General features: G+C 46.4%; 53 protein-coding genes, 1 tRNA gene and 1 pseudogene (1 of these 55 running past the window's edge). 19 read left to right on the top strand and 36 right to left on the bottom strand.

Features of this window, described 5'->3' with window-relative positions; all coding sequences use genetic code 11:
* The 16 genes from ACK8P8_RS00275 to ACK8P8_RS00200 form a co-directional block, all read right to left on the bottom strand.
* A protein-coding gene (locus ACK8P8_RS00275) for a SusC/RagA family TonB-linked outer membrane protein (protein WP_369859911.1) crosses the window boundary here: on the bottom strand, positions 1-1,358 show its start. 2,224 nt of this gene lie to the left of the window's left edge; the window shows 1,358 of its 3,582 coding nt (coding positions 1-1,358); it begins with the start codon at positions 1,356-1,358; its stop codon lies beyond the left edge, outside the window.
* A 141-nt stretch (positions 1,359-1,499) separates the two neighbouring features.
* Positions 1,500-2,630, bottom strand: a complete 1,131-nt coding sequence (locus ACK8P8_RS00270; protein WP_369859910.1) for a FecR family protein — start codon at positions 2,628-2,630, stop codon at positions 1,500-1,502.
* A gap of 89 nt (positions 2,631-2,719) precedes the next feature.
* Positions 2,720-3,289: an RNA polymerase sigma factor gene (locus tag ACK8P8_RS00265; protein WP_186975790.1), complete on the bottom strand. Its 570-nt coding sequence runs from the start codon at positions 3,287-3,289 to the stop codon at positions 2,720-2,722.
* 130 nt (positions 3,290-3,419) lie between these two features.
* Positions 3,420-4,193, bottom strand: a complete 774-nt coding sequence (locus tag ACK8P8_RS00260; protein WP_369859909.1) for an inositol monophosphatase family protein — start codon at positions 4,191-4,193, stop codon at positions 3,420-3,422.
* A 10-nt stretch (positions 4,194-4,203) separates the two neighbouring features.
* Entirely contained in the window at positions 4,204-5,199 is a 996-nt protein-coding gene (locus ACK8P8_RS00255; protein ID WP_410025397.1) for an FKBP-type peptidyl-prolyl cis-trans isomerase, read from the bottom strand.
* A gap of 31 nt (positions 5,200-5,230) precedes the next feature.
* A complete protein-coding gene (locus ACK8P8_RS00250; RefSeq protein ID WP_369859906.1) occupies positions 5,231-6,238 on the bottom strand; it encodes an FKBP-type peptidyl-prolyl cis-trans isomerase in 1,008 nt (335 codons plus the stop codon).
* A gap of 3 nt (positions 6,239-6,241) precedes the next feature.
* Positions 6,242-7,093 (bottom strand): histidinol-phosphatase, encoded by an 852-nt coding sequence (locus ACK8P8_RS00245; RefSeq protein ID WP_369859905.1) that lies wholly within the window; start codon positions 7,091-7,093, stop codon positions 6,242-6,244.
* Positions 7,094-7,096: 3 nt separating this feature from the next.
* Positions 7,097-7,600, bottom strand: a complete 504-nt coding sequence (locus ACK8P8_RS00240; protein ID WP_369859904.1) for a flavin reductase family protein — start codon at positions 7,598-7,600, stop codon at positions 7,097-7,099.
* A 49-nt stretch (positions 7,601-7,649) separates the two neighbouring features.
* Positions 7,650-9,437, bottom strand: coding sequence for an arginine--tRNA ligase (gene argS / locus ACK8P8_RS00235; protein ID WP_099293089.1), 1,788 nt, complete (start codon positions 9,435-9,437; stop codon positions 7,650-7,652).
* A gap of 227 nt (positions 9,438-9,664) precedes the next feature.
* Positions 9,665-10,930, bottom strand: coding sequence for a TolC family protein (locus tag ACK8P8_RS00230; protein WP_369859903.1), 1,266 nt, complete (start codon positions 10,928-10,930; stop codon positions 9,665-9,667).
* Positions 10,931-11,072: 142 nt separating this feature from the next.
* On the bottom strand, positions 11,073-14,108 hold the full coding sequence (locus ACK8P8_RS00225; protein WP_369859902.1) for an efflux RND transporter permease subunit: 3,036 nt from the start codon (positions 14,106-14,108) through the stop codon (positions 11,073-11,075).
* Positions 14,109-14,117: 9 nt separating this feature from the next.
* Positions 14,118-15,164 carry an efflux RND transporter periplasmic adaptor subunit gene (locus ACK8P8_RS00220; protein WP_227215565.1) on the bottom strand — a complete coding sequence of 349 codons (1,047 nt, stop codon included), beginning with the start codon at positions 15,162-15,164 and terminating at the stop codon, positions 14,118-14,120.
* Positions 15,165-15,422: 258 nt separating this feature from the next.
* A complete protein-coding gene (locus tag ACK8P8_RS00215) occupies positions 15,423-16,199 on the bottom strand; it encodes a 3'-5' exonuclease (RefSeq protein WP_099293093.1) in 777 nt (258 codons plus the stop codon).
* A gap of 116 nt (positions 16,200-16,315) precedes the next feature.
* Entirely contained in the window at positions 16,316-17,440 is a 1,125-nt protein-coding gene (gene dnaN, locus ACK8P8_RS00210) for a DNA polymerase III subunit beta (protein ID WP_099293095.1), read from the bottom strand.
* Positions 17,441-17,459: 19 nt separating this feature from the next.
* A complete protein-coding gene (locus ACK8P8_RS00205) occupies positions 17,460-18,851 on the bottom strand; it encodes an aminopeptidase P family protein (RefSeq protein ID WP_186975796.1) in 1,392 nt (463 codons plus the stop codon).
* Between the two features lie 473 nt (positions 18,852-19,324).
* Positions 19,325-19,741, bottom strand: a complete 417-nt coding sequence (locus ACK8P8_RS00200; protein WP_099293099.1) for a hypothetical protein — start codon at positions 19,739-19,741, stop codon at positions 19,325-19,327.
* Positions 19,742-20,007: 266 nt separating this feature from the next.
* Between ACK8P8_RS00200 and mce the strand changes: the two genes are divergently transcribed.
* The 8 genes from mce to ACK8P8_RS00160 all read left to right on the top strand — a co-directional run bounded on the left by mce (position 20,008) and on the right by ACK8P8_RS00160 (position 26,706).
* Positions 20,008-20,412 carry a methylmalonyl-CoA epimerase gene (gene mce, locus ACK8P8_RS00195; RefSeq protein WP_099294652.1) on the top strand — a complete coding sequence of 135 codons (405 nt, stop codon included), beginning with the start codon at positions 20,008-20,010 and terminating at the stop codon, positions 20,410-20,412.
* A 34-nt stretch (positions 20,413-20,446) separates the two neighbouring features.
* Positions 20,447-22,006 carry an acyl-CoA carboxylase subunit beta gene (locus ACK8P8_RS00190; RefSeq protein ID WP_369859901.1) on the top strand — a complete coding sequence of 520 codons (1,560 nt, stop codon included), beginning with the start codon at positions 20,447-20,449 and terminating at the stop codon, positions 22,004-22,006.
* 14 nt (positions 22,007-22,020) lie between these two features.
* Positions 22,021-22,359 carry an OadG family protein gene (locus tag ACK8P8_RS00185; protein ID WP_176555103.1) on the top strand — a complete coding sequence of 113 codons (339 nt, stop codon included), beginning with the start codon at positions 22,021-22,023 and terminating at the stop codon, positions 22,357-22,359.
* 12 nt (positions 22,360-22,371) lie between these two features.
* The gene (locus ACK8P8_RS00180; RefSeq protein WP_099293105.1) at positions 22,372-22,797 is read left to right on the top strand and encodes an acyl-CoA carboxylase biotin carboxyl carrier protein subunit; all 426 of its coding nucleotides are present in this window, start codon (positions 22,372-22,374) and stop codon (positions 22,795-22,797) included.
* Between the two features lie 21 nt (positions 22,798-22,818).
* Positions 22,819-24,084 carry a sodium ion-translocating decarboxylase subunit beta gene (locus ACK8P8_RS00175; RefSeq protein ID WP_099293107.1) on the top strand — a complete coding sequence of 422 codons (1,266 nt, stop codon included), beginning with the start codon at positions 22,819-22,821 and terminating at the stop codon, positions 24,082-24,084.
* A 130-nt stretch (positions 24,085-24,214) separates the two neighbouring features.
* Positions 24,215-25,237 (top strand): threonine aldolase family protein, encoded by a 1,023-nt coding sequence (locus ACK8P8_RS00170; protein ID WP_317198022.1) that lies wholly within the window; start codon positions 24,215-24,217, stop codon positions 25,235-25,237.
* Entirely contained in the window at positions 25,237-25,899 is a 663-nt protein-coding gene (gene mnmC2, locus ACK8P8_RS00165) for a tRNA (5-methylaminomethyl-2-thiouridine)(34)-methyltransferase MnmC2 (RefSeq protein WP_366842333.1), read from the top strand. The genes ACK8P8_RS00170 and mnmC2 overlap by 1 nt, the downstream gene beginning before the upstream one ends.
* A gap of 24 nt (positions 25,900-25,923) precedes the next feature.
* Positions 25,924-26,706, top strand: a complete 783-nt coding sequence (locus ACK8P8_RS00160; protein ID WP_099294654.1) for a TIGR02757 family protein — start codon at positions 25,924-25,926, stop codon at positions 26,704-26,706.
* Here ACK8P8_RS00160 and ACK8P8_RS00155 read toward each other — a convergent pair.
* From ACK8P8_RS00155 to ACK8P8_RS00140, 4 genes and pseudogenes are all read right to left on the bottom strand, one after another.
* A pseudogene (locus ACK8P8_RS00155) lies at positions 26,696-27,497 on the bottom strand (DUF4846 domain-containing protein). The gene ACK8P8_RS00160 and the pseudogene ACK8P8_RS00155 overlap by 11 nt on opposite strands.
* Positions 27,498-28,049 carry a DJ-1 family glyoxalase III gene (locus tag ACK8P8_RS00150; RefSeq protein ID WP_099293115.1) on the bottom strand — a complete coding sequence of 184 codons (552 nt, stop codon included), beginning with the start codon at positions 28,047-28,049 and terminating at the stop codon, positions 27,498-27,500.
* Between the two features lie 144 nt (positions 28,050-28,193).
* Positions 28,194-29,054 carry a sigma-70 family RNA polymerase sigma factor gene (locus ACK8P8_RS00145; RefSeq protein WP_026207779.1) on the bottom strand — a complete coding sequence of 287 codons (861 nt, stop codon included), beginning with the start codon at positions 29,052-29,054 and terminating at the stop codon, positions 28,194-28,196.
* Positions 29,055-29,153: 99 nt separating this feature from the next.
* Positions 29,154-30,623 (bottom strand): trypsin-like peptidase domain-containing protein, encoded by a 1,470-nt coding sequence (locus ACK8P8_RS00140; RefSeq protein ID WP_369859900.1) that lies wholly within the window; start codon positions 30,621-30,623, stop codon positions 29,154-29,156.
* 308 nt (positions 30,624-30,931) lie between these two features.
* Here ACK8P8_RS00140 and ACK8P8_RS00135 point away from each other — a divergent pair, with 308 nt between their 5' ends.
* The 4 genes from ACK8P8_RS00135 (at position 30,932) to ACK8P8_RS00120 (ending at position 37,086) form a co-directional block, all read left to right on the top strand.
* Positions 30,932-33,448 carry an FtsK/SpoIIIE family DNA translocase gene (locus tag ACK8P8_RS00135; protein WP_369859899.1) on the top strand — a complete coding sequence of 839 codons (2,517 nt, stop codon included), beginning with the start codon at positions 30,932-30,934 and terminating at the stop codon, positions 33,446-33,448.
* Positions 33,449-33,517: 69 nt separating this feature from the next.
* A complete protein-coding gene (locus ACK8P8_RS00130) occupies positions 33,518-34,450 on the top strand; it encodes a CPBP family intramembrane glutamic endopeptidase (RefSeq protein ID WP_369859898.1) in 933 nt (310 codons plus the stop codon).
* A 113-nt stretch (positions 34,451-34,563) separates the two neighbouring features.
* Positions 34,564-35,769, top strand: a complete 1,206-nt coding sequence (locus ACK8P8_RS00125; RefSeq protein WP_176555106.1) for a C1 family peptidase — start codon at positions 34,564-34,566, stop codon at positions 35,767-35,769.
* Positions 35,770-35,889: 120 nt separating this feature from the next.
* Positions 35,890-37,086, top strand: a complete 1,197-nt coding sequence (locus tag ACK8P8_RS00120; protein ID WP_369859897.1) for an FprA family A-type flavoprotein — start codon at positions 35,890-35,892, stop codon at positions 37,084-37,086.
* 169 nt (positions 37,087-37,255) lie between these two features.
* Here ACK8P8_RS00120 and ACK8P8_RS00115 read toward each other — a convergent pair whose 3' ends face one another.
* The 5 genes from ACK8P8_RS00115 to ACK8P8_RS00095 form a co-directional block, all read right to left on the bottom strand.
* A complete protein-coding gene (locus ACK8P8_RS00115) occupies positions 37,256-38,278 on the bottom strand; it encodes a histidine kinase (RefSeq protein ID WP_369859896.1) in 1,023 nt (340 codons plus the stop codon).
* Positions 38,279-38,280: 2 nt separating this feature from the next.
* Positions 38,281-39,720, bottom strand: coding sequence for an MBOAT family O-acyltransferase (locus ACK8P8_RS00110; protein WP_099293167.1), 1,440 nt, complete (start codon positions 39,718-39,720; stop codon positions 38,281-38,283).
* Positions 39,721-39,723: 3 nt separating this feature from the next.
* On the bottom strand, positions 39,724-39,966 hold the full coding sequence (locus tag ACK8P8_RS00105) for an acyl carrier protein (protein WP_099293168.1): 243 nt from the start codon (positions 39,964-39,966) through the stop codon (positions 39,724-39,726).
* Between the two features lie 10 nt (positions 39,967-39,976).
* Positions 39,977-41,455, bottom strand: coding sequence for an amino acid adenylation domain-containing protein (locus tag ACK8P8_RS00100; RefSeq protein ID WP_369859895.1), 1,479 nt, complete (start codon positions 41,453-41,455; stop codon positions 39,977-39,979).
* A gap of 71 nt (positions 41,456-41,526) precedes the next feature.
* Complete coding sequence (locus tag ACK8P8_RS00095) at positions 41,527-43,635, bottom strand: heavy metal translocating P-type ATPase (RefSeq protein WP_440132434.1); 2,109 nt, start codon at positions 43,633-43,635, stop codon at positions 41,527-41,529.
* 303 nt (positions 43,636-43,938) lie between these two features.
* Here ACK8P8_RS00095 and ACK8P8_RS00090 point away from each other — a divergent pair.
* A tRNA-Ser gene (locus ACK8P8_RS00090) sits at positions 43,939-44,023 on the top strand.
* Positions 44,024-44,296: 273 nt separating this feature from the next.
* Positions 44,297-45,526, top strand: coding sequence for a site-specific integrase (locus ACK8P8_RS00085; protein ID WP_016272711.1), 1,230 nt, complete (start codon positions 44,297-44,299; stop codon positions 45,524-45,526).
* Positions 45,527-46,148: 622 nt separating this feature from the next.
* Here the strand turns inward: ACK8P8_RS00085 and ACK8P8_RS00080 are convergent.
* Together ACK8P8_RS00080 and ACK8P8_RS00075 are read right to left on the bottom strand one after the other, a co-directional pair.
* Complete coding sequence (locus ACK8P8_RS00080) at positions 46,149-47,036, bottom strand: MBL fold metallo-hydrolase (protein ID WP_369858659.1); 888 nt, start codon at positions 47,034-47,036, stop codon at positions 46,149-46,151.
* Between the two features lie 197 nt (positions 47,037-47,233).
* Complete coding sequence (locus ACK8P8_RS00075; RefSeq protein ID WP_369858660.1) at positions 47,234-47,485, bottom strand: hypothetical protein; 252 nt, start codon at positions 47,483-47,485, stop codon at positions 47,234-47,236.
* 289 nt (positions 47,486-47,774) lie between these two features.
* Here ACK8P8_RS00075 and ACK8P8_RS00070 point away from each other — a divergent pair, with 289 nt between their 5' ends.
* The 5 genes from ACK8P8_RS00070 to ACK8P8_RS00050 all read left to right on the top strand — a co-directional run bounded on the left by ACK8P8_RS00070 (position 47,775) and on the right by ACK8P8_RS00050 (position 50,945).
* Positions 47,775-48,308 (top strand): antirestriction protein ArdA, encoded by a 534-nt coding sequence (locus ACK8P8_RS00070; protein WP_369858661.1) that lies wholly within the window; start codon positions 47,775-47,777, stop codon positions 48,306-48,308.
* Positions 48,309-48,363: 55 nt separating this feature from the next.
* Positions 48,364-48,576, top strand: a complete 213-nt coding sequence (locus tag ACK8P8_RS00065; RefSeq protein WP_369858662.1) for a hypothetical protein — start codon at positions 48,364-48,366, stop codon at positions 48,574-48,576.
* Between the two features lie 19 nt (positions 48,577-48,595).
* Positions 48,596-48,814 (top strand): DUF3873 domain-containing protein, encoded by a 219-nt coding sequence (locus ACK8P8_RS00060; RefSeq protein WP_369858663.1) that lies wholly within the window; start codon positions 48,596-48,598, stop codon positions 48,812-48,814.
* A gap of 15 nt (positions 48,815-48,829) precedes the next feature.
* Entirely contained in the window at positions 48,830-49,312 is a 483-nt protein-coding gene (locus ACK8P8_RS00055; RefSeq protein WP_369858664.1) for a DUF7258 domain-containing protein, read from the top strand.
* Positions 49,313-49,439: 127 nt separating this feature from the next.
* Positions 49,440-50,945 (top strand): RNA-directed DNA polymerase, encoded by a 1,506-nt coding sequence (locus tag ACK8P8_RS00050; RefSeq protein ID WP_369858665.1) that lies wholly within the window; start codon positions 49,440-49,442, stop codon positions 50,943-50,945.
* Between the two features lie 50 nt (positions 50,946-50,995).
* On the opposite strand, the gene ACK8P8_RS00045 is transcribed toward ACK8P8_RS00050, so the two are convergent.
* The 9 genes from ACK8P8_RS00045 to ACK8P8_RS00005 all read right to left on the bottom strand — a co-directional run.
* The gene (locus ACK8P8_RS00045; protein ID WP_044245649.1) at positions 50,996-51,436 is read right to left on the bottom strand and encodes a DUF3872 domain-containing protein; all 441 of its coding nucleotides are present in this window, start codon (positions 51,434-51,436) and stop codon (positions 50,996-50,998) included.
* Between the two features lie 13 nt (positions 51,437-51,449).
* Positions 51,450-52,031 carry a conjugal transfer protein TraO gene (locus tag ACK8P8_RS00040; protein WP_369858666.1) on the bottom strand — a complete coding sequence of 194 codons (582 nt, stop codon included), beginning with the start codon at positions 52,029-52,031 and terminating at the stop codon, positions 51,450-51,452.
* Between the two features lie 3 nt (positions 52,032-52,034).
* Entirely contained in the window at positions 52,035-52,970 is a 936-nt protein-coding gene (traN, locus tag ACK8P8_RS00035; RefSeq protein ID WP_410025396.1) for a conjugative transposon protein TraN, read from the bottom strand.
* A gap of 33 nt (positions 52,971-53,003) precedes the next feature.
* Positions 53,004-54,329, bottom strand: a complete 1,326-nt coding sequence (gene traM / locus ACK8P8_RS00030; RefSeq protein ID WP_369858668.1) for a conjugative transposon protein TraM — start codon at positions 54,327-54,329, stop codon at positions 53,004-53,006.
* The gene (locus ACK8P8_RS00025; protein WP_369858669.1) at positions 54,307-54,603 is read right to left on the bottom strand and encodes a TraL conjugative transposon family protein; all 297 of its coding nucleotides are present in this window, start codon (positions 54,601-54,603) and stop codon (positions 54,307-54,309) included. The genes traM and ACK8P8_RS00025 overlap by 23 nt, the downstream gene beginning before the upstream one ends.
* 4 nt (positions 54,604-54,607) lie before the next feature.
* Positions 54,608-55,231 carry a conjugative transposon protein TraK gene (gene traK / locus ACK8P8_RS00020; protein WP_004325451.1) on the bottom strand — a complete coding sequence of 208 codons (624 nt, stop codon included), beginning with the start codon at positions 55,229-55,231 and terminating at the stop codon, positions 54,608-54,610.
* A 127-nt stretch (positions 55,232-55,358) separates the two neighbouring features.
* Positions 55,359-56,354, bottom strand: coding sequence for a conjugative transposon protein TraJ (traJ, locus tag ACK8P8_RS00015; protein WP_369858670.1), 996 nt, complete (start codon positions 56,352-56,354; stop codon positions 55,359-55,361).
* Between the two features lie 19 nt (positions 56,355-56,373).
* Positions 56,374-57,000, bottom strand: a complete 627-nt coding sequence (locus tag ACK8P8_RS00010) for a DUF4141 domain-containing protein (RefSeq protein ID WP_025833733.1) — start codon at positions 56,998-57,000, stop codon at positions 56,374-56,376.
* A gap of 11 nt (positions 57,001-57,011) precedes the next feature.
* The coding region (locus tag ACK8P8_RS00005) for a TraG family conjugative transposon ATPase (protein ID WP_410025395.1) at positions 57,012-57,671 on the bottom strand (660 nt) is incomplete at its 5' end.

The raw sequence follows: 57,671 nt of genomic DNA, 5'->3' as shown, positions 1-57,671 counted from the left end.
GAAGCATAGTAACGAATATTCGGAGAACCACCCGTCACGCTCAACGTGTGTTTATTGGAAAAACTGTTTTCACACAAAATATCAAACCAATCCGTATTCACCCGCTCATAATAATTCGCCTTTTCTTGGAATTGGTCAAACGATAGTATTCCCGCTTTATAATCAAGATATGCCGCCTCGTACCCAACCCAGTTGGAAACATTCTTAAACTCCATTCCCCGGTGGAACATCTCCCGCGATACATCAATACGCTCTTGAGAGTTCATCAGATTGATTTCCCGATCGGAATAATAGGGACGACGGTTCAAAGTTCCTGAAATAGAATACGTAACAGAGGAAGGTCCCACTTTACCTTTTTTCGTCGTAATCACGATTACACCGTTAGCGGCACGTGTACCGTAAATAGCCGTGGCAGCAGCATCTTTCAACACGTCGATCTGCTCGATATCATCGGGGTTCAAACCGGAAATGGCGTTCCCCAACAAGTTCACGAAGTCCAAGTCGTTCAACTGTGACGGATCCACGTTCACCGGATCAGCCAATACCACCCCGTCCAACACCCACAACGGTTCCTGATTACCCAACACAGTGGAAGTACCGCGGATTCTGACTCGGGCGGCAGCACCCGCCTGACCGGAGTTCTGCATAAAAATCATACCCGGCACGTGTCCCTCCAGCATCTTGTCTATCGAAGCAATACCCGCCACCTTAATATCATCCATCTTCAAAGTGGTCACGGCACTCGTCAAACGACGACGGTCAATATCCTGATAACCGGTTGAAACCACTACCACCTCGTCCATCTCCTGTACATCCTCTTCCAGCTTGATCACGTACTCCGTCTTCTCACGCTTCACCGGCACGAATTGAGTCTTCATACCGATGAAAGAAACCACCAACGTATCGACATCCTTCTTCATCTCCATGGTAAAAGCCCCGTCGATATCCGTCGATATCCCGATAGTAGTTCCCTTCAAACGAACCGTAACACCGGGTAGGGCTTCTCCTGCTTGATCCGTCACCTTCCCTTTCAGCTTCCACGTTTTGTCGGGAGCCACATAAGGCAAACGTTTGATTACAACCACATCATTAACAACGTTGTAAGTCAACCTCAACGGCGACAACACCTTATCCAGAACCGCTCTAAAATCTTCGTCTTTCACGTTTACCGTGATCAACTCACTTACTTTCAACAAAGAAGAGTTATACAAAAACTGTGTGCCGGTCTGCTCTTTCATCGCGGCAATAAACTCTTCCATAGTCGCATCTTTCAACTCCAGTGACACCTTACTCTGCGAAAATGCAGTAGCGGCAACACTCAAATTAAACGCCAAAATTAGAATACATGCTAATTTCATAATACACCACATCTTTTTTTGGTACATAAAAAGCTCCCCAAACCTAAAACGTTTGTTTTTTTGCATAACTTTGTAAAGTATTTAAATTAATACATCGAGCACGGACTCCAGACCTAGGAAATTTGTTGTCCGTGTTTTCTTTTATTCATACAGGAACACTACATCACCATCTATTTTATATTTGACCTCCTCCGAAGCGGCAAGCACCTCCAAGAAAGTTATGATAGAATCATACCGTTTCAGATTACCCGTGAACCGAATCTCTTTCACCTTGGGATTCTGGTAGAAAATCGTAATACCATACCACCTCGACAAGGTACACATCACATCTTCAAGGCGTTCCTCCTTGAAGATATACCAGCCGTCTTTCCACCCGACATACTCCTCCACGTTCACTTCCCGCTTGCTCAACGCTCCCCCCGGGGAAGCCACTGCTTGTTCTCTCGGCAATAGGGTCACGCTTTTGCCTTGCTTGCTCGTGAACATCACTTTCCCGGAAACCAAGGTCGTCAACACCGCTTCATCATTGTATGCCCTCACTCCGAAAGAAGTTCCCAACACGTTAACTTTTCCCAATTCCGTTTCCACAACAAAGGGACGCCCGTCTTTCGTTACATCGAAATAAACTTCCCCTTTCACGGACACCACTCTCTTCTCTTTCGCGAAACGAACCGGATATTTTATTTTACTCCCGGCATTCACCCACACTCGCGTCCCGTCATCCAAAATCACGTTACACTCTCCCCCTAGCGGTACATTTAATTCATTATATACTAATTCATCACCATGAACAGAATCTTGCTTGTACGAGAGCAAACCTTCCTCCATCCGAATCGTTGAACCGCCTTTTTCCTGAATCTCGTTTCCTTGCAAAACGTCCACGACACGCCCGTCCGACAATTTCAACTGCACGTTCTCCCGCTTTGCCAATACCACCGGCTGCTCTTGTTTTTCTTCTTGCCACATCATCCACATCCCGGCACCCAACAACGGTAAAATAAAACAAGCCGCTACAGCCACCCGCCGCAAGATAATCCTTATCTTGTTTTTCTGTTGCTGTTTCTTGAAAATCTCGTAGGCCTTTTCAGGAGAAAAACGCTCGTAACGGGCAAAATGCTTTTCCAGATAAACATCATCCTCCACATCGGAATAGACATCGTGCAAAGCCTTATCCTCCATCAATTGCCCGAACTCTTTCTGTTCCTCATCCTGCAATATATCGGAATACGCTTTACGCATTAATGCCACAATCTTATTTAAATCTCTTTTCATCTTATTTCCTAATTACACTCATAAAATGCACGACATTTCATTTGGTGTGACAAAAACGAGAATTATTTTTCAAAAAAATGATTTCTTTATCAAGAAAGGAATACGGTCAACCAGAACAAATGAGCGGAATCTTTCATCTTCTCCCGTAAATACTTGAATCCGCGATTCTTTTGAGTCTTTATAGTGTTAATGGAAATACCCAATTCTTCGGCAATTTGATTGCCGGAATATCCTTTTATACTCAATAAGATTATTTTTCTTCTTTCCTCGGGAAGTTCATCTATATAAAAATAAAGCTGCCGTACCAGCTCTTCCCGAACCGTTTCCGCAAATTCTTCATCCGTGAAATCGCTTTCTTCCTGCAAGACCTGTTGCACGTAACGTTCTTGGAATTTCTCCCGGCGCAAATGCATCATTGCCTGATTGTAAGTCGACCGATAAAGATAATAGGTAAGATCATTTACTTGAGGGAATTTACGCTCACTTTTCCAGACATTCATCAAAACCTCCTGCACCAAATCCTCCGCCACAACAGCATCCCGAATAATTCGATCCGCATAAGAACATAACGCGGCATAATAATACGTGAAAACACTTTTCCATGCTTTCTCGTTCTTATCATTCACCCCATGTAAGATTTGCGTTACATCTATTCCCATAAAAGAATACTCCTTTGTTGCAAAGTTATACAATAAAAAAAGACTTTCTATCTTATCCGGGAAAAAATTAAATCGCTTGAGATAATTGTATCATAAAATCTGGATACAAAAAATGGGCTATACAGCCCATTCATCGTATATAATCTTTTATCTTTTCCAATAGCTTGGGATTCGCTGTCATAATCGCTATTCCCCGATCATATCGGAAATGCTCTACCACTCCTCCGGCTTCCTGTACGATCAGAACCCCGGCACATACATCCCAAAGTTTCAGACCGAGCTCCCAGTAACCGTCCAAGAATCCGGCAGCCACGTTACAAAGGTCGTAAGCGGCAGAACCCATACGCCGGATACCTCGCAAATGCGGCAATATACGGCTCAAATTATCAATATTATTAACGGGATTTATCCCTTTATCATACGGGAACCCGGTAGCTAACACACTCTGATTCAAATCCGTCTTAGTAGCTACATGAATCTGTTTACCGTTCAGAAAAGCACCTTTACCCCGAACAGCCGTGTACAACTCATCCGTATAAGGAGCATAAACGACACCTAATACCGTTTCACCCTTGTATTGCAAGCCGATAGAAACGGTGTAGACGAGCAGTCCTTGGCTATAATTATTCGTTCCGTCCAAAGGATCAATCACCCACAGATAATCACTATGCAAGTCATGCTCACCGCTCTCCTCTCCCAATACACTATGCTCCGGGAAATGCTTCCCGATACGCTCCAGCAACATGGATTCACTTAGCTTATCCACTTTCGTCACCACATCATGTACGGTCGATTTCGTCTCTATATCCAAATGACCACTCCTGAAATTAGAACGTTGCACTTCCCCCACTTCTCTCGCCCAAGCCACGGCAAGCTCCAAGGTGCTTTCCAGACAAATATTCATAAACTAATCGCTACTTGGCATTAGGTTTTCTAGCAGAAATCTTAATCTTGTACACGAGAGTTGCATAAGGCGGCATGACATATTGATAGTTATAGTTTAAAATTCCTTTCCCGTATGCCCTGCCGGAAGGTATAAGAATATACGCTTGCTCTCCCACGTTCATTTTAGTTAAACCAACTTTCAATCCTTCTATCAAATCAGAAACTTTCCATGTTTCTTCCTTTCCCTCGTCCATTTTCAAGACTGCACGAAGTTTCCCTTCATCAAAATTATTACTGAACTCATCCAATATATACCCATTACAATGTACGGTAATACTATCCGTGACTAAAATCGCCTCACTCCCCGGTTCTCCCCATTTTGCTATCTGGATAATCGTATCATTTCCTGTTTCCGGTACATTTATAATATCACCTTGAAAATCTCGTGCGGTCAAGAAACCTTGCATCAACTCTTTCTCGTACTCCAACAAACTACCCTCAATAATTTTCTCTACCTTATACTCGCGATACAAGTAAGTCGAAGAAACATTAAGCAAACTCGACAAAATAATAGAGCCAGAAGTTCCCTCCGAGAAATATTTGAAAAAGCGAGAATAAACTTCTTCATCCGATATAACTTGCTCGTAAACGGGTCCTCCCGTCGGATATTGGGGATATTCAATTTTTTCTCCTCCAATAGTCGATAATCTGGTATCATCCAAGATACTCCCAGTTAAAGTCCTATCAGTATAATTCACTAGAATAAATTGCCCGTCTTTAGGTTTCTCCTTGCTATTATCCGTACTGTAATTAAACACATAAGCTACATCTTGAAACTTTTTCTTCTTGAATTCCACATCAAACACAACAGAATCCTTCGGACTCTTATCTTTCATAAATTCCCTTATAAGGGCTTGCTCCTTATCAAAAAGCTCTTTCCAACTCGGCCCATTGTCATCATCCGAGCAACCTGCAATACCGCCTGCTAACAGACAAAGCATCATCATCCAATAATTTCTTTTCATTTTCCGTTTTTATTTAGCTGTTATAAAAATACTACTCTTCTTGATTTTGCGGGAATATCTCCTTTATCCTTACCCAACACCACAATGTACAATAAGGAGGTTCCAAATAATACTTCCCACCACCTTGTACGCTCTGCGTTCTCCCGGCTGCTCCGTATGCCATCCCGTAAGGGATAAGAATATGAGCCGAATCACCTTGCTGCAATCGCTGCAACCCTTTAGTCAACCCGGAGGGAATATCTCTTTGCCACCGTTCATTAAACAATATCTTTGTTGTATCCTCCCTTATTGCCCTAAATGTCCGAGTACTTAATCCTTTTTCATCCAGTATCCCATAAACCATATTCAGCAGAACCGAATCCCCGGTTTGCAACTTCCGGGTATCCCCCTCTCTTTCCAGAAATATAATATAGGTAATCGTATCCGATTTTACCTCTCCCGGGAGAACATGCAAAGTGTCGGCGGATGAAAACGGAGCCATATAAGCATCCATCAACTCTTTTTCATGCTCCGCAATATCATCGAAAACATTATAAGAAGTCAACTTGTAACGCAAAGTTCTCCCGTCTACCGCACCCAAGACCGACGGGATAATCACCTCACCCCCGGCATCACCCACTCCGATATGCCGAAATGCCTCCCCTAAAAAATTATATCTCGCCGTATCCACCCGATGCAGCACAGGTCCGCCGTAAGCATATCCCGGCGTAAACTCTTCACTCCATTTTTCCGGATCCGTGGTATCCCATACCTTATCATTCAGATCATACATGTCATAATCCATCACCACCCATCCGGAATCCTTAGCCACGTCACCGTTGCTACTATGATTAAAAATAAAAATAGAATCAATCAACATCCCTTTACGACTGTAATAAGGGATTGCCAGCACCTCCCCGGTAGCGTGCTGATTCAGATAATCATGAATGGCTTGTTTCTCGTTAGCCAGCACGTCAATCAAATCGTCCTCTACTTCCCCGGAACAACCACACAACACAAAGGTCAAAAAACAACCTAAAATGACCAGACATTTATTCATCTTTCAATTTTTAATTTCCGACATAGGTACTTCCTCCCATACCCCGCGATGCAAGCGCATGGTACTCTTTACTCCCGCATCCCGCAACAAGCGGAATGCCAATTCCCGGTTATCATTCACCAATTGAGGCAAATGGGCATCCGAATTTACCATCACGGGAATATTCAACTCCTTCAACCACTTGAAATATTTTACATTCGGGAACATCAATCCCTTTTTCGTGTACGCTTTCGTGTTCACTTCCACCATAACGCCTTTCTCGGCTATCAGTTGCAAATACTCCCTCAACAATTCATTATACCACGCCTGTTCCGTGAGCATCGGCTCCACCAACGAACCGTTCATGGAAATCTTATCCAAGTGCGCCACGAAATCAAAACCTCCCAGTTCAACCATACGGGCTGAAGAACGAAAATAATCCCGCACGAGATGTTTCAGGTCATCGTGATAGACGTTCCGGAAATTCTCCCGGAAATCATCGAAACTACCGTCCATATCCATCATCTCACCGGTTTCCCCATTCGTCACTAAATGCACGGAACCGATACGGTAATCCAACGGCATCCGCTGGAAATAATCATTCGCGGGTCCCCAGCCGTCATTCAGGTAATCAATCTCCAACCCCACGTACAACTCGATTTGCCCGGCATATTGTTTCTTCAAGCGTTCCATTTCCCGCAAATACGCCTCAACATCTCCTTTGCTCAACGACCACCGGGTGTCGAACGGAAGCGGGGAATGTGAAGATACCCCATAACTATGAAACCCGGCTTCGATGGCCGCTTTCACGAACTCTTCCGCCGGAGCCTTACCGTCACAAAAGGTGCAATGACTATGATATGTACATAAATCCATTCGTTATTTCCTCACCCAAGCATTAATAATTTCAGCCACGTACATCTTGTGGAAATCCTTTTGCCCGTATTGGGCATCCACAATCTTCCGTTCCGTGAAAGCCTCTTCCTTCAAGAAATCGGCATACAACTTCCGGCACTCCAACACGAGAGATGCTTCCTCGAAAGCAGGATTCCCCGCTTCCGTGAAATAAGGTGTCAACCCGCTTTCCTTCACCTTATCCGTGTCCCGACCGGAAACAGAACCGCACACGTTCAATGCCCGACGATACCTCTCGTCAAAGAACGACAACGTGAATGTATCGCGTTTCTCCGAGAACTCGAACGTGTACCGCTGCGGTCGCACGAACACCATCACCACCGGTTTATTCCAAAGAAAGCCCATGCTTCCCCAACTCGCCGTCATCATATTGAACTTCTCCCGGTCACCTGCCGTTACCAGCATCCACTCGTCCCCGATTAACCGGATTACATTCTCGTTTATATCTTTAGGCTCAATTTTCTCCATTATCTTAAATCGTAAATCTTAAATCATAAATCGTAAATCTAAAATCCGTCTACATCCTCTCCGGCATCTCAATCCCCAACATTCCCATCGCGCTACGGATAGCCACGCTACACTGCTGAGCCAACAACAAACGCAAGTTCCGCACCTGCTCGTTCTCTTCTTTCAGTATAGAATAATCGTGGTAGAACTGATTAAATTCTTTCGCCAAATCGTAAGCGTAATTTCCAAGCAAAGCCGGACTGTAATTATCTCCCGCCTCTTTCACCACGGCGGGCAACTTGGCGATAAACCGAATCAAGTTCTGTTCCTTCTCCGTCAACCCGGTATGTATATCACCCGGCACGATTTGTATTCCGGCTTCCTCCGCCTTGCGCAACACCGACCGGATACGCGTATAAGTATATTGGATAAAAGGTCCCGTGTTCCCGTTAAAATCGATAGATTCCTTCGGGTTAAACATCATGGTCTTTTTCGGGTCTACTTTCAAGATAAAATATTTCAACGCCCCGAGAGCCACTTTACGGTACACGTCTTCCGCCTCCTCTTCCGAGTAGCCGTCCAATTTTCCCAGTTCCTCGGAAGTCGTCCGTGCCGTGTGAATCATTTCGGCAATCAGGTCATCGGCATCCACCACCGTTCCCTCTCGTGATTTCATCTTACCTTCCGGCAGTTCCACCATACCGTAAGAGAGATGCTTAATCTTATCCGCCCAATCGAAACCGAGTTTCTTGCAAACCAACGATAACACTTGAAAATGATAGTTCTGCTCGTTACCCACCACGTATATCTCTTGGTCCATGTTAAACTCGTTGAAGCGGTCGTAAGCCGTACCGATATCTTGAGTCATGTACACGGAAGTCCCGTCGTCACGCAACAACAGTTTATGGTCCAACCCGTCACCCGTCAAGTCCGCCCACACGCTACCCGTGTCCTTCCGGTAAAGCACGCCGTCGGCAAGCCCTTTCAACACGAGATCACGCCCTTTCTTGTAGGTCTCCGATTCAAAATACACCTTATCGAACGTGATACCCATCATCTTGTAAGTTTCCTCGAATCCTTTCAGCACCCAGTCATTCATCTTCCGCCACAAGGCAACCGTTTTCTCGTCCCCGGCTTCCCATTTACGCAACATCTCCTGCGCTTCCAGCAATATCGGGGCTTGCTTCTTTGCCTCTTCCTCCGTCATGCCCTTCTCCATCAACTCCTTCGTCTGGGCTTTATATTCTTTATCAAAACGCACGTAATAATCCCCCACGAAATGGTCGCCTTTCGTTCCCGTGCTTTCCGGAGTAGCACCATTGGCGAACTTCTCCCAAGCAATCATACTCTTGCAGATATGGATACCGCGGTCGTTCACCAGATTCACCATAATCACATGATGCCCGTTCGCTTTCTGTATCTCCGATACCGACCAACCCAAGAAATTATTACGGATATGCCCGAGATGTAACGGCTTGTTCGTGTTCGGTGAAGAATACTCTATCATGTACGTTTTCCCGCTCGGTTCTTTCGCGTACCCGTACTTCTCTTCCCGTGCCACCTCGTTCAACACCTCAATCCAATAAGCGGCGGAAATCACCACGTTCAGAAATCCCTTGATCACGTTGTAGGTTTCCACCTCTTCAATATTTTGTTTCAAATACTCTCCCAACTCTTTCGCCGTCTCTTCCGGCGACTTTCTGGAATATCGGGTAAACGGAAAAACAACAACCGTCAAATCTCCGGCAAACTCCTTGCGGGTTTCCTGCAATTGAACGTCCTTTTCTGTTAATTCAACCCCGTAACAAGCCTTTACGGCTTCCAGCACTTGCTGAGTAAGCATCTTCTCTATCGTCATATCGCTCTAATCTTTTAAATACTAATATCCATTAGTCTGCAAAAATACAATTTATTGGAAGAAATACCCGTAAAAGCTTGAAAATTTACCCGCTTATTATACATTTTTACAAAACGAATCGAGGCGTGCCAAAACACGCCCCAATTCCTTAAGTCCGCAAAATCAATAATCCCCGAATCACCAAATCATAAATCTAAAATCCAAAATCGTAAATCATAAATCATAAATCAATACCCTCCCAATATCTTCACGTACTCCGCATAAGCCACCTTATACTGGTAATTTGCCGCGACCACACTCGTGTACGCCTGCAACCACGTGGCTTGAGAAGAAAGTACATCCAATATCGGCAATTTCCCCTCGTTATAACTGAACGTGTTCAATTTCAGATTCTCCTTGGCTATTTCCAGGGTGGAATTGGCAATTTCCACTCGTTTCCACGTTTCGTTGAGCTTCACCCACGCATTAGCCAACTCCTGCTTCACCTGATCCTGCATCTTACTTATCTCCAATTCCTTGCTCGTTTCCATGGCTTTGTTTTGACGAACATATTGACGCTTTTCACCCCAATTAAAGACAGGCATACTCAATTTGGCAAAAGCCGTTGTTGCGAATTTCTCTTTCCCGTCCACGTTAATCAAGGGGGTTCCCCACGATTCTTTCAGCCCCACGGCAAACTGAGGTAAATATTTTGAACGAATGATTTTCGTCTGCTGCTGTGCCAAAGTCAGATTCTGTGTCGCGATCTGGTAATCCGCCCGACGCTGCAAAGCGACATCCAACGGTTGTAAGGCAGGCACAATCACGGGCTTCTGGATAGAATCCACAAGCACCACGTTTTCCTCCAACGGCGTACCCATCATGATTTTCAAAGATTGCATCGCCATCCGGTAATTCATCGTCGCCGTGGACAATTGCAATTCGGCTTCCTTCAAACGGGTTTTCACCATCAACAAGTCCGTCTTACTGATTGCCCCCTCGTCAAAACGCTTCTGCACGATACCGTCCAACTCGTTCACGATCAACACAAATTCTTGGGCTATATAAAACTGGCTCTCGTTCGCCGCCACCGTCCAGTAATTCACGTCGGCAGCATAGACAATATTATCCGTGGTCAAATCCTCGCCCAAACGAGCTATCGCTTCCTGCAAAACCGCCGCGTCCTTCTGCTTCCGAACTGCACTTCCGGCATACACATTTTGCGAGAGCGTAGCCTCCGCCGTGTAATTATCGTGCTTCATATTCACCCCCTGCATAAACTCCACGTCTTCGATCTGGTACGAATAATTCCCCCCGACCTGCAACTTGGGAAAGAATCCCGTCTTAATCCCTTTCAAAGCAAACATGGCAGCATTCACCGCCTCCTTCGCCTGTTTTATATCCTGATTATACTCCAACACCTTCGCCCGGTATTGCTCCACGGTCAACGTCTGTCCCGTCACCGCACCTGCCAATACCAGCAAAACTCCTATCGTAATAAAAACTCTCTTCATAACAATTGAAAATTGAAAGTTGAAAATTGAAAATGGATAAATTCAGAAATTTCCGATTGAATGATTTAGTGATCGAGGAATCACAGAATCGGCAATCAATAAATCACAGAATTTATTCAATCTAAAATCACCAAATCTAAAATTAATCGGCTTTAATTCTAAATATCAAACAATACGTCACCGGAAGAACGACAATCGTCAACAAACTCGCCACGAGCAAACCGCCCATGATACAAGCCGCCATTCCCCCGAACATAGCGTCAAACAACAAAGGCAACATACCCAATATCGTTGTCCCCGATGCCATTGCCACCGGAACGATTCTCGACTTCGTGGCTTGCAATACCGCATCCAGCGGAGCCAACCCGTTCTCCTGCTCTATACCGATCTGATCGACCAGCACAATCGCATTCTTGATATTCATTCCGACCAATCCCAACACTCCCAGCAAAGCGAAGAAGTCAAACATCTTGCCCATCACCAGAAGCCCGAACACGACACCGATAAAAATCAACGGCACCATCAACAAAATAATCGTCGGTTTCCGGTAAGTCCTGAAAAGCAACAGCAACACGATAAACATCAGTATAAACGTCAACGGCATATTGGCTGCCAACGCCTCGTTGGATTCCGCCTGACTCTCGTCCTCCCCGAATATCTTCATCGTGTACCCTTCCGGCAAATCCATCTTCTTCACCTTATCCCATACCTGTGCGGAAGCGGCTTTCGCGTTAACTCCCCGTTTCGGATCACATTGTGCCATCATCACCCGGTCGCGATTATACCGTTTAATCACGTTATAATGATAATTATAGGCAAAACTATCCACGACTTGTGCCAAAGGGACCGTGAACCCCCGCGTGGCAAACACGGGCAAGGTCTTCATGTTATCCAGATTCTTGCTATCGAACCCGTCCTCTTTCAACAGGATAGGCATAAACAAATCCTTCTCGCGGAAATCACCGAGAGCCAACCCGTTCGTCGCTATTTTCAAAGCATAAGCCACGGATTGACGGGTAATACCCAAACGTTGTCCCCGTTCCTGCGAATAGGCAGGCTCCCACACGGGCACTTTATTACCCCAGCTACCGCGTACATCCGTCACCATGTCACATTCCCGCATCATGCCCATTGCCCGCTCCGTCAATGCTGCCAGTGTATCTATATTCTCCCCGATAAACCCTATCTCGATAGCCGCTTCCACCGCCGGCGACAACTTGAACAACGAGGAACGGATCAGCATATCCGGGTAATTCTCCCGCACGTAAGTATTCAACCGCGCTTCAACCACCGGGGATTGCTCTTTTTTCTCCACCTCGATCAACAAGTTGCCGAAATTCGCTTTCGGACCGAAAGAAGTACTTGCCAGATAATACCGCAACGGCGACCCCCCGATCGTCACGGAAACATTCGTCACTTCCTCCTGCTTCATCAAGTAAGATTCGATATCCGACATCATCTTCTCGGACTCCCGGATACTGAAACCTTCCGGCAGGAAACAATCCGCTCGGAAATAAGGTTTATCCATACTCGGGAAGAAATTCTGCGGCATCACCCCCATGATATACATCGAAGCCAGAAACAAACAGACAACCGACACGATCGTCACCACCTTGTAACGAATCAAGCCCCGCAACACGGACACGAACCTGTTATAAAACTTCGTGTCATACGGGTCTTTCCCCTCGCCCCCGGAATTTTCTTTCAAAATAAAATTACCGAAAACCGTCGTCTGCGTCAATGCCAGAATCCAACTCAAGGACAGGGATATCGCCAACACGATAAACAACGGCTTCACCATCTCCGCCACCGAAGAAGGAGCCAAATACAAAGGCAGGAATGAAAATATGGCAATCAACGTGGCACCCAACAATCCCCATTGCGGGACAGTAGCCCCCCGTATCAACGCGTCCCGCCGTCGCATCCCTTTCTTGATTAGTATCTGGGCATTATCCGTCACCACGATAGCGTTGTCCACCAACATACCCATCGCGATAATAAATGCCGCCAACGACGTCCGGTTCAACCCGACACCCATAAACTGCATGATCAGCATCGTGCCCCCGATAGAAAAGATCAACGAGGAACCGATCAACAATCCGGCACGGGACCCCATCACCAACAAAATAATAAAAATCACGATCACGACAGATTCCACCAGATTCAACAGGAACCCGTTATTCGCCTCCCGCGCGATCTCGTTTTCCGGGTAAAGCGTCACCAGTTCTATTCCCACGGGCATCAACTCTTCCAACTGGCTCAAACGTTCTTTCACCTTATCCCCCGTCTTCACCACATCCCGCTCCGGATCAGTCGAAACACCAATCCCGATAGCCCGCTTTCCATTAACCCGCATAAGGCTACCCGGCGGATCGAGATATCCCTTCTCGATCGTGGTAATATCCCCCAACCGCACCTGTTGTCCCGTTTGTGTCACAATCAACTGGTTGCGGATATCATCCAATGTCTTGTACGTCCCGTCCGCCAATATCTTCAATTCCAGATTCCCCGCGCGCTTCTCGCCCGTGTTTATCAATGAATTTTGCGACTTGATCGTCTGCATCAACGAGTTCAGATCCACTCCCGAGTTCGCCAACTTCGACATCGTGATATACACGTTTACCACTTCCGTCTGCTCCCCGTACAAGGCGACTTTCTGCACCCCGTCAACCGACACCAGTTGAGTTTTCAACTTCTGCCCCCACTCCCTCAAATCGTGATAAGAAAATCCTTCCGCGGCAGTCAACCCGTAATAAATACCAAACACGTCACCGAAATCGTCCGAAACGCTGATCGTCGATGCCCCTTGCGGCAAAGCCGGTTGAATATTCAACACCTTGCGCCGCAACTCGTCCCACATCTGCGGCATCTCGTCCGGTGGGGTTGCCGGATTCAATTCAATCTGAATCTTCGACATCCCGTAATAAGAATCCGATTTAATCTTCTTCACCCGCCGCATCGACTGTATTTCCCGCTCGATAGGCTCCGTGATTAATTGTTCCACCTCGGCAGGCGTCGCCCCCGGGTATTTCGTTATAATAACTGCCGTCTTTATCACGAAAGGCGAATCTTCCTTCTTGCCCAACAAATCAAAGGAAAGCACTCCCCCGACCAACAAAATAGCCAAAAAGAAATAAATCACTTTCGTGTTATCCAGCGAATATCTTGCTATATTCATAACTCCCCTTTATTTTAACAGCTTTACTTTCTGTCCTTCCGTGATATAATTCACCCCGGCAACGACAATAATATCCTCGTTCGCGAGTCCCTTCTGTACCATTATCTTGTCACTCCCGAACAATTGTCCGATCTCAACCGTCTTGCTCTTCACCGTTTCGGTTTTAGGATCATACACCCACACGGAAGTCGCGTTCGTCGTCGGATTCTTGAACAACGCACTCATCGGCACGATATAACCATCGCCCTCCGCCGTTTCGATCTTCAAGTTCACCTTGCAAGAGAAACCGGGATAAATATTATGAATGTCACGAGAAAAACGACTGTCATCAATCACCAGTTTCACGGGAATACCCGTCCCGTCGGGAGAAGCGTCTATAAATTCCTTCACCCTCGCCTTGAACCAAATCCCCTTGTACGTGTCAAACTCCACGGTTACCGTCATCGGCGTGCGAGTCAAATCGACACTCGTTTCCGGCAATGTAAAACCTACTGCCAACTTATTCGGGTTCACCAGCTTGATAATCGACTCGCCGGGCATCACTTTCTGGTAATTCTCCACGAACTTCTTCTCCACGAACCCGTCAAAAGGAGCCCGCAATTTGGTATCCTCTAATGTATTGGCAGAAGTCTCGTAAGCGGACTTCCCTTTTATATAATTCGCTTCCGCAATCTCGTATTCCTGCTTGGAAATAGCCTGCATGGACAACAACCTCTTGTTCCGCTCCAACTGAGATTTTGCCGTCAAATAAGCCGCCTTATTCGCCTCGTATTGCAACTTGTAATCCAACGGGTCTACCGCGGCAATCACTTGTCCTTTCTTCACCTTCTGCCCCTCGTCCACGTTCATTGCCACCAGCGGCCCCGATAACTTAAATGCCAGATTACTATATTCTTCGGCTTCCACCACTCCCGTGTACAACTTATTAATCGCCCCCAACGACTCCACGTTCACAACTCTCACGGGACGAACAATATCCTGATACGTCTCCTTTTTCCCTTTACACCCCGCCCACAAAAAAGCAGGTATCATGCAAACCATCCATGTAAATCTCATAAATCCATTGACTATTTAATTATAAATCATTCCAACAATAGGCTATACAGCAAGGATTATGCCAAAATCCCCAACCCCACAATCTAACCCCACCTATTAATCACTTTACCTGACACATATACGGAAAAAAGCGGACAAGGTTCATCAAGCAACACGACTATTTCACGAGAACCGCAAATACAATAAAAATAGCCCTGCCCCAAAAAAAAGAAGACTATAAAAATAGCCTTCTTTTTTATACTAATAATTATATGGACATTACTTCACCAACCCCGCCGTCCTCAACCGAATCTCCGTCAGAATCTTTTTCGTGTACAACGGAAACTCCCCGTTCAGCATCCACGCGAAATAACCGGGTTGCTCTTTCAAGACTTGAACCACGGGTACGCCTTTATTTTTACCGAAATTAAAGACCTCTACCCCATCCTCGTTATACACGATAAACCCGGCAAAATCCGCCGTGTTATTCTGCGTCGAAAACTTACTCAAGAAAGCGATATCATTCTCCAACGTGTCCTGATACCGGTCCAACTGGGCTTTCAACACCTCGTAAGTAGCTGTCGTATCGGCGGCAGCCGTATGCGCGTCGTCCAAATTTTTATCGCAATAGAAACGGTATGCCGCACTCAACGTACGCTGTTCCATCTTGTGGAAAATTGTCTGCACGTCAACGAACTTGCGTTTCCGCATATCGAAATCCACGTCCACACGCAAGAACTCCTCCGCCAACAAAGGAATATCAAAACGATTTGAATTGTATCCACCCAAATCACACCCCTCGATAAAGCGAGCCAAATCCTTGGCAATCTCCTTAAATGTCGGGCAATCCTTCACGTCCTCGTCATATATCCCGTGAATAGCTGAAGCCTGTTCCGGAATGTGCATCCCCGGGTTCACGCGTACCGTCTTCTGCTCCTCTTTCCCGTTCGGCATCACTTTCAGAACAGAAATCTCCACGATCCTGTCCTTCGCGATATTAATACCCGTCGTTTCCAAATCAAAGAACACGATCGGGTTATTCAATTTTAATTCCAAGTTATCAATTTTTGATTTAAAATTTAAGATTTCAGATTATAAATCTCACCACAACGTCCAAAGCGCAAGCCCGCACAAGGGGAAATCTTAAATCTAAAATCTTAAATCTAAAATTATTAAACCATCATCGGCATCAACAACATCAACAAATCCTCGTTCTCGTTATCATTCTCGTAAGGCAAGAACAAACCGGGACGACTCGGATCGGACAATTCAAGTACCAAAGACTCCGTGTTCAAATTGGACAGGATTTCCTGCACGAAAGGAGATTTAAAGCCGATAGCCATCTCGTCGCCTTCGTACTGGCAAGTGATCGTCTCGTGTCCGGACATAGCGTAATCCACATCCTGCGCGGAAATCACGATCGTGTTGTTACTCAAATCCAACTTCACGAGATTGCTTGCCTGATTAGCCATCACGGATACCCGTCTCAACGAATTATACAACTCTTTCTTCTCGATAATAATCTTCTTCGGGTTATTCTGCGGGATCACGGAATTGTAGTTCGGGAAACGTCCCTCTACCAGCGTACAAACCATCTTGTAATTCCCGAACGTGAAGCAAGCCATCTTCTCGTTGAACTGCAATTGCAATTCACTCTCGTCCTTCGGCAAGATATTCTTCAACAGCAAAGACGGTTTCTTCGGCAATATCAAAGAGAATTGATCCCCGTCCGTCTTGGCGTCAAACCGTTTGTAACGTACCAGCTTGTGAGCGTCCGAAGCCACGAACGTGAAATTATCCGCGTTCATCTCGACCAGAATACAATTCATCACCGGACGCAGGTCATCATTAGCGGTGGCGAAAACCGTGCGGGTAATACCCTCCAGCAACATACCGCAATTGGTATTAATCGAGGTCACCCCCTCGCTCATGGCAGACTGCACCGGGTAATCCTCGGCACTCTCGCCCGGAACTGAAAATTCTCCCTTGTCCGAGATAATCTTCACCTCGTTCGTTCCGGTATTAATATCGAACGTCAAAGGTTGTTCGGGGAACTCTTTTAAGATATCCAGCAACAACTTGGCAGGAATAGTGATACTCCCCGGGGTTTCCAGATTCTCCAACTCCACCTTCGCCTCCATCGTGGTTTCCTTGTCGGAAGCCGTCGCGTAAAGCGTATCGTCTTTAGCGACCAATAAAATATTATCCAAAATCGGTTGCGCGGGCTTTCCACTAATCACCTTGCTCACCGCCTGCAACCTCGTCAAAAAACTACTACTTGATACTACAAATCTCATTACCTTACTTTTTTATCCATTACCCATTAATCGTGTTCTCAACTTCCTCTACCGTGATCGGGGCACGACGGTCACCCATGCATTTGCACCCGTCCTTCGTGATCAGAATATCATCCTCCAAACGGATACCGCCGAAATCTTTATACGTTTCGATCTTATCATACACGAGGAACTCTTGATGCAATCCCTGTTCTCTCCATTGGTCTATCAAAGCGGGAATAAAATAACACCCCGGCTCGTCCGTTACCACGAATCCCGGTTGCAACTCCCGTCCCATGCGCAAAGAAGAAGTACCGAACTGGTCAATCGGACGGGTTACATCATCGTACCCGACATAAATCTGTCCCAAATCTTCCATGTCATGAACATCCAATCCCATCATGTGTCCCAAACCGTGGGGCATAAACAAAGCGTGCGCCCCCGCGGCAACAGCGGCATTCACGTCACCCTTCATCAATCCCAAATCCTTCAAACCTTGAGCCAACACTTTACAAACTTCAAGATGCACGTGTTGGTAAGTTACTCCCGGACGGGCAATTTCCATCGCTTTGTTGTTACAAGCCAACACGATATTGTACACGTCCTTCTGCCGTTGGTCAAATCTGCCACCCACGGGAACCGTACGCGTAAAGTCCGAACAATAATTCATGTTGTTCTCCGCGCCGGCATCCGTCAGCATCATCCGTCCCACGGTCAACGTTTTACTATGATCGTGATTGTGCAACGTTTCGCCATTCTGGGAAAGAATCACGGGGAAAGAAACCATACTCCCGTACGAAGCGGCAATTCCCTCGATCAACCCGGCGATATACTGCTCTTTCTGTCCCGCCAAAGCGTGTTTCATGGCAGCGACGTGCATCTCGTAACCGATGTTACAGGCCAGATTTATCTGCTCTATCTCGCACTCTTCCTTCACGGAACGCAAAGACACGACAGCCTTGATCAATTCCAACGACGCGTAACTTTTCAATAGAGAATGATTGATGCCCAACAAATCCTCGAGCAACAACATATTATGATAGCGATAAGGCGGCAGGAAATGAATTTTACGACCTTTCCCGATCGCTTCCTTCAGCACATCAGCCAATTTAGCGAAAGGAGCCGATTGAGTGACGCCGACTCCGGCGGCCAGTTCCTTCACGCTCGGTTGCGGTCCCATCCAGATGATGTCGTCCATATCCACGTCATTCCCGAACAGACAGGTTTCCCCGGAATCCACGTCCATCAACCCGGCAAACCCCGGGTGATTCAAACCGAAGAAATAAAGGAAAGAACTATCCTGACGAAATTTATACGTGTTCGACGGATAATTTGCCGGCGCTTCCTCGTTGCCGAGTATTAACACTAAACCACCGCTCATCTTCTCGATAAGTCTCTTTCTTCTATTGATATACACGTTTTTATCAAACATATCTGTATTATTTAATTATTAATTTTTTCCTGCAAAAACGAGTTGACAAGGTAGAAATTTTTTTTCAATGTCACAACCTACTAATTTTAGATTTTAAATTTAAAATTTAATTACCCGTTCGGCAATCTTTTAAATCCCTGAATCTATTGATATTCTCATTTGTCGTAAACCGAGGGAGTATATCTTCAAGACTCGGTGTGTACACAAGGAATTACAATCCCGAATAATTATCGTGAATAAATACAACAGGTACTTTTCATACCACAAATTTCATACAATTCCAAATAAAACACCATCCATTTTTTATCGCGATAGAGTATAGATGGAAGTTTCATGGGAGTATAATAGAAGATTTACCCTATAAAGTATATTTAAAGAACCACTTATATGGGATATACCCTATAATCATGGGTAGTACATTGCACAATCAAGTATAAGACTTCGCCCCACGGGTAGCTGTATTTAAAATCAATTTAACGTGCCACTTTTTTATTCCTGAACAAAAATGCCCCGAACGGCAAACATATTCCGGCGATCAATACCTGATAAGCACCGTAAAGGACCCGTGTCTGTTGTGCCATCATATTTCCGGCAACAGTCATCTGGGCTCCTTCCTTGTTCAACCCGAGAGCAATCAATTGCCACATCACCGCGAAAGCGGCAAGCAAGGAAAATATCGAAGCCAAATATAACAATCCCCCGGTCATATCGTTTTTTTGCTTTCCGCGCAGCCCGAACAGGAATGCCAAAGCGAACATAATAAACGTGAACCAACCGGATGTCCGGTATCCCATAATCATACCCGAATTTCCCATCTCGTACCACGGTAAAAAAGTGGCGATCATACCGATAATCGCGATAATAAAAACTACTAATTTTTGCTTGCTCATAACTTCAATATTTTAGATTTATCCCTAATATTCGTTCAAAAAACTACAAGTTTTACGCAATTCGACCACATAGGTTATCCCCTCTTTATTTAAAACAAGTATAAACTCTTTTTTTTTGAAATTATTTATCGCTTTTACTTGAAAATCGCAATAACAATGAGTAGTTTCGCGCTTTGATTATCTAACAAGGAATATCCTTGTGAAAGTTGCGTCAATTATATGCTAAATGATTATAATATAATATATAACTTTAATGTTTTTTTGTTATGAAACCGACACATATTGAACACATCGGCATCGCAGTTGCCAGCTTAGATGAAGCAATCCCGTATTATGAAAACGTTTTAGGATTGGAATGTTACGCTATCGAAGAAGTAAAAGATCAAAAAGTTAAAACCGCTTTCTTCAAGGTAGGACAAACTAAGATCGAATTACTCGAATCTACAGACCCCGAGGGTCCTATCGGTAAATTCGTGGAAAAAAACGGTGGTGGTATGCATCACATCGCGTTTGCAGTAGAAGATGTTCAAGCAGCATTAAATGACGCTCAAGCCGCCGGCTGTCAACTGATCGACAAAGCTCCGCGCGGAGGTGCTGAAGGATTGAGAATCGGATTCCTTCACCCGAAATCAACATTCAGAGTATTGACTGAACTTTGCGGAACAAAATAATTTTAATGAACGGCCTCACATAAATCATGACAATATGACAAATCAAGATAAAGTCAAAGAATTAATCGACTTACGAGTTCAGGCAAAACTTGGAGGGGGTGAAAAGCGTATCGAATCCCAACACAAAAAAGGGAAATATACCGCGCGGGAAAGAATCGCCATGTTGCTGGATGAAGATAGTTTCGAGGAGTTTGACATGTTCGTAACACACCGTTGTTACAACTTCGGCATGGAGAAAACCAAATTCTTGGGCGACGGTGTCGTTACCGGACAAGGTACTATCGACGGACGCCTCGTGTTCGTGTTTGCCCAAGATTTCACGGTCTTCGGCGGTGCTCTTTCCGAAATGTTGGCACAAAAAATTTGTAAGGTTATGGATAAAGCCATGACCGTGGGTGCCCCGATTATCGGGTTGAACGATTCCGGTGGTGCCCGTATTCAAGAGGGTGTAAACTCTTTGGCCGGGTATGCTGAAATTTTTGAACGCAATATTTTGGCCTCGGGAGTAATTCCCCAGATATCCGCCATTTTCGGTCCTTGCGCCGGAGGTGCGGTGTATTCTCCCGCGTTGACGGACTTCATCCTGATGACCGATCAATCGTCCTACATGTTCGTGACCGGACCTAAAGTAGTAAAAACCGTAACGGGAGAAGACATCAGTACGGAAGAACTGGGAGGTGCTGAAGTTCATTCTACCAAATCCGGTGTTTCTCACTTCTTGGCGGAGAACGAAGAAGAAGGGATCGCTACTATTCGCGATTTATTGTCTTATTTACCTTCCAACAACTTGGAAGAGGCTCCCATGGTGATATGCAATGATCCTATCGACCGTTTGGAAGACAAGCTGAACAGCTTGATACCGGACAACCCGAACCACCCGTACAACATGATGGAGGTTATCGAGGCTATCGTGGATAACGGCAAATTCCTTGAAGTACACAAACGTTATGCCCGCAATATTATTGTCGGTTTCTGCCGCATGGGAGGACGTTCTGTCGGGGTTATCGCCAATCAACCGAACTTCTATGCCGGGGTGCTTGATATAGAATCATCACGCAAGGCTGCACGTTTCGTGCGTTTCTGCGACTGTTTCAATATTCCTGTATTAACGTTGGTTGACGTGCCGGGATTCTTGCCCGGACGCGTGCAAGAGTATGGTGGAATCATCACTCACGGCGCGAAACTGATGTTCGCTTACGGGGAAGCTACCGTTCCTAAAGTAACCGTGACTTTGCGTAAATCTTACGGTGGGGCTCACGACGTGATGTCATGCAAGCAATTGCGAGGTGACTTCAACTACGCTTGGCCGACGGCACAAATCGCCGTTATGGGAGCCAAGGGTGCTATCGAGGTGTTGTACGGTAAGGAGTTGGCGGCTATCACTGACGCCGAAGAGAAAGCCAAATTCATCGCGACAAAAGAAGAAGAGTACAACTCGGCATTTGCCAACCCGTACAAGGCTGCTTCTTACGGGTATATTGATGATGTTATCGAGCCGCGTAACACTCGCTTCCGCGTGATTAGAGCCTTCCAGTCATTGCAGACCAAACGTGTTACCAACCCGATGAAGAAACATTCTAATATACCTTTATAATTTAAGATATGACCATGTTAGCTATCAATTGGGGCTACGCGCTCCTCGTTACCGGGATAGGGATGGGTACCGTGTTTTTGTTGTTGGTTATTTTGATTTGGATCATTAATTTACAAACAAAAATCACGGATCGTTTGGAAGACCAAGTGAAACCCCAACCCAGTGTTACGGCACCCGCGGTAACAACCGATGCTCATCCGACGCCACATGAACAGGCTGCCATTGCCATGGCAATGCACCTGTACTTTGACTCGCATGATGAAGAACCCCACGTCATCACGATACAGGAGGTAGAAAGACGCTATTCCCCGTGGAGTTCTAAAATTTATAGCATGAGAAATCTTACCAAGTAACAATTAAAGATTATGAACAAATTTAAAATCACTATAGACGAGAATAATTTCGATGTCACCGTGAGCGTAACAGATCATAACAAGGCTACTGTTGAGGTAAACGGGATTTCATATGATGTACTTTACGAGAGCAAAAACACAACGTCAACACCCGTTGCTCGTAAGGCTGCAGCCATCCCTGCCGCCACGCTGGTACATCATTCATCCTCCAACACTTCATCTAACAAAACTTCAATCAAAGCCCCGCTTCCCGGTACGATTTCTGCCATTAACGTGAAAGTAGGCGACCGCGTGAAACGCGGTGATACTTTACTCGTGATGGAAGCGATGAAGATGGAAAACAACATCATGGCTAACAACGATGGACAGGTGAAGGCTATCCATGTGACTGTCGGACAGTCTGTTTCCCAAGAGGATTCGCTTGTTGATTTGGCTTAATTCATCGTAAACTTGTTAACAATGAAACAATTAAAGAAATATCTTTTAAGCATAGCGACATTACTCGGGTTATTCATTCTTCCGTTTAGCGCGAGCGCGGAAGAGATTGATATGGGAGAAAAGGTAATGAAGTTTATAAATGACACGGGTTTCGCACACTTGTCAAACGGTAATTGGCTTTGTATCGTCATGATACTGGTGTCATGTGTACTGTTTTACTTGGCTATCGTGAAAAAATTCGAGCCTTTGTTATTATTACCTATAGCCTTCGGTATGTTGCTGACCAACCTACCCGGAGCCGGGTTGTATCACCCGGAACTTTTCGACGGTGGGCATATACATTGGGCAAATTTCGCAGACGCTAACAATGTCGGGCTATTGGACTACATCTATATAGGTGTTAAGTTAGGTATATATCCCTGTATTATTTTTATCGGCGTAGGTGCCATGACCGATTTCGGTCCGCTGTTGGCAAACCCGAAAAGTTTTCTTCTAGGGGCAGCCGCGCAGATCGGTATCTTCGCTACCTTCTTGGGTGCTATCGCGTTAGGATTCACTTACGCGGAAGCAGGTTCCATCGGGATTATCGGGGGTGCCGACGGACCGACGGCAATTTACCTGACCTCGAAACTGGCACCGGGCCTGCTCGGTCCTATCGCGGTTGCGGCCTACTCGTACATGGCACTGGTACCCGTGATTCAACCACCCATCATGAGAGCGTTGACAACTCAAAAGGAACGGGAGATCGTGATGAAACAATTGCGTAAAGTTTCCAAGAAAGAGAAAATCGTGTTCCCTATCGTGGTAACTATTTTCGTGTCCTTGTTATTGCCATCGGCAGCCCCGCTAATCGGTTGTTTGATGTTGGGTAACCTGATGCGTGAAAGCGGTGTCGTGGATCGATTGAGTAAAACCGTTCAAAACGAGTTAATGAATATCACTACCATATTCCTCGGTATTTCCGTGGGAGCGACTACTACCGCAGCGGCATTCTTGAATTTCCAGACGTTGGCAATTCTGGTAATCGGTATTTTGGCGTTCAGCATGGGTAGTGCCGGTGGCGTATTACTGGCAAAATTCATGAACTTGTTTACCAAAAACAAGATTAACCCGTTGATCGGCTCAGCCGGAGTTTCTGCCGTTCCGATGGCAGCCCGCGTGTCACAAAACGTGGGACAAGAAGCCAACCCCGGCAACTTCCTGCTGATGCATGCCATGGGACCAAACGTGGCGGGAGTTATCGGTTCTGCCGTTGCCGCCGGTATCCTGTTATCGTTCTTGGGATAAGACAATCAATATTCAAAATAACAGAGGCTATCTCAAATAAAAATGAGATAGCCTCATTTTATTTCCCGATAATATAAATAATCACTATTTTTGTCCAAACAATTATAAATAAATTAGTTCAATTATGGGTATTAGAGGTTTCGGTAGCGACAACTTTTCAGGTGTACTACCGGAGGTTTTCAAAGCACTGGAAGAATCCGCCTACGGGCACGCTCACTCCTATGGAGAAGACTCTTACACGGAAAAGGCTGTTGCCGATTTCAAAGAGATATTCGGGGAAGACATCGATGTATATTTCGTGTACAACGGTACCGGGGCAAACATCTTGAGCCTGTCCGCCTTCACGCATTCATACAACGCCATCATCTGTGCCGAAACAGCACATATCAACGTGGACGAATGCGGGGCTATCGAAAAACAAACAGGAAGCAAATTACTGACCGTGCCCACGTTCGACGGGAAATTGAATGTCGGGTTAATCCAGAACCACATGCACCACTTCGGTGACCAACATCACGTGCAACCCAAAGTGATTTCACTCACGCAATGCACGGAATTAGGAACCGTTTATTCGCGTGACGAATTAAAAGAGATATGTGACTTCGCTCACGCCCACGACATGTACGTCCACATGGACGGGGCACGCGTGGCAAATGCCATCGCTCACTTGGGATGTTCCCCGGCAAGCATAACGAAAGAAGTCGGTATCGACGTCATGAGTTTCGGGGGCACGAAAAACGGGATGATGTTCGGGGAGGCGGTAATCTTCTTCAACACGCGAATATCGAAAGAGGTGAAGTATATCCGCAAGCAATTGATGCAACTGCATTCCAAAACGAGATTCATCGCCGCACAATTTTCTGCCGTGCTGAAAAATGACCTTTGGTTGAAAGCCGCTGCCCACTCCAATGCCATGGCCAAGAACCTCGCAAACGCAGCGGAACAAATACCTTCCGTGACCCTTACTCAAAAAGTGGAAGCCAACGAAGTATTTGCCATTATCCCAAGAGATAAAATCCAAAAACTGCAAGACGAATGTTTCTTCTACGTTTGGGATGAAGATGCCGCCGAAGTGAGATGGGTATGCTCGTTCGACACTACGGAAAACGATATCGTCGAATTTGCTAACCTATTACGTCAGGAATTGTGCTGATGATGCACCGTGAGATTATCACAACGGAAGACGGGAGTACCACGTTACACGTACCGGGACTGAATGAACACTACCATTCCGTCCACGGCGCGATACAAGAATCCCGCCATATTTTTATCCAAGCCGGAATCGAGTATTACGGGCAAAACAGCATCCACATCCTTGAAGCAGGGTTCGGTACCGGGTTAAATGCTTTTTTAACCCTGCTGAACGCAAAGGATAACCAACGGAATGTCGTGTTCCACAGCTTCGAAAAATACCCGCTAACCGAAGAAGAACTGGCTAATTTGAACTACACGACTTTTTTCCCCGCGGAAGATGCATCCTTATTCAAAGAGATACATAGCTCCCCTTGGGAAAAAGAAGTTGAAATCACCCCTTACTTCACGTTGCATAAACACGAGGCCGACTTTTCAGACGTCTGTTTCACCGAACAATTCGATATCGTATTTTTTGATGCTTTCGCGCCGGATGTCCAACCTCATTTGTGGAGCGCGGATATCCTGTCCAAATTCTATCAAGCTCTTAAACCTAACGGGATTCTGGTGACATATTGCGTGAAAGGAATCGTTAAACAAGCCTTACGGGAAGTCGGGTTCAGCTTGAAACGTCTTCCGGGACCACCGGGAAAAAGGGAGATGCTGAGAGCCGGGAAATTTTAGATTTACGATTTACGATTGATGATTATGTTTTCCAAGGAATTAAAACAGTTACTGGACGAAAAATACGTAGAATACAACAAGTCGGAATTTTTTATCGAGACTGACCCGATCCAGATTCCCAAATGCTTTGAAGAGAAAGAAGATATTGAAATAGCGGGCTTCCTTGCCGCCTCTCTCGCGTGGGGACAACGCCCCACGATTATCAAGAAATGCAAGGAACTCATGCAACTCATGGACTACGCCCCGTACGATTTCGTGATGCACGCCGACGCCGCTGATTACGAACGATTCCGTAACTTCAAACATCGCACGTTCAACAGCTATGATTGTGTCTATTTTCTTCAATCTCTTGCCAACATCTATCGTAACCGCGGGGGACTGGAGAACGTCTTCACGGAAGCCTACCGGAAACACGGGGATATGTTCGACGTTTTGCGGGAATGGCATACCGTCTTTACCTCTCTCCCCGCCGAACCACGTGTACTACGCCATATTGCCAACGTGGACAAAGGTTCCGCCGCCAAAAGAGTAAACATGTTCCTGCGCTGGATGGTTCGTCGCGACGGGGAAGTCGACTTCGGGTTATGGAAAAACATTCCCACCTCTGCCCTACTCATCCCGCTGGATCTCCATACCGGCAACGTCAGTCGTCAACTCGGTCTGCTCACCCGCAACCAGAACGACCGCAAAGCCGTGGAAGAACTTACCGCCCGCCTTCGGGAACTGGACCCGATAGACCCGATACGCTATGATTTTTCCTTATTCGGATTGGGGGCTTTTGAAAAATATAATCACATTATTCCTTAAATCGTTTCAAATCGGAAGACGTGAATCCCCACTCGGGAGTGATGATATTCCCCGTGGATTTCAAAGAATACCAAGGTGAGATTTTGGGTTCTCCCGGGTTCTTCAATACCTGTATATCCTGTGCCGGCATATAACTTTGTGCCAACAGATACAGCTTTTCCCCGGTAGAAGGGTTTTCCGCCATATCCACCACAACCACGGCATGACCGGGCGAACCGCCTTGAATAAGAACATCCCCGATCCGCATGGAAGAAACCGGTACGGGCTGCAATTCCTTGGAAAGAGATAATGTTCCGGCATAAGCAAACACGATATCCAGATAAGCCCGGAAAGTCTTGTAAGAATAATCCTTTTCTTTCGCCTTGTACCACGAAACCTGATTTCCTTTCACGCTTATCCGATATCCTTCCGCCCACTTGGCATAGTCCGCACGGAAACCGTTCGTGAAATTGAAATGTATCTTATCATACGCTTTTTGCTTGTAAAGATATTCCGCCCGTAAACGAATCACGGCATCCGCACATTGCTGCAAATCCCGCTTGCCGATCTCCATATCGACCACGGCACAGTATACCCCCGTGTCCCGTTTTTCCCGCCCATCAAAATAACGGACCTTGGTTCCACGAGGACGCAAAGGAAGATTCCTCAGATAAGCCCCCGAAAGAATCTTCCCCCGCGTTTATTCTGGTATACCCCGAAGGTGGTGCGATCCGGGTTCCAAGTGTTGTTCCCTGTCCCACCCCTTGCAGGGCAAATAAACAGCATATCCCGAAAAGTATAAAATACTTCATCTAGTCAAGTAACATTCCGGCAGCCACATCCTCCGCGACTTTCTTCGAAGTCAATTGTTCAAGGATTGCCAAACCGAATTTAAAGGTATACGCCGGACCTCTGCCTGTAATCAGGTTTCCATCCACAACGACACCATGAGGTTGCATGTCCGCCTCCGGTAAATACTCCTCGAATCCCGGGTAACAAGTCATCTGCCGTTTCCGGTCCATCTTGATCTTACTCAATACCAAAGCCGGAGCGGCACAGATTGCAGCCACGTATCCCCCTTTATCAAAATGCTTTTGTATCAATTGCACTAAAGCCGGACAGTCACCCAGATTCTTCGCACCCGGCATCCCTCCCGGACAAATCAAAAATTCGGCCTCTTCTTCCTTCACCTCATCTATCAAAAGATCGGCAACTACAGGAACCCCATGCGCTCCCGTTACTTCTTTCTTCCCGGAAATCGAAACCGTCTTTACCTCTACCGTCCCCCGACGCAATACATCTACCGTTCCAAGTGCTTCCACTTCCTCAAATCCATCTGCCAAAAATAAAAATGATTTCTTCATAATTCTTCTAGTTTTAATTGATTCTCCAAAGTTAAGAAAAAAATTACAGAAGTCTATGAGAATGAAAAAAGCCATCCGGATTTTACTTCCCGAATGGCTTTTTTATGCTTTTATAAACTTGTCTAAAAAAAGGATACCTTTCTTTTATCCCAGATAAGTTTTCAGTAATTTACTTCTTGACGAATGTCTCAAGCGGCGGATAGCCTTTTCTTTAATCTGGCGAACACGTTCGCGGGTTAAACCGAACTTCTCGCCGATTTCCTCCAAAGTCATCTCTTGGCAGTTGATACCGAAGAAAAGACGGATAATATCGCGTTCACGTTCAGTCAACGTTGCTAAAGCACGTTCCACCTCGGTGGATAGAGATTCGTTGATCAACGTTTTGTCGGCAACAGGCGAGTCGTCGTTTACCAGCACGTCGAGCAAACTGTTGTCCTCTCCTTCCACGAAAGGAGCGTCCACGGAAATATGGCGTCCGGAAACACGTAGGGTATCTGCCACCTTCTCTGCCGGCAAATCCAATGTCTCCGCCAACTCTTCCGGCGACGGACGGCGTTCATGTTCCTGCTCGAAGCGGGAAAAGGCCTTGTTGATCTTGTTCAGTGAGCCTACTTGGTTCAACGGCAGACGTACAATACGCGATTGTTCCGCTAACGCTTGCAAAATAGACTGACGAATCCACCATACGGCATAGGAGATAAATTTAAATCCCCTCGTCTCATCAAATTTCTCAGCTGCTTTGATTAAACCTAAGTTCCCCTCGTTGATAAGGTCAGGCAAACTCAACCCTTGATTCTGGTACTGTTTTGCAACGGAAACCACGAACCTCAAGTTCGCCCTCGTCAATTTCTCCAACGCTCTCTGATCACCCTTGCGGATTCGTTGAGCTAACTCAACTTCTTCCTCCACGGTAATCAAATCCTCCTTACCAATCTCCTGCAAGTACTTGTCGAGAGAAGCACTCTCTCTGTTCGTTATAGATTTCGTTATCTTTAGCTGTCTCATAGTCGTTCTTAAATTCTCCCCCAAATATGTCGCAAAGGTAGAACAATTTATCCATATACCAATATGTTAAAATCGACACCTTTCTATTATTAACTTTTTTTAATCTTGTGGCGGTAAAGCATAGTACTCGATGCGTCCTCTCGGCGAAACAGTTGTCACAAGAACACCCTCGTTTTCGGCCGTTTTAAGTGCCCGTACCAAGTCATCCTTATCATAAATAACCGTGTTATTAATTTTCAGGATAATATACCCTTTATCCAGCCCGATCGCTTTAAACGGACCGTTCTTGATATCGGTAATCTGCACGCCGCCGTTCAAACCGTAACGGTAACGCGTTTCACGGCTCAGCGGTTCGACAGTTGCACCCAAAATACCCGTGTAGTTCTTATCCACGAGAGATACATCGCCATACGTGTTCTGCAATACCACGTCAAGGTCCTTCAACTTGCCTCCCCTACTCACGGTAACTTTCACCGTGGCTCCCGGGTGGTATTTAGCCAACTGTCCCTGAAATTCCGGACGAGTCTTCACCTCGATACCGTTAATAGCCTTAATCACGTCACCTTTCTTCATCCCGGCTTTGGCGGCAGCCCCGTCAGGGATTGCCTCGAAAACGTAAATACCGCTCGTTTCCTCTATACCCAACTTCTTCGCCACGGAAGGTGACAATTCCTCGTTCGGCATTGAAATTCCCAGCATAGCCCGTTGTACCGTACCGAAATCTTTCAAGTCACCCACTATCTTTCTCGCTATATTCGAGGGCACCGCGAAAGCGTACCCGGAATAGGAACCCGTGGGCGATTCTATCGCCGTATTGATACCGATCAGTTCCCCCCTGGCATTCACCAACGCTCCCCCGCTATTACCCGGGTTCACGGCGGCATCCGTCTGCAAGAATGACTCGAGGCTCATCCGGTTTCGGTTGATACCCAATTCTCTCGCCTTGGCACTGATAATACCCGCCGTAACGGTTGAAGTCAGATTATACGGGTTACCTACCGCCAGCACCCATTCGCCCAACTCCACGTCGTCCGAATTGGCGTACTCGAGGTAAGGCAATCCGGTTGCCTCGACTTTCAACAAAGCGATATCCGTGTTCGGATCGGTACCGACAACCTGTGCCTCGTACTCCTTTTTATCATTCAAGGTCACTACAATCTTATCGCTATTATCAATCACGTGATTATTCGTGATAATATACCCGTCTGCCGAAACGATTACCCCCGAGCCTATACCCATTCTCTGGGGAGCCTCGCGTGTACGCGGTGCGTTCCCGTATATAAAATCCCAGAAAGGATTGCCTATATATTCTCGTCCCATTTGTACCGTTTTGACATGAACAACAGCCGGGACTGTCTTTTTGGCAGCCTCCCTCAGATCGACGCTACCGGCACCTCCCGCGGGAAGCGCGGCTTCGGAAGTCAACGCCACGGGGCGCACTGCCGCCGGAGAAGCAATCTCCATTCGCGGAACCGTATTTTCACTCTCTCCACGGAAGGCGTCTATCGCCACGAAAGCGAGACAACCGCCAATGACTCCCAAGCCTAAATTCGCTAATGATTTCTTCATGGTCATATCTTTATCTCCTTTATTCATTAAACGTAAATACTATTCAATTTGTTTGGATACTACAATATTAGCAATATCCTTGCCAACTCTATATTAAGAAATTCTTAATTAAGATACCTTAACCTTGTTTCGCCCGCGGCGAGTTGCAAGTTACAGGTTCACAAGTTGCAAGTTATCCTCATCTGTCCGATTTGTCGATTCTTTCATCATTTCAATCTAAAATCTAAAATTTAAAATCTAAAATCTAAAATCTAAAATCTAAAATAGATACATTTGTACCTGCGATATTCGATTAATTTCTATTCAAAATGATAACACGTATAAACAGTAAAAAGAACGAAAAGACGCGCGGTTCGTTTTCCCTTGGTTTCCTCAGAGATCCCCGGACCCGTGTAGTTGTAGGGTTGATATTCATGTTATTTTCCGTCTATCTTTTCGTGTCACTCGCGGGCTTTTTCTTCACGGGCGGCATGGATCAAAGCCTGATAGACAAAGAAACGCGGGAACTCGTCACGAATCCAGATATTGTCGTGGGGAATCCCGGCAGGAAGCTGGGAGCTTATCTCTCCGACTTGCTCGTGAACCGCTGGTTCGGCGTGTCTTCATTTATATTCTGCTACCTGCTGTTTATCATCGGTCTGGGCATCATGGGACGTCCGTTGAAAAGCCTCGGGAAGAAAATCCTCCTTAGCTTCGTGCTTGTCATCTGGATCTCCTTATTACTAGGATATATCTTCAATTTCGTTCCATCCGGTTATGTCTTCCCCGGCGGGGCACACGGTTATTTCGTGTGTTTCTGGTTAAATTCGTTTATCGGTGAAATCGGGACTCTTTTCCTTTTACTGGTATCGTTTGCCGTTATCCTGTTCTTCGGGTTTGAAAATGCCTTTAATAAATGCGTGACAATGGTCAAGGCTTATTTCGCCCGCAAGGCACAACGCAAAGAAGAGAGAAGGATGGCCAGAGAGGCCGCGGCAGCCCAACGGGAAATGGAAACAGAACAGCCGGAAAACGAAACCGAGGACACAAACTTGTCACCGGAAAATGAAATCATCACGGAAGCCCCGACAGAAGACGAGTTCTATGCCAATGTCACGGAAAAAGAGCCCATCGAAGAGGACGACACGGAAGAAATCACCCCTCTTGTAACCGTCAACAATCAAGTGGAATTACCGCTGAACGACGAAGACCGCGAGGACATCAGGCAAGACACGGAAACGATTACCCCACCGGCGACCGAGGATATCGAATTAACCGTCATGGCGGACAAACTGGAAGAGCAATTGACCAAAAACCTGATGCCGGACACGGAATACGATCCGACATTGGATTTATCCAATTACCAGTACCCGCCACTGGATTTGCTGGAAGAATATGCCTCCAGTGCCTCCAAGGTAACCGCCGAGGAACTGGAAGAGAACAAGAACACCATTGTCGAAACGTTACGGCAATATAAAATAGAAATCACTAAAATCAAGGCAACAATCGGTCCCACGGTCACTCTCTACGAGATTGTACCCGCCCCCGGTATCAAGATCTCCAAGATCAAAAACCTTGAAGATGACATCGCCTTAAGTTTGGCGGCATTAGGTATTCGCATTATCGCCCCGATCCCCGGGGCGGGAACAATCGGCATCGAGGTTCCCAACCAAAAGCCGGAAATCGTTTCCATGCGAGGTGTTATCGCTTCCAAGAAGTTCCAAGAATCCAAATACGCCCTTCCCGTCGCCTTAGGCCGTACCATCTCGAACGAGCCTTACACTTTCGACTTGGCTAAAATGCCCCATCTTTTGGTTGCCGGGGCAACGGGACAAGGTAAATCCGTCGGCTTGAACGCGATTATCACCTCGTTATTGTACAAAAAACACCCGTCACAATTGAAGTTTGTCATGGTAGACCCGAAAAAAGTAGAGTTAAGTATCTACTCGGTCATCGAGAAACATTTTCTTGCCAAACTCCCGGACGCGGAAGAAGCTATCATCACGGACAACGACAAGGTGGTCGCCACGCTCAACTCGTTGTGTATCGAGATGGACAGCCGTTACGACTTGTTGAAACTGGCTCACGTGAGAAATATCAAGGAATACAACGAGAAGTTCGTGAAACGGCAACTGAACCCGAACAACGGACACCGCTATCTACCTTATATCGTGGTCGTGGTCGACGAGTTTGCCGACTTGATCATGACCGCCGGAAAAGAGGTGGAACAACCGATTGCCCGTATAGCACAATTAGCCCGTGCCGTGGGAATACACATGATCATCGCCACGCAACGTCCCTCGACAAATATCATCACGGGTGTGATCAAGGCAAACTTCCCCGCGCGCGTAGCCTTTAAGGTTGCCTCCATGATAGACTCGCGCACGATTCTCGACTCACCGGGAGCGAACCAACTTATCGGTCGGGGAGATATGTTGATCTCCAAGGATAGCGAGATGGTACGCGTGCAATGTGCTTTTGTCGACACGCCGGAAGTGGATGCAGTCACGAAATTTATCGCCGACCAACAGGGATACCCGGAAGCCTACATGCTTCCCGAGTACGTTTCCGACACGGAGAACGGTATCAACAGTGACGTAGATCTAGGCATGAAAGACCCCTTGTTCGAGGAAGCTGCCCGTCTGGTTGTGAACACACAGCAAGGCTCGACTTCATCCATACAGCGTCGTTTCTCGATCGGCTACAACCGTGCCGGACGAATTATCGACCAACTGGAAGCCGCCGGAATCGTGGGACCGTTCGAAGGCAGTAAAGCCCGTCAAGTACTGATTCCCGACGAGTACAGTCTGGAACATATACTTAAAACCGTCCAAGAACAGTTTTAAAAAATACTCCAAAGGGGGGAGGGTGTTTTAATCATAAATCCAAAATCATAAATCTAAAATTAATCAGTTATGTTTTTAGAGAAAGCGTACAGAGGAAACAACAAATGGTATTTTTACCTGCTCACGTTGATTATCGTTTTTGCGGCAGTGCAATTGGCATCCTTACCGCTCGCGTTGTATTACATTCTCAAAGACCCGCAAGCGGCCTTATCGGGAAATGCCAATAACCTGTTAGCTATCACGAACACGAACCTCGGGTTAGCTCTCATGCTGTTTACTTTCACGGCGGGAGTTATCGCTCTACTTTTTTGCGTAAAGTGGCTTCATCACAAACAACCCTTGGATATTCTCACGGGACGCAACCGCTTTGATATAAAACGTACTCTTTTCGGCGCCTTGATTTGGGGGATACTGTCATTCGTGTTACTGGGTGCGCAATACGGTTTCGGTGATACCTCCAACTTGGTTTTCCAATTCGAACCGTTCAATTTTTTCATGATGTGCATCGTGATCCTGATATTCATACCCTTTCAAGTCGCCTTTGAAGAATTTATCTTCCGGGGATACCTCATGCAAGGCAGCGTGCTACTTTTCAAATACAGGTGGGTAGCCTTACTGATCACGGGTTGCATATTCGGACTGCTTCATGCCAGTAATCCCGAGGTGGAACGTTTCGGGTTCTGGATTGCCATGCCGCAATATATCCTCATGGGACTGATTCTGGGATTCGTGGCCATCATGGACGACGGTCTTGAACTCGCCTTGGGATTACATTTATCAAACAATGTCATTTCATCCATCGTCGTAACGCACGAATCTTCCGCCCTGCAAACTCACGCCCTGTTCCGGGATATCAACCCGCAAGCCTCGCACATGGATACCCTCGTGATGCTCGCGTGCGGAATCATTTTCATTTGGGTATGTAACCGGAAATATAAATTCCTCTCGAAAATCAACCTGTGGGGAAAAGTGGAGCAACCGGATGAATCTTTCAACTCTTAAAATTTTCTTAATACTCGAGAGGGATTGATTACATTGCCAATAAAATAGTATCTTTGGCAGCGTTCAAAAAATAGAAATAATTAATTAATCAAATAAATCGAAGCTTCAACAAAATGAGAAAAATTACATCATTCATGTTTGTTTTCGTCTTTGCATTATCTTTCTTGGGTAACGCGCAAAACACGAAACAAGACCAACCGAAAGGATATCAATTCACGGATATCAAAAGATTACCGACAACTTCAGTAAAAGATCAAGCTCGTGCAGGTACTTGCTGGTCATGGTCAGGAATTTCTTTCTTCGAGTCTGAAATGATTCGCATGGGTAAAGAGCCTATCGATCTTTCTGCCATGTACATCGTAAGACACGCATATAGCGACAAGGCCGACAAATTCGTTCGCTTGCATGGTAACATGAACTTTGCCGTGGGTGGAGCTTTTTGCGACGTGATGCACGTGATCAAAAATTACGGTATCGTTCCGATGGACGTGTACATGGGATTGAATTACGGCGAACCGAATCACGCTTTCGGTGAAATCGACGACGTTCTTGCCGGATATATCAATGCCGTGATCAAAAATTCAAACAAAAAATTGAGTACCGCGTGGAAAAACGGATATGAAGGTATTTTGGACGCGTATCTCGGTCCGGAACCTGAAAAATTCGAATACAAAGGAAAAGAATATACCCCGAGAACCTTCGCTGACGAGGTAGTAGGTTTGAACATGGACGACTACGTGAGCTTGACTTCATTCACTCACCACCCGTTCTATACCCAATTCGCTATCGAAGTACCCGACAACTGGTTGTGGGGATTGTCATACAACTTGCCGTTGGATGAACTAATCAAAGTTATGGACAACGCTATCGATAACGGGTACACTTTCGCGTGGGCTTCCGACGTGAGCGAGAAAGGCTTCCAAACCGTTAACCCGGGAGTTGCCGTAGTACCGACCAACGACACGAAAGAGATGAGCGGTGCCGAGATTGCCAAATGGGAAGCTATGCCTAAAGGACAACAAACGGCAGACGCATTCAAACAAGGACCTGCCCCGGAAAAAGAAATCACCCAAGAATTAAGACAAAAAGAGTTTGACAACTATCTGACGACGGATGACCACGGTATGCACGTAATCGGTAAGGCAAAAGATCAAAACGGTACAGTTTACTTTATCGTAAAGAACTCTTGGAACAAGTACAATAAATTCGGGGGATATTTCTACGCTTCTTATCCTTTCATGAAATACAAAACGATGAACATCATCGTGCATAAAAACTCTATTCCGAAGGATATTAAAAAGAAACTTGGAATCAAATAAATCCTTTCTATCACACGGTAGAGAAAACCTATAAAAAAAAGGCTGTCATCCCTAGTGATTGACAGCCTTTTTTCATATTTTCGCGAAAATCAAAGTAAATCACATAAATTAAAATATACTATGAATTTAGCAAGAGAGATCAAGAAAGACATTTATTGGATTGGAGTCAATGACCGTAGAACTCATATTTTCGAGAATTATTGGCCTCTTCCCAAAGGTGTCGCTTACAACTCCTATATTATCGTGGATGAAAAAGTGGTTGTTATCGACACGATCGAAAGAAGCAAAATGGACGATTACGTCGAGAATATCGAGAAACTCCTTAACGGGCGGAAAGTGGATTATCTGGTGATAAACCACATGGAACCGGACCACACGGGAGCTATCAAAGCCCTGTTATGCTACTACCCGGACGTGAAAATCATCGGCAACGCGAAAACATTCCCCATGCTGAAAAACTTCTACGGCGTACACGAGAATCTTATAGAGGTAAAAGAAGGTGACACTCTTGATTTGGGTAAACACAAACTGAACTTCTACATGGCGCCCATGCTCCACTGGCCGGAAACAATGGTAACTTTCGAATCCACTGAAGGTATCTTGTTCAGTGGCGATATTTTCGGGGCATTCGGGACTCTTGACGGCGGTATCTTTGACGATGAACTGGATTTGGATTACCTTGAAGAAGAAATTAGCCGCTATTACTCCAACATCGTCGGTAAATACGGTCAACCCGCACAGACTGCCTTAAAGAAACTGGGCGGACTTCCTATCAACATGGTTTGTGCCACCCACGGTCCCATCCGCCGTTCGCATATTGCAGAAATTGTAGCCAAATACGACAAGTGGAGCAAATACGAAACAGACAAAGGTGTTGTTATCGTCTTCAGTTCCATGTACGGGAATACCGAAAAGATGGCGGATGTCATCGCCCGTTTCCTCGCAGAGAGAGGTATCAAGAAAATCCGAATCCATGACGCTTCCAAAACACACCCGTCATATATTATCAACGATATTTTCCGTTATCGCGGGGTAATCTTCGGAAGTTGCGCGTATAACGGCAACGCTTTCCCGACAATGGAAACCCTTTTGACGGAACTCGAACACATGGGCGTGAAAAACCATGTAACAGCATTCTTCGCCGGAAAAGCGTGGGCAGGCGGTGCAATGCCCCGTTTCAACCAGTTCGCCGAAAAGATCAAATGGGAAGTAGTCGCTCCCGCTTGTGAAGCATGCGGCTCCCCGAAAGACGATGATCTCGAAACTTGCCGCAATATCGCTTACGCGATGGCTGACAAGTTGGACGAGCTTTATTAAAAGACGAGTAGCCCATGAGCTACTCCTTTTTGCTACCTTCTTCCACGTTTCCCTATACCAAGAACGTAGCATCTTCGAAGCATGAACGTAGCAAAGACGCTCGGGAGCGTTTTTGCTACGTTTTTGCTTCGAAGATAAAAAGATTATGCTGGCGAGCAATCGTCACCAATCATTGGACAATCCCTATTGTATCCCTTTTCCCGTACATCGCTTCGAGAATCTTTCTTCCCAGCAAGGGACGATAATGTCCTTTCTCGTAATAATTGTGAACATCTGAAGTAAATTCGTTCACCCCGGAGAAGTCAAACACGTTCGCTGCACCGAATATATCTTGCAGTTGTTTCAAATCGCTCGGGTTCAATCGGACTTGGTCATATTTCGGGTTGATTAATATCTTGCAATTCGTACTGTGTTTCACGAAAATATCCCTCATCTCCGAAAGCATATCAAATTGTTTTTTCATGATAATCGGCGGAGAAACTTTCCGTACCGTATCCCGCACGGGAAATTCTTTCTTGTGCCTTTCCCAGTACAACTCACCATAATCCGCGATCTCCTTTTCCCGCGGATTGTACACATCATTCGACCTGCAATTCCGTTCCACCTCTTCCCTGTTGATCACTCCTCTCATGTAACGTTTATACCGTCCGGTAACACGATAATCCACGTAAGGCACCCAAAAATCCGGATTAAAAAACGTTTGCAAGAAACACATCTGAAACTCCCAGTTACTTTGCCCCGTCACTTCCGGGTGCAGGACATGGGTGGATATATTACCTATTTGTGTTTGTTTCAATGTCGCGTAATCCAACAGGATAATCATATTCGCGATAGAATCCTGCACCGCATCCAATGCCCGCACTTTTCTATATATATTCCCCAATCGCTCGGCACTACCGTAAAGACGGATAGCACGCCCTCCCGGTATATACTTCTCCCAATCCTTGGCTTGAAAAGCCATCGTGCAGGAGTTCCCTAAAAGGAAAGAATTATATTTCACGGAATCCCTTTGCATCCGGTAATATTGCCATCCCACGTATCCCTCGTTCACCGCCACCGGGGATTTATAATAATCTTTATACTCGTGCAAGACCTCGAAGGGATCGTCATAGAAATACAATCCCAATAAAGTAAGAAAGGGCAAAATCAGCAATACACATTTCAACAAAAATAAGGCAAACGTCTTCTTCATGGCTAAAATTGCAAATAGATAAAATCTTTACTCCCGAACTCGCCGAACACAAGGAAAAGGAATATAAATAAATAATAGATTCCCCAGCGAACCACTGCCCGTTGCCGACTGACAGCTTTCAACAAATCCCGTTTCGACATAAAATACTCGTACACGAACAAAAGAACAATGGCGGCAACCAGCACGATAATATCATGATCCGGCATTCCCATGCGAAGTTCTTTTATCCCGTGCGGCAGGCTCAACGATAAATGACTGAACATGTACCATACTTCCGACAGCGTATCCAACCTGAAAAACACGAGCGAGATAGCGAACAACAGGTAAGTTCTCACCACGGAATATACCCCGAACACGCTCTTACCAGTGAATTTCTCCAACTTTCCCCGGAATCCGGCAGCAAGCATCTCGTAACTGATATACAGTCCCTGTATCAAACCGTAGATAACGAAATTCCATCCCCCGCCGTGCCACAATCCCAACAGAACGAAAGTGATAATCAACGCGTAGACAATCCCCCACTGCCCCCAATAGCGTTTACTGGCGGCAATCGGCTGGTAGAGATAATCCCTCACCCAAAAGGATAAGGTCATGTGCCATCTCCGCCAAAAATCCGTAATCGTTTTCGCCGTGAAAGGTCGATTAAAATTAGGCGACAGCTTGTAACCAAATACCATCGCACCCCCTATCGCTATATCCGTGTAACCGGAAAAGTCCGCGTAAAGTTCTATCGGGTAAAGCAATCCCGCCAACAGCAACTGCACACCGCTGGTACTCTCCACGGAACCCAATATATCGTTCAGGTAAGGAGCCAACCGATCGGCAATAATCATTTTCTTCATCAGACCGATACACATCAGCTTCACCCCGTAGGTCACGCCCTCGTAGTCAAAAGCCTTTCCCTCCTTCGACTGCGGCAGAAAATCCCCTGCCCTTTCGATTGGGCCCGACAGGAATTTCATGAAGAATAACATGTACAGCGTGAAATCCGGCAGGCTTCTCTCCGGATTCTCGTCACCCCAGTACACGTCTACCAAATAGGACAGTGCTTGAAAAGTGTAGAACGAGATTCCCAAGGGGAACAGGAAGCCTTTAGCAGAAAATTCAACCGAAATCCCGACCAATCCCAGCAACCATTGCAGGTTACTCTCGATAAATCCCAAATATTTGAACACCGCCAGAAAAAGAATCAGAAAGACCATACCCGCGCAGAATATCCGTTTCCGGGTGACGTCATTCTCCTGTCTGCCGATAAATTTTCCAAGGTAAAAGGTTACCCCGGTTATCGCCAAAGCGATAACCAAGAACATCAGGTTAAAGTAAGCGGCAAAACAAAAACTCGCCAGCAACAGCACGCTCTTCTGGAATTTCCGGGGCAGCGTGTAATACAACACGACACTACACACGAACAGGAGAACGAACTCCCATGAAGTAAACATCATACGCTACCCGACCTTATTTTGAATGACACGACACAGGTCACCCACGTTTTTAAACTTCAACACTTCCCGCAATGAAAACCGTATCCCGTAATGCTTCTCCACGGCCGTGATTAACCGCATATTCGTCAAAGAATCCCATCCCTGCACGTCCGACGCCACCGTTTCTTCTTTCAACACGATGTCATTGTTTTTCAGTATATCCCGAAAAATAACACTAATCTCGTCCAATATCTCCTGAATTTCCATAGCTTTATATTTATACAAGTGACAATAATTTTTTCCTATCAATCTTATTACTTGTCCCCAACGGGAAGACCTCCAGACAATGCACGCGAGCGGGCAACATGTACACGGGCAAATGCATTTTCATAAATTCGAGCAACGAGGAAGTGTCGCACTCTGCCGCCTCGATAAACAAGTGTAACTGACATCCCCCGTCATCGTCTTTTTTCGCCACGACAACAACATTCTTCTCCTCCCGGTAGAATTTTCTCGCCGTGTACTCGATCTCGTTCAACTCCACCCGGAAGCCCTGCACTTTTACTTGGTAATCTTTTCTGCCGCAATAGATGATATCCCCGTCGGCATCCATGTAACACAAGTCGCCCGTTTTATAGAACACACGCCCGTTATGTCGCACCAGCACCTGTTCGGACTTTTCCCGGTCTTTCCAGTATCCCGCCATCACCTGCGGTCCGCTCACCCACAATTCTCCCTTCTCTCCGGTATTCAACGCCTGCCCGTCCGCATCGGCAATAACGACTTCCATTTCTTCAAAAGGTCTGCCGATCGCGATCATCCCGTGATAATGCTTGCATTCTTCACGAGGGATACGATAAGCCGTGCAATATATCGTTGCTTCCGTGGGACCATACAGGTTCACAAATTCAGCATTCGGGGCACACGCCCGGAAACGAGCCAGCACGTCTGCCTGCGCTGCCTCTGCCGTGACGATCAGGTATTTTAAATCCGGTAAACGGATCTCGTCAAAATAAGGGGATAAAAACTGAAGTAACGAGGGAGCTATCGCCGCAAATGTCAATCGCTCATCCTCCAGCAACTCGTACACTTTCGTGTACTTCATCTCACCCGGTCCCACCGTGTAGATAGCCGCACCCACCGTCAACGGGAACAACGTCGAAACCACCGAAACGTCAAATGTCAACTCGAACATCTGCAACATCCGGTCATCCGCCCCAAGGTTCCATCCCAAAGCGGAATAAGCCGTATAGAACGCATTGAGGTTGTCCCGGGTAATCGGCACGCCTTTCGGCTCTCCGGTACTGCCGGAAGTGAAAATAATATACGCTTTCGTGTCCCCGCTCCCGTAATTGTACTCGGCGTGTTCTTCACCCCGAAGTTCCCGGGTAGAAACAAAAGCCACACTTTCCGGCATCGCCTTCGCCATATCACATTCGTCGGCGTACAACACCACCCCTATATCTCCCGCTTCCCGAATCTTGTTATTCCGGTTGTCCGGGTAATGCGGGTGCAGTATGACATACGTTTTCCCGGACAGCAACACCGCGAGGATGGCTGCATACGTTTCTATCCGGTTTTCCGCCACAACCCCGATAACCTCTTCCTCCCGCCCGTCCAAAAAAGCGTGAATACCGTTGACACAAGCGAACAATTCCTTGTAAGAATACGCTATGCCGTCAATCACAAAAGCCGTTTTACCGGGATACATTCCGGCACTCCGGACTATATCCTTTAATATATTCATCCCATCCATAAAATTTCGCTATCTACTAACGCGGTGACAAATTTAAGTAAAACCTTTCGCAATACTCTATAAAATAGGCATTATTTTTTCACTCTCAACATCATGGCGTTTATTGCCACGATCACCGTACTCAATGACATCAGCACCGCTCCTACCGCCGGACTGAGGATAATCCCCACCGGGGCAAGCACTCCCGCCGCCAAAGGAATGGCAAGAATATTATATCCCGCGCCCCACCACAGATTCTGTACCATTTTACGGGTAGTACTCTTGGCAAGAGCAAGGAAAGTAACTATATCATAAGGATTACTGCGCACCAGTACCACGTCGGCTGAGTCTATCGCCACATCGGTACCCGCCCCGATAGCAACCCCTATATCCGCACGGGCAAGCGCCGGGGCATCATTCACCCCGTCACCGACCATCATGACTTTCTCTCCTTGTTGCTGGTACGCAATCACAACCTGATCTTTGTTTTCCGGCAAAAGCGAGGCATGCACGTCCGTGATTCCCAAGCGGGCAGCTATTGCAGAGGCGGCAGCCTCGTTATCTCCCGTCAGCATCACCGGACGAACGTGTTCCTTCTGCAATTCCGCCACGGCAGCTTCAGCCTCCGGTTTTATCCTGTCGCCCTGAGCGACAAGCCCGACAACAGTATCTTCCACCACGAGAAAACTCACCGAATTTCCCTCGCCTGCCAAATGCGCAAACAATTCCGTGTCATAGGGTATTTTCCGTCTGTCAAGGAATGCCGCCGTCACGATCTCCACGGTCACCCCGTCAACCACACCGATCAAGCCCGTACCGCTTATCAACGTCACGTTCTCGACACGCGGCACCGGAATCCCTCTCTCCTTCGCCTCGGCAATAATACTTGCTGCCAGAGGGTGATTCGACCCCGTTTCCAACGCCGCCATAACCCGTAACACTCTCGCTTCGTTCCAACCTTCCGTCAATGCCTGCACGGCGGATACTCGAAAGTTTCCCTCGGTCAGGGTCCCCGTCTTGTCCATAGTCACCACGGTTATCCGCCGTGCCTTTTCCAGCGCATTACGATTCCGGATAAGCAACCCGCGTGCCGCTCCCAACGAGGTAGAACGCGCTACCACCAACGGGATTGCCAACCCCAGAGCGTGAGGACAAGCAATAATAAAAACCGTCACCATACGTTCAAGAGCGATATTCAGACTACCATCCGCGATCAGCCATACAACGAAAGCGATAATACCTGCCGACAAGGCAACGTAGAACAATGCCTTTGCCACCTTGTCGGAAACGGATTCCGCCCGTGATTTCTCTTGTTGCGCTTCGCCGACAAGTTTCATCACTTGTGCCAGATAACCGGACTCACCCGTACCCGTGATTTTCACCACTATCGTTCCATTACCGTTGAGCGAACCGCCTATCACGCGTGTCCCCGCCTTCTTCTCCACGTCCTTCGCCTCACCCGTGACCATGGCCTCGTTGACCGTCGTTTCTCCCGATACCACCGTCCCGTCGGCAGGCACTTTCTCTCCCGGCTTCACCATAACCTGCTGCCCGACTTCCACTTGTTGGAGAGGAACATCCTTTGTTTCACCATCCGCCCCCACGAGATGCGCACTGCCGGGTAACAACTCCGCCATCTTCTGCAAAGCGTTCCCCGCATTCCCGACCGCCCGCATTTCAATCCAATGCCCCAGCAACATGATCACTATCAGCGTTGCCAGTTCCCAAAAGAAATCCATCTTGTGTCCGGAAGCATGCACGAGATTATTGGCGATAAAAGCGTAAAGACTATACACGTACGACACCGCAATACCCATAGCTATCAATGTCATCATTGCCGGACTCTTCATCCGCAACTCCATCGCCGCACCGGACAGAAAAGGGCGTCCGCCATAAAAGAACAAAAAAGTCGCCAACGCCAGCACCACCCATTCCGAGCCGGGGAACGTGATCTGAAACGACGTGTGCATCCCCATCATCGGGGAAAGCAACAAGATCGGGATCGTTATCACCAACGATACCCAAAATTTCCGACGCAAATTCCCCATGTGCATCATATGCCCACCCGCCATATTCATTTGCTTGCTATGACCATCTTTCATATCCGTTTGTTGCATGTGTTCCATCGTCCCATGCCCGGCAGACATATCCATTCCCGGCATCTGTCCCCCGTGTTCCGTGTTTATATCTTGTTTTTCCATGACTTTCTACTTGATTGTTTCACTAATAATTTTAACGAATAAAGAGTCTATTTTGTTCGAATCGAAGACTCTTTAGTCCATAAGTTCCGTGAAGTTCATAAGGTCTATAAAGTCCATGCCCCTTACGGGGCGTTTTGTCCACAGTAGCGTTGCTGCCGGTGAACACGGTCTAAAGGACACCTGTGACCTTACGGTTCTTATCGGGATTACTGATCTTACGAACCACAAATACATCTTTTTTGAAAAAAGCCTTTTATTTCTTTTTGCAGATTCAAAATTTCCTCTATCTTTGCATCCGCATTTGGAGAGGTGGCAGAGTGGTCGATTGCGGCGGTCTTGAAAACCGTTGTACTGCGAGGTACCGGGGGTTCGAATCCCTCCCTCTCCGCTGAACTTACTGGACAGAAATGGTCAGTAAACGGACAAAAAGCTACAAATCAATGATTTGTGGCTTTTTTTATTACCCGAAAGTCCTGCTTCCAAGACTTCAAAAGTACGGTAAAAGACAAAGTTTCGTTACTAAATCGTTACCTATTCCCTGCCGGACAAAAACGGTAACGATTTGTCCATAAATGACCTGATAATGACTATATTAGTCCATAGTCTGCATAACTCGAAAACGAGAGGTAAAAATTAATTTTGCAACTAAAAAAAGTGAGTTATGAAATCGACATTCAAGGTTCTTTTTTATTTGAAGAAAGGTTCTGAAAAGAAAAACGGCGAGGTTATGATTATGGCACGCATCACCATAGACGGCAAACTTTGCCAGTTCAGTACGAAACAGAGCATCCAGCCCGACAACTGGAACACGGCTGCGGGCAAAGCCAAAGGCAGGGATGCCGGGAGGATAAACGCCCTTTTGGACGACATACGTTCTTCCCTGAATACCATTTACCACGAAATGCAGCGTCGTGACAATTACGTGACCGCCGAGAAAGTGAAGAACGAGTTTTTAGGTCATAGCGAGAGCCACGAAACAATTCTTTCATTGTTCCAAAAGCACAATGACGATGTGAAGCAGCTTGTGGGCATATCCAAGACGATAGCGACCTACCGCAAGTATGAAGTGACCCGCCGACACCTTGCAGAATTTATCCGCAGCAAGTACAACGTATCGGACATATCCATAAAGGAGATAAGCCCGATGTTCATTACCGATTTTGAGTTGTATTTGCGTACCGCCTGCAAGTGCGGTTACAACACCACCGCCAAGTTCATGCAGTTCTTCAAGCGCATCATCATCATTGCCCGCAACAACGGCATACTGGTGGGCGACCCGTTCGCCAGCTACAAAATCCGGCTGGAGAAAGTGGACAGGGGTTATCTGACAGAGGACGAAATAAAAATCATCCTTAAAAAGAAAATGGTTTCCGAGCGGCTGGAACACGTCAGGGACTTGTTCATCTTTGCCTGCTTCACCGGGCTTGCCTATATAGATGTAGCCGGGCTTACGCAAGATAATATATGCAAATCCTTTGACGGCAACCTTTGGATAATGACAAAGCGGCAAAAGACGAATACGGACGTTAATGTTCCCCTGCTGGATATTCCCAAGATGATTTTGAAGAAGTACAAGGGCAAGTTACCGAACGGCAAGATACTTCCCGTAATCAGCAATCAGAAATTAAATGCGTACCTGAAAGAGATTGCCGATGTATGCGGTATTAAAAAGAACCTGACATTTCACCTTGCCCGGCACACGTTCGCAACGACTACCACGCTGTCAAAGGGCGTACCCATTGAAACGGTGTCTAAAATGTTGGGACACACCAATATCGAAACGACCCAAATTTACGCCCGCATCACCAACAGCAAGATAGGCAGTGATATGCAGGGGCTTGACAAGAAGTTTGTCGGCATCGAGAAGATTTACAAGGAAGTCGCCATGTAAATTTTCAGTTACCTATATACCGTTGGTAACAAAATAGGTAACGATTCCGGTAACGAAATCCCACCTAATAAGCTATATTCCAATAAAGTACATTCTTTCACTTTGCGGGCAGTCCACCGACTACCCGCATTTTTTATTCCCTTTTCCACTGGCACATTCCCCGAAACGCCAGTCGTGCGTGGCATGGCTGACTGATTTTCGTGAAAAGAGCCGTTAGAAACCCACACAAGCGTACCGCAAGGTAAACTTGCCATACCCTTGCCTTTCCCGCCCGCATGGAGTGTTCCCTAAAAGACGAAAGAGAACAAGCACTTTTCCCCAGTTTCCCTATCTGTAAATCTTCCTCTTACGCAGTCCCCCAGCCGGGACAGTCGTTTTAATCATTTCAATAGGTAAAGGTAATTATATCCATATTTCAATAAGAAAGACTATTAACTATATTAATAAAGGAAGACACTACATTTGTCGCATATTTTTCATAGCGAAATCTAAAAAATAACTGAATCAATTGGATTGACTATGAAAAATAGCGTCATACGCATCTGCACTGAACATCTGGACGTAAGTCAAGAAAATGGTATATTGTAATACAACATTATCGCAATCGCAACAACTATATATACTATAATAATTCTGCATCCAGCCATAACAGTGCAGAATTATTAATAGTAAAATCCAGCACACCTCTATCTTTCATCCAAGACAGATAAGACCTGACCGTAGAACCCACCAACACATATTGCTCAATAGTCATTGTCAGACCAAACATTCGGAATATCTCGCTGATAATGTCATCTGTTGTTTTCGGTGTGGCACATATTGTTTTGATTATCTGTTCTATCTCATACACCTTCTGTCGGTTTATCTCCGCAAGTTCGCTAATATCATTGCAAGGGTCAGCATGAGAAGGGATGAATATATCTGCTTTCAAAGTTTCTATGTTTGTCAGCGTTTCCAAATAGGCGGCGACATCATAGATAAACGTCACACCATATTTCTCTAATGTTGCCCTACTACTTACACAATCGGCAAGAAATACTGTATTGTCAGGAGTTCGAAATCCAACCATATCAAAGAAATGTCCGGGAAGAGGAATTATCTCTATTTTACTTGGAAATTCATGAGAGGAGAAATCTGTGACTACGGACTCTTTCGCCATTAGGAATTTACTTCTCAAATCCTTGCATGGATAACCGCCATAGAGAAATGACGGCTCAAGAACCGGATAACGAATGAAATCAGCTTCAATGCCAGCACAGAATACTGGGCAACCAATTTTATTCTGAACATAAGCATTACCTCCTATATGGTCGGCATTGGAGTGTGTGTTGAGAATCCCTTTAATAGTCCAACCTTTGGAATCCGCTATTTTCAGCACCTTTTTTGCAGCCTCCTTATCGTTGCCGCTGTCTATCAGATACACTTCACGTTCCGACTGTGCATAAATGCCAATTTTAGCTGGACAATTTATATAATAGCTCTGTGCCCCTACTTGTTGAAGCTCGTACATAGTCTTTCAGAATATAAATTACAGCATCTTTGTTTATTGGATTGATAGTACATTTCTGTATGTCCGGTGTGTCATTTTCAAACGATAAAAGAAGTTTTTTGGCAAACCTCAATCCGTATGCAAAATTACTTAATTCATATAATATTCCCCTATAATTGAATGTTTTTCTTTACTTAGGCGTAATTTAATTGCATCTTTTATTCCCTTTTCCACTGGCACATTCCCCGAAACGCCAGCCGTGCGTGGCATGGCTGACCGTATTTCGTGAAAAGAGCCGTTGGAAACCCGCACAAGCGTACCGCAAGGTGAACTTGCCATACCCTTGCCTTTCCCGCCCGCATGGAGTGTTCCCTAAAGGATGAAAGGGAACAAGCACTTTTCCCCTGTTTCCCTATCTGTAAATCTTCCTCATTATGCAGTCCCCCAGCCGGGACAGTCGTTTTTATCATTTCAATAGGCAAAGATAGTTACGTGTTCTTCATGATTTTGCAAGGTTGAGCCGTTCCGGTTTAGCAAAAAATCTTCCCTGCGACATTCGTTGCGAGGTATTTTTTGCCTAAAACCTTGCAAATTCTAAACACTACCCTTTGAAGCCTATGTGAAACGAAAACGACCGACCCGACCGGAAGACGCAAAAAAAAGTCGGATTTACGGGAAACAGGAAAAAAGTTCAGTGAAACTTCAACTCCCTCACCTCTCGAATCCGCATAAAATTAAAAACTTAAAAATTACAGCAATATGGAAGCAAAGGTATTATCGGAAGCAAAAGTTTATGTAGGCACTTACGGCAAGTATAACAACGGTTCATTGTCCGGCGCATGGCTCGACCTTTCGAACTATTCGGACAAGGAAGAATTTTACGAAGCCTGCCGGGAACTTCACAAGGACGAGGAAGATGCGGAATATATGTTTCAGGATTACGAGAATATCCCGGAAGCCCTGATTTCCGAAAGCTGGATTTCTGAAAACTTCTTTTCCTTGCGTGATGCGGTGGAGGATTTGAGCGACACCGAGCAGGAAGCCTTTTTCGTGTGGTGCAACTACAAAAGCCATGATTTGAGCGAGGAAGATGCGGACGACCTTGTACGTGATTTCCGGGACGAGTATCAGGGGGAATATGACGATGAAGAAGATTTCGCCTATGAAATCATAGAAGAATGCTACAACCTGCCGGAGTTCGCAAAGACCTATTTCGATTATGAAAAGTTCGCCCGTGACCTGTTTATGTGTGATTACTGGTTTGATGACGGTTTTGTGTTCCGTGCGGCATAATCAAATACCAATCCGGGCGGGGTGTCAAAGCCCTGCCCGCTAAAACAACCAAGCTATGAAACGGAAAAGCATTTATAAAATCCTTTGGCGGGTGTTGCTGCTCTGCCTTGCATGGCGGTTCACCAGTGTAGCCGGAACAGGCACGGCGATAACGGCGTATATCGTATTTCGTGCCGCCTGTTTCCTGCTCTGTGTCTGCCTTTCAGCCGTTTATGCGCTGGGCGTGGCTCTGCTTTTCCTGTCGTTGCTTTTCTTACTGATATTATAACCATAAAAAATAGAACATCATGCAGTCACTTAACAAAAACGGGGTAAGCATTACCCAAACACCGGGAGAAGAAAAGTTCGTGAAATGCTGTTTAGGGGCTTTCAGGGGACAGATTTATTTTCAATATGACTACCGTCACTTTGACGGCGAACTTTTCAGCACGGTAGCCAAAACGCTGGACGAGTGCCGCCGCAGGCGTGACGGGTGGATAGCGAAAAAAGAACAGAGTAACAAATAAGTAAATTTTGGGGATATGAAAACGACAGAAGTAAACAAGGAGCTTATCGGCAGGCGTTGCGAGTGCATTTTTACGGGCTTAATGGTAACGGGCGTTATCGAGGACACAGAAGAAAACGAACACAACATAGAGGTCAAAGTCCGTTTCGACCACCCGCACCAGTGGGGCGATGATTTGTATAATGATGTGTGGGCGTGGGGGCGCAAAATTGACGAGTTCGGCACGCTGCACCATTTGCACCTGCTGGAGGATAAACCGGACTTTCAGATAATGACGGTAGTTTTCGGCGAGCCAATCAGCCAAATAGACCGCAGTGTTTTTGAAGATGTTGCAACGTGGGGTGTCTGTTCCCTGCAAGGCTGGGTAAACAGCTATGAAAGTGTCCGGCTTGTAGCCATAAACGCCCATACGGCAATCATTACGGGCGAATATAACATGGAGCAGGTAAAGGTGTGGTTAGAGAAATATGTGCCTATAAAGAGCCTTAAAACCAGTTAATAGAGCGGCGGCAAACAGCCGCCGCTACTTTCTTTCGTGAGTGCCGGGAAATAAAGTAGCAAAGAAACCCATTTATAATCTGTTGAATAGATAATTATTGTATTTTTGCAAAAAAATGATAGATTACATGAAAAAAATATTAGAATTATCTCACACAAAGGCATTTGATTTTCTCTTACAGGGAGCTTGTTATAGTACAATCACTTTGCCGATTTATTTTGATTTTAGTAATATTTTAGATTTTGTAAAAACTAAAATTGGCTCAAAAGATTTCAGTGTTTGTCTTAAAGATAAGAATGTCTTTCCATCAGATTTTGATAATGTAAATTATCATCTTCTTATGAATAAAGACGGTAGATATGCATACAGACCTTTACAATTAGCTAATCCATACTTATATTATTTTTTGGCACGAGAAATTACAAAGTATGACAATTGGGAATTGCTAAAAAAACGTTTTGGAGAATTTGAAAATAGAAATTGTGAGGTAGTTAGTATTCCACAAATTAATGATGATAAGGATGAAAATATTACAGCAACGTCAATAAAATCTTGGTGGGAACACATTGAACAGAGGTCAATAGAATTGTCATTAGAGTATAAATATATATTTGTAACTGATATTACAAATTGTTATGGTTCAATATATACCCATTCCATATCATGGGCTCTGCATGGAATAGAGTATGCAAAAGAACACAAAAAAGAAAAAAAATTGGGTAAACTAATTGATACCTATATCATGGGAATGCAATATAAACAAACAAATGGTATTCCTCAGGGTGGTGTGTTATTTGATTTTATTGCAGAAATGGTATTAGGGTATTCTGATTTGTTATTATATGAAGAATTACAAAGAATAGGAATTGCCGATTATAAAATATTACGCTATCGCGATGATTATAGGATATTTAGCAACAGCAAGGAAGAACTTGAAAAAATAGCAATGACACTTCAAACTACTCTTGCTAAACTGAATTTTCAGCTGAACAGTTCTAAAACAAAATTGAGCGAAGATATTATAGAAAATTCTGTTAAAGCAGACAAGTTATTTTATATAGCCAATCTTCCTATTTATAAAGGAGAAGAAACTGTTTTCAATACACTACAACAGGAACTTCTTTATATATTGTGCTTATCAAAGCAATATCCCAATTCTGGTACAATATCCAAATTATTAACTATATTTTTAAAACGTATTTCTGCAAAAGAACACTTGTTGGAAAATGTCGGGGTTCTATCGGCTATAGTAGTAGAAATAGCGATGAACAGTCCTAAGGTCTATAGTTTAACTGTTTCTATTATCAGTAATTTGATTAACCATTTGGACACTACTGAAAAAAGAGAGGCTATGGCTAAAAATATATGTAACAAATTCTCTCGTTTGCCGAATATTGGGTATTTACAATTATGGATGCAACGAATAACTTTCCAAATGCATACTTCAATGGGCTATACAGAACCTTTGTGTGAAATAGTAGAGAATAAGCCAAATGTACAGATATGGAATAATGAATGGCTAAAGGATGAATATACAGCAGAGTTTCCATTATATAGTATGTGTACTAATTGGCTTAGAGATACATTTACTCCTATTATAAATATAGATGAAGTTTCTATCTTTGATTATTGATAACAGAATAAGCCAATGAAAAACATTGGCTTATTCTGTTTATATTCTCATTATTCAGCATCACTGCTATCATTATTGAACGAGAACGAAAGCTGTTGCATCTGTCCAAAGCTGTCAATTACATAAATGTCAATCGTCTGCTGGTCTGTCGATGCCGATGTGTAGTATAGCCTGAACGTTTCTTTCTCCAGCGGGTAAAGGTCATTGGGCAGGAACACCGTGCCGTTATCCATTTCCAGCTTCCCTTTGCCGTCCGGCTGGAAGTACCTTATCTGATAGGTAGTCGGCTGGTAATAGCCGCCACGCACCAGTTGGCAGCGTATTTCGGCGGTTTCCCCGACTTTCAGCCTTTTGGGCACTGGCAGCGTTTCGATGCTGAACGGGTACGCCTGCTGAATATCCAAGTTGTCATTACAGGCGGTGACAAGCACGAGGGCGGCCACGATGTAGCAGCCCATGATGATTTTATACATTACATTCTTCATATACATTATTATATAGCGGTCAGTTGATAATGAATTTCAGTCCCAAAGATACCTGCGTGTGGAACTTGCCTATGTCCGAGCCGAACAACGCCCGTTCCCTTGCGCTGACAAGCAAGGCTATCCGGTCGGTCAGATAGGCTTCCAGCTCCAGTGTCAGCGCACCCCCGTAAATGAAGCAGTCCTTATCCAGCAAGGTAGAGCCGTCCGGCAGCAGCTTTTCGCTTCGGTTGCTTGTTTCATACCCGGCGAGTGCCGACAGTCCCAGCGAGAGAAAAAAAGTCTTTCGCCTGTCCGATAGGAATTTCAGGTAATAGCCGCCCTCTGCGGTGAACTGTTCTACGGGTATCTGCATATCCTTGTAGTCATACTTCTTGTGCAGGTACTCCCCGCCAATCACCCAGCGGTTGGCGTTCTTGGTGTAAACGCTGTACGCCGCCCCGATGTGGTAGGCAAAATCCGTATTGGCGTTCCAATGCACCCCGTCCGTCATGCCCACCGTGACCTGCAAGCCTTTCATGCCCGGCAGGTATCTTTGTGCGTGTGCCTGAAACGAGGTCAGGCACAGCGCAAAGAGCATCATTATAAAGATGTGTCTTTTCATTCCCTATTTGATTTTTAGTTCGTTAATCACTTCTGCGTTCACGATGTCGGCGTTCTCCACCCGGATAACCTGATGCCGCCCGCCGTTCTTCTCGTAGAGTTCCACCAACAGCAGCTTATCGTCAGGAATGGTGAACTTCGGCAGGGCGTACACCGTGCGCACGGTCGTTTTCCCGGCAATCTCTATCACCTCGTTGTAGCTGCGTACCGCATCCAGCACCGTTTCCTGAATAGCCGTGCGCTTGGGTACTTTCTTATCGACTATCTTAAACTTGATGAAGTCGGTATCGAAAGGTACGTTGGAACTGTTCTTTGTCTGCGTGTGTACATAGAGCATCCCGTTATAGGTGTAAATCCCCTTGATTAAGAACTGTATGCCGAAACGCTTGCTACCCAAGTGGCGCACTTTCCGGTCATTGTTCTTGTAGATGCTCTGCATTATCAGCTTCACCAGCAGCGGGCTTTCATTACCCAGTTCCCGGAAATAGATGTTCATGCGGGTATGCGAGAAATCGGACGTATCTTCATTCTCTAAGAAGTCTTTCATTTCGATGTTGAGCATTTCCGGTTCACGGGCGTACTTGGCGTTGAATGAAACGAAACTGCCGTCCTCGCAGATAACGGAGAAGTTCGTTTCGCCCGGAAAGCCCTCTGTCGTGGCTTTCACCCGGATTACGTTCTCCGCACCGTCTGCCTTGCCCGCTATGATATGGTTGCTTCCCAAATCCACGTAGCGGACGGCGGCGGGGAAGATGATGTGTACCGTCTTGGCAAGGGTCACTTCCACGCCATAGGGCGTAACCATTTGGCGGTATGGGAGTTTCCGGGTAATACCCCGGTACAAGTCGTTGCCAGCCGCATACTTCACGGTGTCAGCGGTTTGTGCGTTTGCCGCACACACGCCCTGCAAGAGGGCGAACATTACAAAAATCTGTTTCATCGTTAATTGAAATTTTAGTGGTTGATAAAATGGTTATTGTTGTTTGGCGTAAAGCATCACCTTGTACCCGGCTTTCAGCTTCACTTTTACGGTTCGGAACTTCTTGGCGAGGTAGCCGGACGTTCCTTGCAGCAAGCCCCTTGTCACGTCCATAGCCACCTGCTGCCCGGCACTCCGTGCAAAGGAAATGCTTGTACCCAGCCCGCTGCCGATATTCGCCATAGCTTCGTTGAACGCTTCCTGCTCCATAGAGGACGGTACAGATAATCCCTTTTGCCCGTCCGTATCGAACACGGCGAGTTCCACCGGGATGATGTTGCCCGCATACTCAATCGAGGACACCAGTATGTCGAGCCGTTCGCCCTGCACCTTTGCCGTCCCCGCCACAAGGGTATTCTTCGGCACGACTATGTTCCCGGCTTGCATGGGTTCAAGCAGCCGGAGTTTCACCGCCTGCCCGTCCGTCAGGGTTTGGTCTTGGTGGATGCAGGCGGCTATCGTGTTCCTGCCCATAGCGTAGCCCGTGCCTACCGCCGTGTTGAAGCCGTAGTTTCGTGGCTGGCTGTAAGCCCGGATGAAGTCGGCATCGCTCATGGGCTGCTGCAATCCCGATACGGTTGTTTCCCGGATTGCTTGCACGGGCTGGGCTTGCGGCTTTTGGGTGACAGTCCCGGCAACAGGCACTTGTGCCGTTTGCCCGTCCTGCCCGCCGTCATTCATGTACTTTGCCGCCAGTTCGTAGGACTTTTCCAAGAGTGCCATTTGGTCGTCTGCCGTAGGCGTGGCGTGCTGCTGTTGTTGCAGTCTGTCGGTCAGTTCCGCCACCTGCCGCTTCAAGTCCTCTTTTTCCTCGTCCACCGCCGGGGGTTCGTAGAACGTGCTTAACTGGCGGTTGATGTCCCGGTAAGCGTTTGCCGAATAAGAAGCACCGCCGCCCCTTTGGAACTTCGGTTCTTCTTCCGGCATCAGGTCGATTTCCGCTTGCGGTTCTTCCGTTTCATCGTTCCCCGTGAAACCGAAATCCTGCAAGGACTGTATCTTGTCCTGCTGTTTGCGGTTCAGCATCGCTTGTTCGTATGCCTTTTGCTTGTCGGCTATAATCCCGTCCTCTGCGGGCAGTGGTATGTCGGCGTTGAAGCCGCCCACGCTCTCCACATTCACGTCCTCTTTGCCGGAGGGGGCGAATATCAGGTACATACACCCGGCAAAGGCAAGGAACATCAGCGGGAAGACTATCATTTTCCTGCGCTGCTGCACCTGCTGCGGGGTAAGTTCCCGTTTGGGTTTATCTTCCTTTTTCGGCTTCCCGTCCGCCTGTGGTACGGTCGTGCCGTTCTCATTCTTCTGTACTTCTTCCATATTCCGGTCTGTTTAAGGGGGGGATACTGTTGATTGTGTCATTGCCTTGCAATGGCAGTTGTTTGATATGTTCTATTTGCAGCCGCCTGCCGTCCCGTTTCCCGATATTGTAGATTGATGAAACGGTGATGTAGATAGACAAGCTGCCGAAAAAGAAGAACATCAGGAGGATAACCGCCAGCCTTTTGCCCGGCGTAATCTGTCCGCACATTCGGCGCAGGCAGTCGTCCGCCCAGTCCCGCACCTTTTCGATGTAATTTCGTTTTCTCTCCATAAGGCTATCTCTTAATGGTTTGCAAATCCTTGTTCTCGGTAATGGTGAACGCTTCGATGATGAAGCCGTGCGGGTTGTTGTCGCTCCGTGTGGCGTTGAGCAGGCGGCACGAGGTCACAAGGCTTCGCACCGTCAGGCTGCTTTCCCGGACAATCAACTGGCGGGCATACGTGTTCACCTTGTAGGGGTACTGGTCGAAGTCGCACTTCACGCTGTCAATCTCCACCGTCTGCGTGACGTTTCCGGAAATCACCCGGTTGTAGTACCCCTTTTCCGCCAAGTCCTTGTAATAGTTGAAAGCGGTCTTGTCGGCAAGGAACAACGAGCGTTTGATGTTGCTTTCGATAGCCCCCTTGTCGGGTGATAAGGTGAAAAACAGTTCGTGGAAACGCCGCACGTGTGACTTCGCTTCCACGGGTCTGTTCTGTGCCATGTCCTGCGAGAGTGCCAGCATCAGGCTTTTGCCGTTGTCGAGGACGTAAATCTTCTGCCGCTGCTTTTCGGCGAAGCTGTACGAGTTCCACACGGCAAAGCCCGTCACCAGTGCGCACAGGCAGATGAATACCAGTGCAAAGAGCCGGATTTGCCGGAAACTCGTTTCGATGTTCGTTAATGATTTAAATTCCATTTTCTTGTATGTTCTAATAATGTTTCTAAAATCTTTCTATTGCAGCCCCTTTGTCAAGGCAGCTACCAAGAGGTTGTCAAAGTAGCTACCAAGTGACGGTCAAGGTAGCTACCGAGTGAAAACCGTCTTATTTGAGTAGTTTCCCGGTTACTTTCCCGCTTGCCGCACCGACCGCAGCCCCGGCGATTGACCCAGCCCGTGCCACGTTGCGGTTATAGGCAGACGTGCCGCCAGCCGACACAATCCAGCTTGCCACCGTAGGAATGGTGAAGTAGCCCACGATACCGATTATCATAAAGATTACATACACGGTACTGCTCCCGTCAGGAATGAAATTCGGGTCTGAAAGTTCCTGAATGTCCTTTTGGAGCATCAGCGTTTGTATGCGTGCCAGCACGCTGCTGAACAAGTCCGATACGGGCAACCACAGGTAAATGGAGATATAGCGTGAAATCCACTGGGTCAGCGTGCTTTGGAAACCGTCATAGACGGAAATCGCAAACGCCAGCGGACCCAGTATCGAAAGCACAATCAGGAAGAACGTGCGCAGCGTGTCGATAATCAGTCCCGCCGCCTGAAAGAGCATTTCCAACAGTTCCCTGAACCAGTCCCGGACGGACTTCTTGATATTGTAAGCCGCCCTGTCCATGTACATACCCGTCATAGTCACCATGTCGGAGGGCGACCAGCCCAGTTCTTCCAGTTGTCGGTCAAATTCCTCGTCCGATGCGAGGTAAGCCGTTTCGGGGCTTCGCATCAGGGCTTCATATTCCAGTCGGTCTTTCTGCGCCCGGTATTCGTTCATGTCGAAAGTCTGAGTTTCCATAAGCTGGTTGCACCCTTTTACCACTGGCGACAGCACCGTGTTGATAGTCCCCAGCACGAACGTGGGAAAGAACATGATGCACAGCCCCAGCGCAAAAGGACGGAGTAGCGGGTACACGTCTATGGGTTCGGCACGTGCGAGCGACTGCCACACTTTTGCGGCTACATAGAACAGCGCACCCAGCCCGGCTATCCCTTTGGCTACCCCTGCCATGTTGCTGCACAAGGGCATCATTTCATCGTACAGCACCCGCAACACTTGGTGCAGGTTGTCAAAATCCACTGCTGCTAATAACATAGGCATACCGATTTATATGTTACCAGTAGCGTTCATCCGCCGAGCCGTAGAGAGCCAGCACCCGGTCGGTGTCGTTCTTCTTCTTTGCCCGCAGGTAGGACACGGAAATGTTCTTTCGGGTGTAGTAGTTCACGAGGTTGCGGTAATTCAATAGGCTTCGGTAGGCATTATCAATGATTGCCAGCCGTTCGGCATCCGTCAGCGACATACCCGTGATGTTCACTACATTTTTCAAGTCCTGCAACACGTCCGAGCTTTCCGACATCAGTTTGGCATAGCCGAACGAGATTGCGGATAGTTCGTCAGGCGTGAAATTCGGGTCTGCCAGCATACTTTGGAAGTTGCGCACGTAGATTTCGGAGATTTCCGCCACCAGTTCAATGGACTTCTTCACCTTGACACCGCCCTTGACCACATCATGCACCGCTTTGAGCGCATCGTAATATTTTTTACCTTGCTGGAAAATCTTCTGCGCTTCCATGAAGCCGTCCAGCGTGTTCTTGGCTGTGGTGGAAGTCTGCACTATCTGCTTGGTGGTGTTGATGATACCCTGTGCCAAGTTGCCGGGGTCTGACACCACCCACTGTGCGGATGCCTTGCCGATGAAGCAAAGGCATACCACCATAAGGAGAATTGTTTTCTTCATGTTCCTGATTTTTAAGTTGTTGATGATTGGGGATTGCGTTTGCTTTCCGCAAGCCGCTTGATAGCCAGTTCAAGGTTGCCGCCCAGCTTCTCGGCGAGGGCGAACAGTTCCATTTTTTCGCTTTCCTCTGTCGTGAACGTGTAATATTCTTCCAACGAAACTTCTGTGGCGTACACCGCCGACTGCGTGCCGCCCAGCGAGAAGAAAACTTCCTTGTACTTCCGTCCGGGGTGGTTCGCCATGTTGATAGACAATATCTGCGAACGCTCCTTGTCGGTCAGTCCCAAGAGGTTCTGTATGCTGTCGAACTTGTTCAGGTATTTTCGCTGGTCTAACAAAATCTTGCAGTCCGAGTTGTTGATGATACTCTCTTTCACTATGGGCGAGGAAATAATATCTTCCACTTCCTGCGTTACCACAATCGCTTCCCCGAAATACTTTCGGACGGTTTTGTACAAATATTTTATGTAGTCCGCCATGTTCGCTGACGCAATCGCTTTCCACACTTCCTCGATTAGTATTAACTTCCTTATTCCCTTTAACTTGCGCATCTTGTTTATAAAGGCTTCCATGATGATGATAGTCGTTATCGGGAATAAAATCTTGTGGTGTAGGCTAAGCACCCAACGCCTTTCCATATTACTATGGTAGGTTTTCAAATGCTCGCCCCC

Source organism: Butyricimonas muris, from assembly GCF_046365375.1.
GTDB lineage: Bacteria > Bacteroidota > Bacteroidia > Bacteroidales > Marinifilaceae > Butyricimonas > Butyricimonas muris.
This window is presented reverse-complemented; position numbering and strand designations above follow the sequence as displayed.

What these genes read in the sequence shown, in the direction of transcription:
- ACK8P8_RS00190 (WP_369859901.1), top strand. Translation starts at nt 20,447, where the DNA reads ATGACAAATCAAGATAAAGTCAAAGAATTAATCGACTTACGAGTTCAG.
- ACK8P8_RS00230 (WP_369859903.1), bottom strand. Translation starts at nt 10,930, where the DNA reads ATGAAGAGAGTTTTTATTACGATAGGAGTTTTGCTGGTATTGGCAGGT.
- ACK8P8_RS00250 (WP_369859906.1), bottom strand. Translation starts at nt 6,238, where the DNA reads ATGAATAAATGTCTGGTCATTTTAGGTTGTTTTTTGACCTTTGTGTTG.
- ACK8P8_RS00125 (WP_176555106.1), top strand. Translation starts at nt 34,564, where the DNA reads ATGAGAAAAATTACATCATTCATGTTTGTTTTCGTCTTTGCATTATCT.
- ACK8P8_RS00245 (WP_369859905.1), bottom strand. Translation starts at nt 7,093, where the DNA reads ATGGATTTATGTACATATCATAGTCATTGCACCTTTTGTGACGGTAAG.
- ACK8P8_RS00110 (WP_099293167.1), bottom strand. Translation starts at nt 39,720, where the DNA reads ATGATGTTTACTTCATGGGAGTTCGTTCTCCTGTTCGTGTGTAGTGTC.
- traJ (WP_369858670.1), bottom strand. Translation starts at nt 56,354, where the DNA reads ATGTTATTAGCAGCAGTGGATTTTGACAACCTGCACCAAGTGTTGCGG.
- ACK8P8_RS00140 (WP_369859900.1), bottom strand. Translation starts at nt 30,623, where the DNA reads ATGAAGAAATCATTAGCGAATTTAGGCTTGGGAGTCATTGGCGGTTGT.
- ACK8P8_RS00065 (WP_369858662.1), top strand. Translation starts at nt 48,364, where the DNA reads ATGAAACGGAAAAGCATTTATAAAATCCTTTGGCGGGTGTTGCTGCTC.
- dnaN (WP_099293095.1), bottom strand. Translation starts at nt 17,440, where the DNA reads ATGAGATTTGTAGTATCAAGTAGTAGTTTTTTGACGAGGTTGCAGGCG.
- ACK8P8_RS00095 (WP_440132434.1), bottom strand. Translation starts at nt 43,635, where the DNA reads ATGGAAAAACAAGATATAAACACGGAACACGGGGGACAGATGCCGGGA.
- ACK8P8_RS00145 (WP_026207779.1), bottom strand. Translation starts at nt 29,054, where the DNA reads ATGAGACAGCTAAAGATAACGAAATCTATAACGAACAGAGAGAGTGCT.
- ACK8P8_RS00130 (WP_369859898.1), top strand. Translation starts at nt 33,518, where the DNA reads ATGTTTTTAGAGAAAGCGTACAGAGGAAACAACAAATGGTATTTTTAC.
- ACK8P8_RS00255 (WP_410025397.1), bottom strand. Translation starts at nt 5,199, where the DNA reads ATGAAAAGAAATTATTGGATGATGATGCTTTGTCTGTTAGCAGGCGGT.
- ACK8P8_RS00180 (WP_099293105.1), top strand. Translation starts at nt 22,372, where the DNA reads ATGAACAAATTTAAAATCACTATAGACGAGAATAATTTCGATGTCACC.
- traK (WP_004325451.1), bottom strand. Translation starts at nt 55,231, where the DNA reads ATGGAATTTAAATCATTAACGAACATCGAAACGAGTTTCCGGCAAATC.
- ACK8P8_RS00085 (WP_016272711.1), top strand. Translation starts at nt 44,297, where the DNA reads ATGAAATCGACATTCAAGGTTCTTTTTTATTTGAAGAAAGGTTCTGAA.
- ACK8P8_RS00135 (WP_369859899.1), top strand. Translation starts at nt 30,932, where the DNA reads ATGATAACACGTATAAACAGTAAAAAGAACGAAAAGACGCGCGGTTCG.
- ACK8P8_RS00185 (WP_176555103.1), top strand. Translation starts at nt 22,021, where the DNA reads ATGTTAGCTATCAATTGGGGCTACGCGCTCCTCGTTACCGGGATAGGG.
- ACK8P8_RS00070 (WP_369858661.1), top strand. Translation starts at nt 47,775, where the DNA reads ATGGAAGCAAAGGTATTATCGGAAGCAAAAGTTTATGTAGGCACTTAC.
- ACK8P8_RS00150 (WP_099293115.1), bottom strand. Translation starts at nt 28,049, where the DNA reads ATGAAGAAATCATTTTTATTTTTGGCAGATGGATTTGAGGAAGTGGAA.
- ACK8P8_RS00260 (WP_369859909.1), bottom strand. Translation starts at nt 4,193, where the DNA reads ATGAATATTTGTCTGGAAAGCACCTTGGAGCTTGCCGTGGCTTGGGCG.
- ACK8P8_RS00010 (WP_025833733.1), bottom strand. Translation starts at nt 57,000, where the DNA reads ATGAAGAAAACAATTCTCCTTATGGTGGTATGCCTTTGCTTCATCGGC.
- ACK8P8_RS00025 (WP_369858669.1), bottom strand. Translation starts at nt 54,603, where the DNA reads ATGGAGAGAAAACGAAATTACATCGAAAAGGTGCGGGACTGGGCGGAC.
- mnmC2 (WP_366842333.1), top strand. Translation starts at nt 25,237, where the DNA reads ATGATGCACCGTGAGATTATCACAACGGAAGACGGGAGTACCACGTTA.
- traN (WP_410025396.1), bottom strand. Translation starts at nt 52,970, where the DNA reads ATGAAACAGATTTTTGTAATGTTCGCCCTCTTGCAGGGCGTGTGTGCG.
- ACK8P8_RS00205 (WP_186975796.1), bottom strand. Translation starts at nt 18,851, where the DNA reads ATGTTTGATAAAAACGTGTATATCAATAGAAGAAAGAGACTTATCGAG.
- ACK8P8_RS00115 (WP_369859896.1), bottom strand. Translation starts at nt 38,278, where the DNA reads ATGAAGAAGACGTTTGCCTTATTTTTGTTGAAATGTGTATTGCTGATT.
- ACK8P8_RS00050 (WP_369858665.1), top strand. Translation starts at nt 49,440, where the DNA reads ATGAAAAAAATATTAGAATTATCTCACACAAAGGCATTTGATTTTCTC.
- ACK8P8_RS00240 (WP_369859904.1), bottom strand. Translation starts at nt 7,600, where the DNA reads ATGGAGAAAATTGAGCCTAAAGATATAAACGAGAATGTAATCCGGTTA.
- traM (WP_369858668.1), bottom strand. Translation starts at nt 54,329, where the DNA reads ATGGAAGAAGTACAGAAGAATGAGAACGGCACGACCGTACCACAGGCG.
- ACK8P8_RS00060 (WP_369858663.1), top strand. Translation starts at nt 48,596, where the DNA reads ATGCAGTCACTTAACAAAAACGGGGTAAGCATTACCCAAACACCGGGA.
- ACK8P8_RS00265 (WP_186975790.1), bottom strand. Translation starts at nt 3,289, where the DNA reads ATGGGAATAGATGTAACGCAAATCTTACATGGGGTGAATGATAAGAAC.
- ACK8P8_RS00105 (WP_099293168.1), bottom strand. Translation starts at nt 39,966, where the DNA reads ATGGAAATTCAGGAGATATTGGACGAGATTAGTGTTATTTTTCGGGAT.
- ACK8P8_RS00200 (WP_099293099.1), bottom strand. Translation starts at nt 19,741, where the DNA reads ATGAGCAAGCAAAAATTAGTAGTTTTTATTATCGCGATTATCGGTATG.
- ACK8P8_RS00270 (WP_369859910.1), bottom strand. Translation starts at nt 2,630, where the DNA reads ATGAAAAGAGATTTAAATAAGATTGTGGCATTAATGCGTAAAGCGTAT.
- argS (WP_099293089.1), bottom strand. Translation starts at nt 9,437, where the DNA reads ATGACGATAGAGAAGATGCTTACTCAGCAAGTGCTGGAAGCCGTAAAG.
- ACK8P8_RS00080 (WP_369858659.1), bottom strand. Translation starts at nt 47,036, where the DNA reads ATGTACGAGCTTCAACAAGTAGGGGCACAGAGCTATTATATAAATTGT.
- ACK8P8_RS00160 (WP_099294654.1), top strand. Translation starts at nt 25,924, where the DNA reads ATGTTTTCCAAGGAATTAAAACAGTTACTGGACGAAAAATACGTAGAA.
- ACK8P8_RS00045 (WP_044245649.1), bottom strand. Translation starts at nt 51,436, where the DNA reads ATGTATATGAAGAATGTAATGTATAAAATCATCATGGGCTGCTACATC.
- ACK8P8_RS00040 (WP_369858666.1), bottom strand. Translation starts at nt 52,031, where the DNA reads ATGAAAAGACACATCTTTATAATGATGCTCTTTGCGCTGTGCCTGACC.
- ACK8P8_RS00055 (WP_369858664.1), top strand. Translation starts at nt 48,830, where the DNA reads ATGAAAACGACAGAAGTAAACAAGGAGCTTATCGGCAGGCGTTGCGAG.
- ACK8P8_RS00120 (WP_369859897.1), top strand. Translation starts at nt 35,890, where the DNA reads ATGAATTTAGCAAGAGAGATCAAGAAAGACATTTATTGGATTGGAGTC.
- ACK8P8_RS00175 (WP_099293107.1), top strand. Translation starts at nt 22,819, where the DNA reads ATGAAACAATTAAAGAAATATCTTTTAAGCATAGCGACATTACTCGGG.
- ACK8P8_RS00220 (WP_227215565.1), bottom strand. Translation starts at nt 15,164, where the DNA reads ATGAGATTTACATGGATGGTTTGCATGATACCTGCTTTTTTGTGGGCG.
- mce (WP_099294652.1), top strand. Translation starts at nt 20,008, where the DNA reads ATGAAACCGACACATATTGAACACATCGGCATCGCAGTTGCCAGCTTA.
- ACK8P8_RS00225 (WP_369859902.1), bottom strand. Translation starts at nt 14,108, where the DNA reads ATGAATATAGCAAGATATTCGCTGGATAACACGAAAGTGATTTATTTC.
- ACK8P8_RS00100 (WP_369859895.1), bottom strand. Translation starts at nt 41,455, where the DNA reads ATGGATGGGATGAATATATTAAAGGATATAGTCCGGAGTGCCGGAATG.
- ACK8P8_RS00075 (WP_369858660.1), bottom strand. Translation starts at nt 47,485, where the DNA reads ATGATAAAAACGACTGTCCCGGCTGGGGGACTGCATAATGAGGAAGAT.